General features: G+C 22.6%; 58 protein-coding genes, 9 tRNA genes, 1 other RNA gene and 1 pseudogene (2 of these 69 cut by a window edge). 39 read left to right on the top strand and 30 right to left on the bottom strand.

Annotation, left to right across the window (positions count from 1 at the left end):
• From rpsO to CA211_RS00925, 5 genes and pseudogenes are all read left to right on the top strand, one after another.
• Positions 1-157: the 3' portion of a 30S ribosomal protein S15 gene (rpsO, locus tag CA211_RS00945; RefSeq protein WP_094248599.1), read on the top strand. It extends 80 nt beyond the left edge of the window; the window shows 157 of its 237 coding nt (coding positions 81-237); its start codon lies beyond the left edge, outside the window; the stop codon is at positions 155-157.
• Positions 158-192: 35 nt separating this feature from the next.
• A complete protein-coding gene (locus CA211_RS00940; protein WP_094248598.1) occupies positions 193-2,364 on the top strand; it encodes a polyribonucleotide nucleotidyltransferase in 2,172 nt (723 codons plus the stop codon).
• Between the two features lie 27 nt (positions 2,365-2,391).
• Positions 2,392-3,363: a sigma-70 family RNA polymerase sigma factor gene (locus CA211_RS00935; protein ID WP_094248597.1), complete on the top strand. Its 972-nt coding sequence runs from the start codon at positions 2,392-2,394 to the stop codon at positions 3,361-3,363.
• A 3-nt stretch (positions 3,364-3,366) separates the two neighbouring features.
• Positions 3,367-3,636 (top strand): hypothetical protein, encoded by a 270-nt coding sequence (locus tag CA211_RS00930; protein ID WP_192940292.1) that lies wholly within the window; start codon positions 3,367-3,369, stop codon positions 3,634-3,636.
• Between the two features lie 46 nt (positions 3,637-3,682).
• Positions 3,683-4,663: pseudogene (locus CA211_RS00925) on the top strand (pyruvate dehydrogenase complex E1 component subunit beta); the annotation flags it as partial.
• On the opposite strand, the gene rpmF reads toward CA211_RS00925, so the two are convergent.
• The gene (gene rpmF / locus CA211_RS01265) at positions 4,660-4,935 is read right to left on the bottom strand and encodes a 50S ribosomal protein L32 (protein ID WP_094248595.1); all 276 of its coding nucleotides are present in this window, start codon (positions 4,933-4,935) and stop codon (positions 4,660-4,662) included. The pseudogene CA211_RS00925 and the gene rpmF overlap by 4 nt on opposite strands.
• 44 nt (positions 4,936-4,979) lie before the next feature.
• A complete protein-coding gene (locus CA211_RS00915) occupies positions 4,980-6,161 on the bottom strand; it encodes a pyridoxal phosphate-dependent aminotransferase (protein WP_094248594.1) in 1,182 nt (393 codons plus the stop codon).
• A 44-nt stretch (positions 6,162-6,205) separates the two neighbouring features.
• Here CA211_RS00915 and rsmG point away from each other — a divergent pair, with 44 nt between their 5' ends.
• The 10 genes from rsmG to CA211_RS00865 all read left to right on the top strand — a co-directional run bounded on the left by rsmG (position 6,206) and on the right by CA211_RS00865 (position 13,847).
• Positions 6,206-6,826 (top strand): 16S rRNA (guanine(527)-N(7))-methyltransferase RsmG, encoded by a 621-nt coding sequence (gene rsmG, locus CA211_RS00910; RefSeq protein ID WP_094248593.1) that lies wholly within the window; start codon positions 6,206-6,208, stop codon positions 6,824-6,826.
• Between the two features lie 14 nt (positions 6,827-6,840).
• Positions 6,841-8,814 carry a DNA gyrase subunit B gene (locus CA211_RS00905; protein WP_094248592.1) on the top strand — a complete coding sequence of 658 codons (1,974 nt, stop codon included), beginning with the start codon at positions 6,841-6,843 and terminating at the stop codon, positions 8,812-8,814.
• Positions 8,815-8,826: 12 nt separating this feature from the next.
• A tRNA-Gln gene (locus CA211_RS00900) sits at positions 8,827-8,897 on the top strand.
• A 24-nt stretch (positions 8,898-8,921) separates the two neighbouring features.
• Positions 8,922-9,272 carry a 30S ribosomal protein S16 gene (gene rpsP / locus CA211_RS00895; protein ID WP_094248591.1) on the top strand — a complete coding sequence of 117 codons (351 nt, stop codon included), beginning with the start codon at positions 8,922-8,924 and terminating at the stop codon, positions 9,270-9,272.
• 11 nt (positions 9,273-9,283) lie between these two features.
• Positions 9,284-10,525: a 3-phosphoshikimate 1-carboxyvinyltransferase gene (locus CA211_RS00890; protein ID WP_094248590.1), complete on the top strand. Its 1,242-nt coding sequence runs from the start codon at positions 9,284-9,286 to the stop codon at positions 10,523-10,525.
• Between the two features lie 12 nt (positions 10,526-10,537).
• Positions 10,538-10,609, top strand: a tRNA-Glu gene (locus CA211_RS00885).
• Positions 10,610-10,626: 17 nt separating this feature from the next.
• Complete coding sequence (gene rpsT, locus CA211_RS00880; RefSeq protein WP_094248589.1) at positions 10,627-10,872, top strand: 30S ribosomal protein S20; 246 nt, start codon at positions 10,627-10,629, stop codon at positions 10,870-10,872.
• Positions 10,873-10,932: 60 nt separating this feature from the next.
• The gene (locus CA211_RS00875) at positions 10,933-11,922 is read left to right on the top strand and encodes an aspartate-semialdehyde dehydrogenase (RefSeq protein WP_094248588.1); all 990 of its coding nucleotides are present in this window, start codon (positions 10,933-10,935) and stop codon (positions 11,920-11,922) included.
• 16 nt (positions 11,923-11,938) lie between these two features.
• Positions 11,939-12,760 carry a prephenate dehydratase gene (locus CA211_RS00870; RefSeq protein WP_094248587.1) on the top strand — a complete coding sequence of 274 codons (822 nt, stop codon included), beginning with the start codon at positions 11,939-11,941 and terminating at the stop codon, positions 12,758-12,760.
• Between the two features lie 25 nt (positions 12,761-12,785).
• Entirely contained in the window at positions 12,786-13,847 is a 1,062-nt protein-coding gene (locus CA211_RS00865) for a bifunctional 3-deoxy-7-phosphoheptulonate synthase/chorismate mutase type II (protein ID WP_094248586.1), read from the top strand.
• Here CA211_RS00865 and infB read toward each other — a convergent pair.
• The 5 genes from infB to sufB form a co-directional block, all read right to left on the bottom strand.
• Positions 13,844-15,517 carry a translation initiation factor IF-2 gene (infB, locus tag CA211_RS00860; RefSeq protein WP_237985481.1) on the bottom strand — a complete coding sequence of 558 codons (1,674 nt, stop codon included), beginning with the start codon at positions 15,515-15,517 and terminating at the stop codon, positions 13,844-13,846. The two genes, CA211_RS00865 and infB, sit on opposite strands and share 4 nt — an antisense overlap.
• A 175-nt stretch (positions 15,518-15,692) precedes the next feature.
• The gene (locus CA211_RS00855; protein ID WP_094248584.1) at positions 15,693-16,919 is read right to left on the bottom strand and encodes a SufS family cysteine desulfurase; all 1,227 of its coding nucleotides are present in this window, start codon (positions 16,917-16,919) and stop codon (positions 15,693-15,695) included.
• A gap of 11 nt (positions 16,920-16,930) precedes the next feature.
• The gene (locus tag CA211_RS00850; protein WP_094248583.1) at positions 16,931-18,226 is read right to left on the bottom strand and encodes a SufB/SufD family protein; all 1,296 of its coding nucleotides are present in this window, start codon (positions 18,224-18,226) and stop codon (positions 16,931-16,933) included.
• Positions 18,216-18,974 carry a Fe-S cluster assembly ATPase SufC gene (gene sufC / locus CA211_RS00845; RefSeq protein WP_094248582.1) on the bottom strand — a complete coding sequence of 253 codons (759 nt, stop codon included), beginning with the start codon at positions 18,972-18,974 and terminating at the stop codon, positions 18,216-18,218. Before sufC ends, CA211_RS00850 begins: the two co-directional genes overlap by 11 nt.
• Before the next feature lie 19 nt (positions 18,975-18,993).
• Positions 18,994-20,418: a Fe-S cluster assembly protein SufB gene (sufB, locus tag CA211_RS00840; protein WP_094248581.1), complete on the bottom strand. Its 1,425-nt coding sequence runs from the start codon at positions 20,416-20,418 to the stop codon at positions 18,994-18,996.
• Positions 20,419-20,476: 58 nt separating this feature from the next.
• Here sufB and miaB point away from each other — a divergent pair, with 58 nt between their 5' ends.
• The 3 genes from miaB (at position 20,477) to groL (ending at position 23,995) form a co-directional block, all read left to right on the top strand.
• Positions 20,477-21,829 (top strand): tRNA (N6-isopentenyl adenosine(37)-C2)-methylthiotransferase MiaB, encoded by a 1,353-nt coding sequence (gene miaB, locus CA211_RS00835; protein WP_094248580.1) that lies wholly within the window; start codon positions 20,477-20,479, stop codon positions 21,827-21,829.
• Positions 21,830-22,075: 246 nt separating this feature from the next.
• Complete coding sequence (locus CA211_RS00830; protein ID WP_038471588.1) at positions 22,076-22,354, top strand: co-chaperone GroES; 279 nt, start codon at positions 22,076-22,078, stop codon at positions 22,352-22,354.
• Positions 22,355-22,366: 12 nt separating this feature from the next.
• Complete coding sequence (gene groL, locus CA211_RS00825) at positions 22,367-23,995, top strand: chaperonin GroEL (protein ID WP_094248579.1); 1,629 nt, start codon at positions 22,367-22,369, stop codon at positions 23,993-23,995.
• A 224-nt stretch (positions 23,996-24,219) separates the two neighbouring features.
• Here the strand turns inward: groL and CA211_RS00820 are convergent, their stop codons facing one another.
• Entirely contained in the window at positions 24,220-24,657 is a 438-nt protein-coding gene (locus CA211_RS00820) for a DUF3127 domain-containing protein (protein WP_237985480.1), read from the bottom strand.
• A gap of 57 nt (positions 24,658-24,714) precedes the next feature.
• Positions 24,715-25,020 carry a metal-sulfur cluster assembly factor gene (locus tag CA211_RS00815; protein WP_094248577.1) on the bottom strand — a complete coding sequence of 102 codons (306 nt, stop codon included), beginning with the start codon at positions 25,018-25,020 and terminating at the stop codon, positions 24,715-24,717.
• Between the two features lie 43 nt (positions 25,021-25,063).
• Here CA211_RS00815 and smpB point away from each other — a divergent pair, with 43 nt between their 5' ends.
• A complete protein-coding gene (gene smpB / locus CA211_RS00810; RefSeq protein ID WP_094248576.1) occupies positions 25,064-25,513 on the top strand; it encodes an SsrA-binding protein in 450 nt (149 codons plus the stop codon).
• Positions 25,514-25,647: 134 nt separating this feature from the next.
• Here smpB and CA211_RS00805 read toward each other — a convergent pair whose 3' ends face one another.
• The 3 genes from CA211_RS00805 to CA211_RS00795 form a co-directional block, all read right to left on the bottom strand.
• Positions 25,648-26,751 carry a 2-oxo acid dehydrogenase subunit E2 gene (locus tag CA211_RS00805; protein WP_094248575.1) on the bottom strand — a complete coding sequence of 368 codons (1,104 nt, stop codon included), beginning with the start codon at positions 26,749-26,751 and terminating at the stop codon, positions 25,648-25,650.
• A 4-nt stretch (positions 26,752-26,755) separates the two neighbouring features.
• Positions 26,756-29,464, bottom strand: coding sequence for a 2-oxoglutarate dehydrogenase E1 component (locus CA211_RS00800; RefSeq protein WP_094248574.1), 2,709 nt, complete (start codon positions 29,462-29,464; stop codon positions 26,756-26,758).
• Between the two features lie 26 nt (positions 29,465-29,490).
• A tRNA-Met gene (locus CA211_RS00795) sits at positions 29,491-29,567 on the bottom strand.
• 38 nt (positions 29,568-29,605) lie between these two features.
• On the opposite strand from CA211_RS00795, the gene CA211_RS00790 reads away from it, so the two are divergent.
• The 3 genes from CA211_RS00790 (at position 29,606) to obgE (ending at position 32,477) form a co-directional block, all read left to right on the top strand.
• Positions 29,606-29,983 carry an START-like domain-containing protein gene (locus CA211_RS00790; RefSeq protein WP_094248573.1) on the top strand — a complete coding sequence of 126 codons (378 nt, stop codon included), beginning with the start codon at positions 29,606-29,608 and terminating at the stop codon, positions 29,981-29,983.
• A 117-nt stretch (positions 29,984-30,100) separates the two neighbouring features.
• Positions 30,101-31,504 (top strand): dihydrolipoyl dehydrogenase, encoded by a 1,404-nt coding sequence (gene lpdA / locus CA211_RS00785; protein ID WP_094248572.1) that lies wholly within the window; start codon positions 30,101-30,103, stop codon positions 31,502-31,504.
• A gap of 1 nt (position 31,505) precedes the next feature.
• The gene (gene obgE, locus CA211_RS00780; protein WP_094248650.1) at positions 31,506-32,477 is read left to right on the top strand and encodes a GTPase ObgE; all 972 of its coding nucleotides are present in this window, start codon (positions 31,506-31,508) and stop codon (positions 32,475-32,477) included.
• On the opposite strand, the gene CA211_RS00775 is transcribed toward obgE, so the two are convergent.
• From CA211_RS00775 to prfB, 5 genes are all read right to left on the bottom strand, one after another.
• A complete protein-coding gene (locus tag CA211_RS00775; protein ID WP_094248571.1) occupies positions 32,453-33,229 on the bottom strand; it encodes a shikimate dehydrogenase family protein in 777 nt (258 codons plus the stop codon). The genes obgE and CA211_RS00775 overlap by 25 nt on opposite strands.
• Before the next feature lie 10 nt (positions 33,230-33,239).
• A complete protein-coding gene (rpsU, locus tag CA211_RS00770; protein ID WP_094248570.1) occupies positions 33,240-33,434 on the bottom strand; it encodes a 30S ribosomal protein S21 in 195 nt (64 codons plus the stop codon).
• Complete coding sequence (locus CA211_RS01235; RefSeq protein ID WP_237985479.1) at positions 33,391-33,549, bottom strand: S26 family signal peptidase; 159 nt, start codon at positions 33,547-33,549, stop codon at positions 33,391-33,393. Before CA211_RS01235 ends, rpsU begins: the two co-directional genes overlap by 44 nt.
• A 379-nt stretch (positions 33,550-33,928) precedes the next feature.
• A complete protein-coding gene (gene dapB, locus CA211_RS00765) occupies positions 33,929-34,636 on the bottom strand; it encodes a 4-hydroxy-tetrahydrodipicolinate reductase (RefSeq protein WP_094248569.1) in 708 nt (235 codons plus the stop codon).
• Positions 34,633-35,685 (bottom strand): peptide chain release factor 2, encoded by a 1,053-nt coding sequence (gene prfB / locus CA211_RS00760; protein ID WP_094248568.1) that lies wholly within the window; start codon positions 35,683-35,685, stop codon positions 34,633-34,635. Before prfB ends, dapB begins: the two co-directional genes overlap by 4 nt.
• A 109-nt stretch (positions 35,686-35,794) precedes the next feature.
• Here prfB and dapA point away from each other — a divergent pair, with 109 nt between their 5' ends.
• The 3 genes from dapA to CA211_RS00745 all read left to right on the top strand — a co-directional run bounded on the left by dapA (position 35,795) and on the right by CA211_RS00745 (position 37,875).
• On the top strand, positions 35,795-36,769 hold the full coding sequence (dapA, locus tag CA211_RS00755) for a 4-hydroxy-tetrahydrodipicolinate synthase (protein ID WP_237985478.1): 975 nt from the start codon (positions 35,795-35,797) through the stop codon (positions 36,767-36,769).
• Complete coding sequence (locus CA211_RS00750; protein WP_094248567.1) at positions 36,750-37,151, top strand: hypothetical protein; 402 nt, start codon at positions 36,750-36,752, stop codon at positions 37,149-37,151. Before dapA ends, CA211_RS00750 begins: the two co-directional genes overlap by 20 nt.
• A 157-nt stretch (positions 37,152-37,308) precedes the next feature.
• On the top strand, positions 37,309-37,875 hold the full coding sequence (locus tag CA211_RS00745) for a hypothetical protein (RefSeq protein ID WP_094248566.1): 567 nt from the start codon (positions 37,309-37,311) through the stop codon (positions 37,873-37,875).
• A 5-nt stretch (positions 37,876-37,880) separates the two neighbouring features.
• Here the strand turns inward: CA211_RS00745 and rplI are convergent, their stop codons facing one another.
• The 9 genes from rplI to asnS form a co-directional block, all read right to left on the bottom strand.
• Complete coding sequence (gene rplI, locus CA211_RS00740) at positions 37,881-38,300, bottom strand: 50S ribosomal protein L9 (RefSeq protein ID WP_094248565.1); 420 nt, start codon at positions 38,298-38,300, stop codon at positions 37,881-37,883.
• Between the two features lies 1 nt (position 38,301).
• Positions 38,302-38,760: a 30S ribosomal protein S18 gene (gene rpsR, locus CA211_RS00735; protein ID WP_094248564.1), complete on the bottom strand. Its 459-nt coding sequence runs from the start codon at positions 38,758-38,760 to the stop codon at positions 38,302-38,304.
• 10 nt (positions 38,761-38,770) lie between these two features.
• Positions 38,771-39,097, bottom strand: a complete 327-nt coding sequence (rpsF, locus tag CA211_RS00730) for a 30S ribosomal protein S6 (protein ID WP_094248649.1) — start codon at positions 39,095-39,097, stop codon at positions 38,771-38,773.
• A gap of 20 nt (positions 39,098-39,117) precedes the next feature.
• Positions 39,118-39,460: a transfer-messenger RNA gene (ssrA, locus tag CA211_RS00725) on the bottom strand.
• A gap of 67 nt (positions 39,461-39,527) precedes the next feature.
• Positions 39,528-39,782 (bottom strand): 50S ribosomal protein L27, encoded by a 255-nt coding sequence (gene rpmA / locus CA211_RS00720; protein WP_094248563.1) that lies wholly within the window; start codon positions 39,780-39,782, stop codon positions 39,528-39,530.
• A gap of 8 nt (positions 39,783-39,790) precedes the next feature.
• Positions 39,791-40,105: a 50S ribosomal protein L21 gene (rplU, locus tag CA211_RS00715; RefSeq protein ID WP_094248562.1), complete on the bottom strand. Its 315-nt coding sequence runs from the start codon at positions 40,103-40,105 to the stop codon at positions 39,791-39,793.
• A 26-nt stretch (positions 40,106-40,131) separates the two neighbouring features.
• A tRNA-Ile gene (locus tag CA211_RS00710) sits at positions 40,132-40,205 on the bottom strand.
• A 30-nt stretch (positions 40,206-40,235) separates the two neighbouring features.
• Positions 40,236-40,321 (bottom strand) — tRNA-Ser (locus CA211_RS00705).
• A 15-nt stretch (positions 40,322-40,336) separates the two neighbouring features.
• Complete coding sequence (gene asnS, locus CA211_RS00700; RefSeq protein ID WP_094248561.1) at positions 40,337-41,731, bottom strand: asparagine--tRNA ligase; 1,395 nt, start codon at positions 41,729-41,731, stop codon at positions 40,337-40,339.
• 961 nt (positions 41,732-42,692) lie between these two features.
• Between asnS and trpS the strand changes: the two genes are divergently transcribed.
• From trpS to CA211_RS00675, 3 genes are all read left to right on the top strand, one after another.
• Complete coding sequence (trpS, locus tag CA211_RS00685; protein ID WP_094248559.1) at positions 42,693-43,643, top strand: tryptophan--tRNA ligase; 951 nt, start codon at positions 42,693-42,695, stop codon at positions 43,641-43,643.
• A gap of 301 nt (positions 43,644-43,944) precedes the next feature.
• Complete coding sequence (locus CA211_RS00680) at positions 43,945-45,696, top strand: 2-oxoacid:acceptor oxidoreductase subunit alpha (protein WP_094248558.1); 1,752 nt, start codon at positions 43,945-43,947, stop codon at positions 45,694-45,696.
• A 112-nt stretch (positions 45,697-45,808) separates the two neighbouring features.
• A tRNA-Leu gene (locus CA211_RS00675) sits at positions 45,809-45,892 on the top strand.
• Between the two features lie 240 nt (positions 45,893-46,132).
• Here CA211_RS00675 and sucD read toward each other — a convergent pair.
• The gene (gene sucD / locus CA211_RS00670) at positions 46,133-47,008 is read right to left on the bottom strand and encodes a succinate--CoA ligase subunit alpha (RefSeq protein ID WP_094248557.1); all 876 of its coding nucleotides are present in this window, start codon (positions 47,006-47,008) and stop codon (positions 46,133-46,135) included.
• Positions 47,009-47,099: 91 nt separating this feature from the next.
• Here sucD and rpmH point away from each other — a divergent pair, with 91 nt between their 5' ends.
• The 10 genes from rpmH to thrC all read left to right on the top strand — a co-directional run bounded on the left by rpmH (position 47,100) and on the right by thrC (position 56,116).
• Positions 47,100-47,264, top strand: coding sequence for a 50S ribosomal protein L34 (gene rpmH / locus CA211_RS00665; protein ID WP_012220950.1), 165 nt, complete (start codon positions 47,100-47,102; stop codon positions 47,262-47,264).
• Positions 47,236-48,102, top strand: a complete 867-nt coding sequence (gene lipA, locus CA211_RS00660) for a lipoyl synthase (RefSeq protein ID WP_094248556.1) — start codon at positions 47,236-47,238, stop codon at positions 48,100-48,102. The genes rpmH and lipA overlap by 29 nt, the downstream gene beginning before the upstream one ends.
• The gene (gene der / locus CA211_RS00655; protein ID WP_094248555.1) at positions 48,099-49,406 is read left to right on the top strand and encodes a ribosome biogenesis GTPase Der; all 1,308 of its coding nucleotides are present in this window, start codon (positions 48,099-48,101) and stop codon (positions 49,404-49,406) included. Before lipA ends, der begins: the two co-directional genes overlap by 4 nt.
• A 414-nt stretch (positions 49,407-49,820) precedes the next feature.
• Complete coding sequence (locus CA211_RS00650) at positions 49,821-51,104, top strand: malic enzyme-like NAD(P)-binding protein (protein WP_094248554.1); 1,284 nt, start codon at positions 49,821-49,823, stop codon at positions 51,102-51,104.
• Positions 51,104-51,186, top strand: a tRNA-Ser gene (locus CA211_RS00645). The genes CA211_RS00650 and CA211_RS00645 overlap by 1 nt, the downstream gene beginning before the upstream one ends.
• 3 nt (positions 51,187-51,189) lie before the next feature.
• Positions 51,190-51,264: transfer RNA gene (locus CA211_RS00640), tRNA-Pro, on the top strand.
• Between the two features lie 27 nt (positions 51,265-51,291).
• A tRNA-Arg gene (locus tag CA211_RS00635) sits at positions 51,292-51,365 on the top strand.
• A 31-nt stretch (positions 51,366-51,396) separates the two neighbouring features.
• Entirely contained in the window at positions 51,397-53,853 is a 2,457-nt protein-coding gene (gene thrA / locus CA211_RS00630) for a bifunctional aspartate kinase/homoserine dehydrogenase I (RefSeq protein ID WP_192940291.1), read from the top strand.
• 11 nt (positions 53,854-53,864) lie between these two features.
• Entirely contained in the window at positions 53,865-54,797 is a 933-nt protein-coding gene (locus CA211_RS00625; protein WP_094248553.1) for a homoserine kinase, read from the top strand.
• 8 nt (positions 54,798-54,805) lie between these two features.
• Positions 54,806-56,116: a threonine synthase gene (gene thrC / locus CA211_RS00620; RefSeq protein WP_094248552.1), complete on the top strand. Its 1,311-nt coding sequence runs from the start codon at positions 54,806-54,808 to the stop codon at positions 56,114-56,116.
• A gap of 42 nt (positions 56,117-56,158) precedes the next feature.
• On the opposite strand, the gene CA211_RS00615 is transcribed toward thrC, so the two are convergent.
• From CA211_RS00615 to rplS, 3 genes are read right to left on the bottom strand one after another with little or no spacing between them, the layout of a single operon-like run.
• A complete protein-coding gene (locus tag CA211_RS00615; RefSeq protein ID WP_237985477.1) occupies positions 56,159-56,299 on the bottom strand; it encodes a hypothetical protein in 141 nt (46 codons plus the stop codon).
• A gap of 14 nt (positions 56,300-56,313) precedes the next feature.
• Positions 56,314-56,610 carry a YfhL family 4Fe-4S dicluster ferredoxin gene (locus CA211_RS00610; protein WP_094248551.1) on the bottom strand — a complete coding sequence of 99 codons (297 nt, stop codon included), beginning with the start codon at positions 56,608-56,610 and terminating at the stop codon, positions 56,314-56,316.
• Positions 56,611-56,613: 3 nt separating this feature from the next.
• Positions 56,614-56,913: a 50S ribosomal protein L19 gene (gene rplS / locus CA211_RS00605; protein ID WP_094248550.1), complete on the bottom strand. Its 300-nt coding sequence runs from the start codon at positions 56,911-56,913 to the stop codon at positions 56,614-56,616.
• Between the two features lie 97 nt (positions 56,914-57,010).
• On the opposite strand from rplS, the gene CA211_RS00600 reads away from it, so the two are divergent.
• Positions 57,011-57,671 carry the 5' portion of a preprotein translocase subunit SecA gene (locus tag CA211_RS00600; RefSeq protein WP_094248549.1) on the top strand. The gene runs 2,390 nt beyond the window's last position, so the window shows 661 of its 3,051 coding nt (coding positions 1-661); its start codon is at positions 57,011-57,013; its stop codon lies off the right edge, out of view.

Genomic DNA, 57,671 nt, shown 5'->3' with positions numbered 1-57,671 from the left:
ACAAATAGCTTTATTAACATTTAAAATAAAAAATATAACAAATCATCTTAAATCTAATAAGAAGGATTTTAATACAGAAAGATCTCTACAAATTTTAGTTTCTAAAAGAAAAAAGTTACTTAAATATATAGAAAAAAAAAATAAGACTCAATTATGAAATTGATTGAAAATTATTCCAATAATTAATATTTAATGATCCCAGAATTAATAAAAGAAAATCTTTTTTTAGAAGATGGACGTGCTTTAAGCATAGAAACTGGAGAATTAGCTTGTCAAGCTAATGGATCAGCTGTTGTTCGTATGGGAAATACTAGCTTATTAGCCACTGTAGTAATTTCAAAAGAATCCAAAGAGGATTTTAAATTTATACCTCTTACTATCGATTATAGAGAAAAATATTCAGCTGGAGGAAAAATTCCGGGTGGATATATAAAACGTGAAGGGAGGCCTTCTAATGAAGAAATATTAACTATGAGATTAGTAGATCGTTTATTACGTCCACTTTTTAAAGACAATTATTATAAGGAAATACAAATAATGATATCTTTGTTATCATATGATATAAATGTATTGCCTGATGGATTAGCTGGATTAGTGGCTTCTACTGCGGTTTCTCTATCAGAAATTTATTTTCAGGGGCCTGTATCAACAGTTCGTATAATACGAATTAATGATGCATTTATTATTAATCCTGGTATTGAAGAAATTAAAAAATCAGATTTAGATTTAATAGTAGGAGGTACTAATAATTATATTATTCTTGTAGAAGGAGAAATGAGAGAGATCTCTGAAATAGAGATGATGGAAGCAATAGTTAAAGCACATAAGTATATTCAATTACAAATTGAAGCTCAAATTAGTTTAATTACTAAAAATAAAAAATTATACAATTCAAGATTGTCTAATCTGTATAATTATTATTATAAATATATTAATTTTAATTTAAACGTTTTTTATATAAAAGAAAAAATCAAATTTTTATATTATGAAGATATTTATTATATCTATAAAAGTTGTTTATTTAAACAAAAACGTTCAAAACAAATTGATAATATTTTTAAAAAAATCAAATTTCATTTTTATAATGAAAGCATTGTAATTAATAATATTGAAATAGATATTATCTTTGATGAAATCAAAAAAGAAATAATAAAAAATCTTCTTTTTAAAGAAAATCTTCGTATAGATGGTAGATCATTAGATGATATTAGAAATATTTGGAGTAAAGTAGATTGTTTGCCTGGTGTACATGGATCTGCAATTTTTACAAGAGGAGAAACACAAGCATTATCTACAGTTACTTTAGGTTCATCATTAGATGTTAATAAAATTGATAATGCTATTTTGCGAGCTAAACAAAGATTTTACTTACATTATAATTTCCCTCCTTTTTCAACTGGAGAAATTAAATTAATAAAAGGAGTATCCAGACGGGAAATTGGACATGGAAATTTAGCTCAACGTGCTTTAAAAAATATAATACCTTTTGTAACTCCTTATACTATAAGAGTAGTATCAGATGTATTAGAATCAAATGGATCTTCTTCTATGGCTACTGTATGTGCTAGTACATTAGCATTAATGGATGCAGGGATTACTGTGAAAAGACCTGTTTCAGGAATCTCTATGGGGTTAATTATGAATTATTTAACAGGTGAAGCCATAATTCTTTCAGATATATTAGGAGATGAAGACTATATAGGGGATATGGATTTTAAAATGACAGGTACTGAATATGGTATTACAGCATGTCAAATGGATATTAAAATATCTGGAATTACTTATGATGTATTATCAAATACAATTTTTAAAGCCAAAAAAGGGTTATTATTTATAATAAAAAAGATGCTTACAACTTTAAGTTGTCCTAGAAAATCACTGAAGATTACAGCTCCTAAAATTTATACTTTTTATATACAAAAAAAATTGATAGGAGCTGTAATTGGTTCTGGAGGAAAAATAATACAAGAAATACAATTTTCTACAGAAACTAATATTAAAATAAAAGAAAAAAGTGGTTTAGGTGTAATTGAAATTTTAGGAAAAAATGAAACAAAACTAAAAATAGCAATTTTAAAAATAAAAAACATTACTTTTGTTCCTAAAGTCGGAAAAATTTATAAAGCTAAAGTTAAAAATAGAAAAAAATTTGGTGTTTTTGTTGAAATATCTAAATCTGTAGAAGGGTTATTACATATATCTGAAATTTCTTGGAAAAGATTAACTAAAGTAGAAAGTTTTATAAGAATAGGAGATATAATCTCTGTAAAATATTTGGGAAAAAATAAGAAATTTGTAAAAATTAAATTATCTCATAAAATGATTTTTTCTCGTAATTATAATTTTATTTTTAAATATATTTAAAATGAAAACTTCAAACCCTTTTTTAATATGAAAAAACAAAACCTTATAACTATTCCTAATGGTGAATCTGAGTATTTAGATAAATTTTTACTTGAAATAAGTAATATACCATTATTAAGTCAAGAAGAAGAATTTTTTTGGGCTAAATTAGCTCGATTAGGATCTATTTATAATTCTGAAATAGAATCAATATTCAAAAAAAAAAGTATAGTTATAGTAAAAATAAAAAAATTAACCGCAGTATTAATCAAAAAATTTTCTAAAAAGGGAATAAAAAAATACGCAATTGATAATTTAGTTAAAGCTAATTTAAGATTTGTAATTTCTGTAGCAAAACAATATCAAAATCAAGGATTAAGTTTCTCTGATTTAATTAATGAAGGAAATTTTGGTCTCATAAAAGGTATAAATCGTTTTGATGAAAGAAAAGGATTTAAATGTATTTCTTATTGTGTCTGGTGGATAAGACAATCTATATTACAAGCTATATCGGATAAAGCTCGTTGTGTACGTTATCCTACAAACAAACTAGCTTTTTATAATAAAGTTAATAAAACATATTCTAAATTAGAACAAAAACTTAAAATGCCTCCATCAATAAAATATATTAGTGACTATTTAAATGTAAGTGAAAAAGATGTTGAGGAAGCTCTGATAAATTCAATTAAACATACATCTTTAGATGCCCCTATTGGTGATGGAGATAATTCTAATTTATATGATGTGATAAAAATTTATGAATCACCTAAAACTGATCACTCTTTAGAAAAAGAATCTCTTCAACAAGATATAAAAATGTTATTAGAAACTCTTTCAGAAAGAGAATCTCAAATCATTACATTACATTATGGATTAGGATGTTTTTCTATGAATTTAGAAAAAATAGCATATCTATTAAGATTAACTAGAGAACGTTGCAGACAAATAGAAATGCATGCAATTAAAAGATTAAAAAAATCTTCTCGTAAAGAAATATTACTATCATACTTACATACATAATATATGATTGTATTACTTCTTGGTTATTTTAAAAATAATTTATATAAAATATATTTCGTTAATTTAAATATAAATCTAAATATAAATCTAAATATAAATCTAAATAGAAATCTAAATAGAAATCTAAATAATCTAAATAATAATTTAAATATAAATAATATAAATAATAATTTAAATCTAAATAATAAAAATAATAATCTAAATATAAATCTTATTTCAAATCTCTTAACAATCAATATTTTAAAGATTAATTATACTATAAATAAAATATAGTTTTTTTTTTAAATAGTTTTTTTTTTAAAAAAAACCAAATTTTTCTTTTATGAAAGAAATGACTTTTAGAGAAGTTATAGCTGCTGCTATGAGTGAAGAAATGAGAATAGATGAAACCATATATCTAATGGGAGAAGAAGTAGCAGAATATAATGGAGCATATAAAGCCTCTAAAGGAATGCTAAAAGAATTTGGTTCCAAAAGAATCATTGATACTCCAATATCTGAATTAGGATTTTCTGGTATAGGGATTGGATCAGCTCTGAATGGGTGTCGTCCTATTATTGAATTTATGACTTTTAATTTTTCATTAGTAGCTATGGATCAAATAATTAATAATGCTGCTAAAATAAGGCAAATGAGTGGAGGACAATGGAATCTTCCGATAGTTTTTAGAGGACCAACAGGTTTTGCCGGACAATTAGGTTCTACACATTCTCAATCTTTTGAAAGTTGGTATGCTAATTGTCCAGGTTTAAAAGTAGTTATTCCTTCTAATCCTTATGATGCCAAAGGTCTTTTAAAATCATCAATACGTGATAATGATGTAGTCATTTTTATGGAATCTGAACAAATGTATGGAGATAAAATGATTATTCCAATTGAAGAATATACTATACCATTAGGGGTAGCTAATGTAACAAAAAAAGGCAATGATGTAACAATCGTTACTTTTGGTAAAATAATAAAAATAGCTTTAGAGGTTGCTTTAGAACTTGAAAAAACAAATATAAGTGTAGAAATTCTAGATTTACGGACTATACGTCCGTTAGATTATAATACTATTATTAATTCTATAAAAAAAACCAATAGATTACTTTTATTAGAAGAATCTTGGCCATTTGCTGCTATTTCTTCTGAAATAGCTTATGTTATTCAACAAGAAGCTTTTGATTATTTAGATGCTCCAATTAAAAGAATAACAGTACAAGATACCCCTGCACCTTATGCTAATAATTTAATAAAAAATTGGTATCCTAATAAAAATGATATTATTTTATATATAAAAAAAATGTTATATATTTAAAAAAAATCATATTTATTTATTAATAAATATTTAAATAAATTAAAATATTTATAATTTATAATTAATGATTTACTTAAAAAAAAAATGTATTTATTTTTATTAAATAATAATTTGCCTTTATAAAATAAATTTTTTTCATACCAATGTGCTCTATGATAGAGATGGAACTGTTTAGTTTTTATATCTATTCCTAATTTTGGACTATAAATAGTGTAATAAGTTCTTCTTTTCTTCTTTCTAGATTTAGATTGTTTCCTTTTAGGGTGTGCCATTTTAATAGAATTAAAAAATTATTCTTACTTACTTAATATATATATTATTTTAATAATTTTTTAATTCTATTAAAAGCTTCAATAAGATTCTCTTTAGAATTAGCATATGATATCCTAAGGCCATTTTTATACCCAAAAGACTCTCCTGAAACTGTAGCTATATGACATTTATTAAGTAAATACATTGCAAAATCATTTGATGATTTAATATATGAATTATATTTTTTATCTTCTAATAAAGGAGAAATATCTAGAAAGATATAAAAAGCTCCTTCTGGAATTTTAAATTTAAATTGAGGAATATTATTTATAATATTGATTACTAAATCTCTTCGAAATTTAAATTCAGATATAAGATTACTTAATAATAATTTAGGATTATATGTTAATGCTATAATAGAAGCACGTTGTGCTATAGTATTTACACATGATGTGGTTTGACCTTGTATTTTATCACAAGCTTTAGCTATCCACTCTGGAGCTCCCATATATCCGACTCTCCAGCCGGTCATAGCGAATGATTTAGAAAGACCATTTAATGTAACTGTTTGATTATAAATTTCAGGAAAAGAAGCAATACTTATATGTTTTTTATCATAAATGATATACTCATATATTTCATCAGAAATAATAATAATCTTAGAATATTTAGATAATATATTTACTATATTTTTTAATTCTTTTTTAGAGTAAACACTTCCTGTAGGATTACATGGAGAATTAAATATAAATATTTTAGTTTTAGAACTAATTACAGTTTCTAATTGTTTAGAAGTAATTTTAAAATCATATTCTATTGTAGTTGGTATAATAATAGGTTTAGCTTGACAAAATTTTACCATTTCATAATAACTTACCCAATAAGGAGAAGGTATTATAACTTCATCATTTTTATTTAATAATGATAAAAATAAATTTATAATTGATTGTTTCACTCCATTACTTATGACTATTTGTGAGATATTATAATTAAGATTATTATCACGTTTAAATTTATTACATATTTTTTTTTTAAGATCTAAAATTCCTGATATAGGAGTATAATAATGATATCCTTCATCTATAGCTTTTTTAGCTGCATCTAAAATAAAAGATGGAGGATAAAAATTAGGTTCCCCTACACTTAAATTTATTACATTATATCCTAATTCTTTTAATTTTCTTGCTTTAGAAGTCATTTCTAATGTTTTAGAATATCCCATATTAAGAATCCTATCTGATAACATAATTTTATTTATTTAATATATATTGCAATATAATTTAATTTTCTTTGAAAGAAAGAATATTTAATAAATATTTTCCTGAATTAGATAAATCTATAATAAAAAAATTTATTAAATTATATAAAATTCATAAATTTTTTAATAAAAAAATAAATATTATTTCTAATAATAGTTTAAATTTTTTTTATGAAAGACATATTTTACATTCTTTATGTGTTTATAAAATTTGTTATTTTTTAAATAAATCAATTATTATTGATGTTGGTACTGGAGGTGGATTTCCTGGAATTCCTTTAGCTTTATTGTTTAATAAAACAAAATTTATATTAATTGATTCAATAGAGAAAAAAATTAAAATAATTAATTTAATAATTAAAGAATTACATTTAAAAAATGTGTCTGTAAAATGTACACGAATAGAAAATTTCCATAAGAAATGTAATTTTATTATAGGAAGAGCAGTTACAAAATTGCCAAATTTTATTAGATTAGTTAAAAAAAATTTTTTATTTAAAAATCAAATTAATAATGGTATTTTATATCTAAAAGGGGGGGAGTTTGAAAATGAAAAGAATAATCAGTATCTATATATAGATTATAATCTATATAATATTTTTAAAGAAAAATTTTTTTTTAAAAAAAAAATTATTTATATTCCTATTATTTAATAGAAAAAAATTATATGAAAAAACATAATTCTATTAAAAAAAGTAATGAGAATTATACTTCTAAAAATATAAAATTTTTAGATGGAATTGAGCATGTAAGATTAAGACCATCAATGTATATTGGAGATATTGGAATTAAAGGATTACATCATATGGTTTATGAGGTAATAAATAATTCAATAGATGAATCCTTATCTGGTTTTTGTGATAAAATCTATGTAACAATACATAAAGATAACTCAATTACTGTTTTAGATAATGGAAGAGGAATTCCAGTAGAATTACATGAAAAAGAAGGAATATCAGCTCTTGAATTAGTAATGACTAAAATAGGAGCAGGAGGAAAATTTGATAATAATTCTTATAAATTTTCTGGAGGTCTACATGGTGTAGGAATTTCTTGCGTAAATGCATTATCAAGTAAACTTATTGCTAAGATTTTTCGTAATGGAAAAATATATGTACAAAAATATTCGAGAGGAATACCAATTTCTAAACTAGAAATTATTGGTGATAGTAAAAATCAAAGAGGTACTCAAATAACTTTTAAAGCAGATAAATTGATATTTAAAAACATTTCATATAATTATTCTATTTTAAAAAATAAATTAAGAGAATTATCATTTCTTAATAAAGGATTATCAATTTCTTTATTAGATGAAAGAAAAATTTATAAAACTGGATTTTTTAAAAAAAATCATTTTTTTTCAAAAAAAGGTATAAAAGAATTTCTAATGTTTATAGAAAAAAATAAAGAATCTATAATAGAAAATTATAAATCTAAAAAATCTAGAATAAAAGATTTTTTTTATCTAAAAAAAAAGAAAAAAAAACTAAATTTAGAATTAGTAATGAGATATAATTCTTCTTATAAAGAAAAAATTTTTTCTTACGTTAATAATATTAAGACTTCTGAAGGAGGAACTCATATATCTGGATTTAAAAAAGCATTAACAAAAACTTTTAAAAAATATTTTTCTAAAAATAGAAGGTTTAAAAAATTAAAAATTTCGGGGGGATATTTTATAGAAGGTCTTACAGCAATATTAACAATAAAAATTATTAATCCTAAATTTGAGGGACAAACTAAGAACAAACTTGTAAATTATGAAATAATTGGTTTAGTTGAAAAGATTGTAAAAACAAAATTTAATTCTTTTCTTGAAAAAAATCCTTTATATCTAAAAAAGATTTTAAATAAAGTATTTTTATCTGCAAAAGCATGTCAAGCTTATAAGAGGGTTCGTGAATTAATTAAAACTTCAAAAAAAAAGAATTTACCTATCAAATTAGCAGATTGTTCTTCTAAAAACCCTAATTTATGTGAATTATATTTAGTAGAAGGTGATTCTGCAGGTGGAACAGCTAAACAGGGAAGAGAACGAAAATTTCAAGCTGTATTGCCATTAAGGGGTAAAATTTTAAATGTTGAAAAATCAATTAAAAATAAAATTTTTGAAAATGAGGAAATAAAAAATATTTTTTTAGCTTTAGGTGTGTTTTTTTTTAAAAAAAAAAATATAATAAAATTGAATATTAATAAAATACGTTATAAAAAAATAATAATTATGACAGATGCTGATATAGATGGAAGCCATATATCTACATTAGTATTAACTTTTTTCTTTAGATATATGAGAATTTTAATCGAAAAAGGATATATATATATAGCAACACCTCCTTTATTTTTAATAAAAAATTATAAAAAAAAAATTTATGCCTGGACTTCTAAAGAGAGAGAAAAAATTTTAAAATTAAATTCTTTCCTAAAAGGAATAAGTATTCAACGTTATAAAGGGTTAGGAGAAATGAATGCTGAACAATTATGGGAAACAACTATGAATCCTATAAGGAGAACTTTACGTAAAGTAACTATTCATAATATAAATATTGCCAATAAAATATTTTCTATGCTTATGGGAGAAAATGTTTTACCTAGAAAACAATTTATAGAAACAAATGCTCTTTTTGCTAAGATAGATAATTAATTATTCAAAGTAAGACTCGTTGTGTAATGGTAGCACAGCAGATTTTGGTTCTGTTAGTTGGGGTTCAAATCCCTACGGGTCTGCAAAATCAATTTTTTTTTAAAAATATGTCAATAAAAATTCGGCTACAAAGAAAAGGTAGAAAAAAAAAAGCTTTTTATACTATTGTAGTTTCTAACTCTTGTTCTCCTAGAAATGGAAAATTTCTAGAAAAAATTGGTTTTTATAATCCTAACACTAATCCATATACTATATCAATTAATGTTGATAAAGCAGTTAATTGGTTAATTAAAGGAGCACAACCTACATGTACTGTAAAATCTTTTTTTTTAAAAGAGGGAATTTATTATAAAAAATATCTTTTATCTGGAGTAAAAAAAGTAAATATTTCTAAATCAGAGATAGAGCAAAAATTAAAAGCTTGGAAAGAAAAAAAAATTATATTACATAATATTTAATTCAATTATATATGTATTATATTAAAATATATAAAAATAATTTTGATATAAATGGTAATGTTAATATTACTGGATCTAAAAGTGAATCAAATAGATTTTTGATATTAAAAGCATTATATCCTGATATAATTGAGTTAGAAAATATTTCAAATTCTGACGATACTTTTATCTTAAAAAAAGCTTTATTTTCTAAAAAAAAGTTAATTAACATAAAACATTCTGGAACTGCTATGCGATTTTTAACAGCATTTTTTTCTATAAAAGAAAATAGAGAAGTTATATTAACTGGATCATATAGAATGCAAGAAAGACCTATTTCTATTTTAGTAGAAACTATAAAAAAATTAGGAGGAAATATTTTTTATGAAAAAAAAAATGGATATCCTCCATTGAGAATAATAGGTAAAAAATTATTAGGGGGGGAAATTAATATAGATGCAAATATAAGTAGTCAATATATAAGTGCTCTTATGTTAATAGCATCAAAATTTGAAAATGGATTAAAAATATATTTATCAAATAAAATTACTTCTATCTCTTATATTAAGATGACATTGAAAGTTTTAAAAAAACTAGGAATAAATGTATTGTGGAATAAAAATATGATTTATATTAAAAACATAAAATTTAAAAAAAAAATTAAAATAATAATAGAATCTGATTGGAGTTCAGCTTCATATTATTATTCTTTAGTAGCTCTTTCTAAAACAGCTGATTTAAATTTAAAATTTTTTAATAAAAAAAATATTCAAGGTGATAGTATCATATCAAATATATATAAACATTTTTTTAATGTAAAAACTTTATTTAAGAATAATGAAATTCATTTAAAAAAATTAATAGATATTGATTTGAATTCAATAGATATTGATTTGAATTCAACTCCAGATATAGCACAAACTATAGTAGTAACTTGTACTGGATTAAAAATTAAATGTGTTTTAAGAGGATTAGAAACTCTAAAAATTAAAGAAACCGATAGATTAAATGCATTAAAAAATGAATTATCTAAATTAGGGGTAAAAAGTATTATAACTAATTCTAGTATAGAATTACTTCATTTTAATGAAATGAAAAAAAAAGAAATTTATATTTCTACTTATGATGATCATAGGATGGCAATGTCATTTTCTACATTAGGGATTATATATCCTATCTCAATATTAAATTATAATGTAGTATCTAAATCTTATCCTAATTTTTGGGTTGATTTAAAATCTCTAGGTTTTTTTTTTAAAAAAAACAAAATATAATAATTATGGCTTGGCCTTTTCGTCTATTGGTAAGGACATCAGATTTTCATTCTGAAAAGAGGGGTTCGATTCCCCTATGGGCTACTTAATGATAAATTAATATGGCAAATACTAAATCCGCCTTAAAACAAATACGTAAAAACAATTTAAAAAGATTACAAAATAAATTGTTTTTAAAATCTACTAAAACAGCAATAAAGAAATTAAAATTAGAATATAAAAAAAAAAAAGTTTTAAATGCTTTTCCTAAGATATTATCTATGATAGATAAATTAGCAAAAAAAAAAATTATTCATAAAAAGAAATCTAATAGAATTAAAAGTAAATTAGTAAAATTAATTAACTAGTTAAATTTTAAGTTATACTTTTTCAATTTCAAAGTTATTATCTCTATAATTAGAAAAAATATGAATTTAGCTATAGTAGGAGTAACAGGAATGGTAGGACGTGTTATTTTAAATATTTTAGAAGAAAGAAATATTTATATAAATAAATTATACCCTGTAGCTTCTAATAAATCAATTGGAAAAAATATTTTTTTTAGAAAAAAAAAATATAAAATTCTAAGTATAGAAGAAGTAATTTCTTTAAAACCTGATATAGCTATTTTTTCTGCTGGTGCAGAAATTTCAAAAAAATGGGCTATAAAATTTACAAATAGAGGAACTATATTAATAGATAATTCCTATGCCTGGCGTATGGATAAATATAAAAAACTTATAGTACCTGAAATAAATGGAAATATTATTAAAAAAAAAGATAAGATAATTGCAAATCCTAATTGTTCTACAATACAATTAGTTATGGTTTTACACCCATTACATAAAAAATATAAAATAAAACGTATAGTAATATCTACTTATCAATCGGTTACAGGATCAGGAAAAAAAGGATTAGATCAACTAATAAATGAGGAAAATTTTTTAAATTTTAAAAAAAATTATAATTTTCAAATAAATCAAAATGCTATTCCTCATTGTGATATCTTTGATTTTTCTGGTTATTCTAAAGAAGAATTAAAATTAATAAATGAAACAAAAAAAATTTTTAATGATAAAAATCTAAGAATTACCGCTACGACTGTACGTATTCCTGTAGTAGGTGGTCATTCTGAAAGTGTTAATTTAACATTCAAAAATGATTTTGAGATAAATGATTTACGTAAGATTTTATCAAATACAAATGGATTAATATTAATGGATAATATTAAAAATAATATATATCCTATGCCTATTCTTTGTGAAGGAAACGATAATGTATTTGTTGGAAGGATTAGAAGAGATATGTCTAAAACAAAATCTATAAACATGTGGATAGTTTCTGATAATTTACGTAAAGGATCTGCAACAAATGCAGTTCAAATATTAGAATATTTAATTCATAATAATTTTGTTTAAAATGTAAAACATTTTTATGAAAAAAAAAATTGCTATTCAAGGTAGAAAAGGTTGTTTTCATGAAATTGCTACTAAAAAACTTTTCTCTAAAATCGATTATGATATTATCGAATGTAAAACATTTAATGAATTAACACATTTTGTATCAAAATTTACAGCAGATCTAGGAGTTCTAGCAATAGAAAATTCTATTGCAGGTGTGTTAATATATAATTTTTTTTTAATAAAATTATATAATCTTAAAATAAGTAGAGAAATATATTTACCTATTAATCATAATTTATTAATACTAAAAAATAGTAATATTAAAAATATAAAAAAAATTATATCTCATCCTATGGCTATATTACAATGTAAAAATTATCTATCTAAATATAGAAATATAAAAATATCTGAATCTGTAGATACAGCAGAAGCAGCTTCTTTTATATTTAAAAATAAAAATTATTATATAGGAGCTATAGCTTCTTCAGAGGCTGCTACTGCGTATAATTTAAAAATTGTAGATAAAAATATACAAACTGTTAATAAAAATTTTACAAGGTTTCTTATTATCAAGAATAATCATAAATATAAAAAAATTTCTCTTTTTGAGAAAGCTTCTTTCTATTTTAGATTAAAAAATCTAATAGGAGAATTATCTAAATTATTAAATATAATATCATATTATGATATAAATATTACAAGTATTCAAACTTTTCCAATTAAAAAAAAACCATGGGAATATCTATTTTTTATAGATATAAAATTTTTTAATATTAATAATTATTTTTTTATGAAAAAAGAAATAAATAAAATCAATAATTATTTTTACGTAATAGGAGAATATAAAAATTAAATTTATTTGTATAAAATATAAAAAAATGAAAAATATAGAACAAAATTGGATAAATAGCTTTAAAAAGCCTCTGATTATATCAGGTCCATGTAGTGCAGAAACTGAAAATCAAGTACTAGAAACAGCTAAAAAATTAGATAAAAATTATATACAAGTTTTTAGAGCAGGAATATGGAAACCAAGAACTAGACCAAATTTTTTTGAAGGTATAGGCCAGATTGGTTTAAAATGGCTAAATAAAGTAAAAAAAGAAACAGGTCTTTTAACAGCAACAGAAGTTGCTAATTCCACTCATGTAGAACTAGCATTAAAATATAATATAGATATAATCTGGATTGGAGCTAGAAGTACAGTTAATCCATTTACTGTACAAGAAATATCAGAAGCATTAAAAAATACAAATAAAATTATATTAGTTAAAAATCCTATAAATCCTGATATTGATTTATGGATTGGAGCTTTAGAAAGATTAATTAATCAAGGAATTAAAAAGATAGGAGTTATCCATCGTGGTTTTTACACTTATAAAAGTATAAAATATCGTAATATACCTAATTGGGGATTAGCATTAAAATTTAAAAAATTATATCCAAATATACCTATGTTATGTGATCCATCACATATTTGTGGAAATAGAGAATGTTTATTTGAAGTAATTAAACAAGCAATGAGTTTTAAATATGAAGGATTCATAGTAGAAACACATTGTAATCCTGATAAAGCATTAAGTGATTCTCAACAACAAATAATACCGGAACAATTTTTAGAATTTTTAAAAAACGATTTGTTTAAAAAAAACAATTATAAAAATGAAATTGAATTAGAACATATAAGAGTTCTTATATCTGAATTAGATCAAAATTTGATATATTTATTATCTGAGAGAATGGAATCATCTGAAAAAGTAGCAATAATAAAAAAAATAAACAATTTATTAGTTTTTCAACCTAAAAGATGGAAATCTTTAATAGAAGAGTATAAAATATTAGGACATAAATTATGTTTATCAGAAAAATTTATAGAAAATATATTTAAAGAAATTCATAAAGAATCAATAAATATACAAAATAAAATTATTAATAATTAAATATAACATTCAATTATATCTCCAATTTTAAAATCATTATAATCTTTAATAATTATTCCACATTCATATCCTTTATTTACTTCTTTTACATCATCTTGAAATCTTTTTAAAGAATTTAATTCGCCAGTATAAATAACTACTCCGTCTCTAATTAAACGTATCTTAGAATTACGTATTATTTTTCCATTTATAATTAAACATCCTGCAATAGTTCCTATTTGCTTTCTTTTAAAGAAATTTATGATTTCAGCATTTCCTATTACAGTCACTTTTTTTACCTTTATATTCATTCCATATAATGCTTTTTTAAAGTCATTTATTATATCATATATTATATTGTATAATCTTATTTCTAAGTTATTTTTATTGGCAATAATTTTAGCCTTTAATGTGCATTTAACATTAAAACCAACAATAATTGCATTAGACGCTTTTGCTAATAAAACATCTGATTCTGTTATCAAACCAATGTTTTTATATATAATATTAATTATTCTAGTATCTGTAGATAATTTTTCTAATGAATCTGTTATAGCTTCTACTGATCCATACATATCTCCTTTAATTATTAATTTTAATTCTTTAAAATCTCCTATTGCTATACGTCTTCCTATTTCCTCTAATGTAATAGTTTTTTTAGAACGTATATTCTGTTCTTTTTTTAATTTACTCATTCTTGAGGCTAATTGTTTAGCTTCTTTTTCATTTTTAAAAACTTTAAATCTTTCACCAGAATTAGGAGCTCCATTTAATACTAAAATTTTGACAGGTTTTGAAGGTAATACTTTTTTAAGATTATTTCCTATTTCATCTAAAATAACTTTTACTTTTCCATGAAAAGTACCCGCTACTACATAATCTCCTAACTTTAAAGTTCCTCCTTGGATAAGTATTGTCCAACAATACCCTCGCCCTTTATCTAAAAAAGCTTCTATTACTGTTCCCACAGCAGGTTTATTAGGATTCGCTTTTAAATTTAAAATTTCTGCTTCTAAGAAAATTTTTTCTAATAATTTATCTATTCCTTTACCAAGTTTAGCAGATATCTCTTGAGATTGATATTTTCCACCCCATTCTTCTAATAAAAAATTCATATCAGATAATTGTCTTCGTATTTTATCAGGGTTTGAATTAATTTTATCAATTTTATTTAATGCAAATATTATAGGTACACCAGCTAATTGTGCATGGCTAATAGCTTCTTTAGTTTGAGGCATTACATCATCATCTGTAGCTATTACTATAACTACTATATCTGTTATTTTAGTTCCTCTAGCTCTCATAGAAGTAAATGCTTCATGACCTGGCGTATCTAAAAAAGTAATACTATTACCTTTTTTAAATTTAACATTATATGCTCCAACATGTTGTGTAATACCTCCACATTCTCCAGCTATAATATTAGTTTTTCTTATATAATCTAATAAAGAGGTTTTTCCATGATCTACGTGCCCCATGATAGTAACAACAGGAGATCTTGGTTTAAGATCTTTTTCAAAATCTTTTTCTCCTTGTATTGCTTTTTCTAAATCTGTACCAACAAATTCTACAGAATAACCAAATTCATCTGCCACTAAAGTTAAAGTTTCTGCATCTAATCGTTGATTACGAGTTACCATTATTCCTAATGAAATACAACTTTTTATAATTTTTATTGAACTAATATTCATCATTGATGCTAATTCATTAACAGTAGTAAATTCTAAAACTTTAATTATTTTTTTGTTTTCTGTTGATAGATCTGTTTTTCTAGATATAAATCTTTTTTTTTTTTTTTATTCATAATGTTTAAATTTACATATTTATATATGTATATATAATATTTTTTGTTTAAAATTAAACGTATTACCTATCAATTAAATTGATAATTTTTATTATTATTTTATATAAATAATCTATTTCCTCAAATGTATTATATATAGCAAAACTTATTCTTATAGTTCCAGGAATAGAAAAAAAATCCATTATAGGTTGTGCACAATGATTTCCAGTTCTTACTGCTACACCAAAATTATCTAATATTTTACCTACATCAAATGGATGTATTTTTTTTATATTAAATGATATAATACTAGAACGGTTTTTCTCTTCTCCATAGATCTTAATTCCTTCTATAGAAGTAAATAATTTTATTGCATAATTAATAATTTTATCTTCATAATTTTTAATATTTTTAATATTATATTTTTCTATAAATGCTATTGCATCTATTGTAGATATAATTCCTCCTATATTTGGAGTTCCGGCTTCAAATTTAAATGGTAAATTTGAATATGTTGTTTCTTCAAATGAAACTTTATCTATCATTTCACCACCATATTTATATGGTGGTATTAGATTTAAAATCTCCTCTTTTCCATAAAGAACTCCTATTCCAGTAGAGCCATACATTTTATGTATTGAAAATACATAAAAATCAGGATTAATATTTTGTATATTTATCGGAATATGAGATATAGCTTGTGAACCATCTATTAATACTAACGTATTATATTTTTTAGCTTCATAAATAATATCATTAATTGGGTTAATAACTCCTAATGCATTAGATACATGACTTAAAGATATTAATTTAGTTTTATTTGAAATAATAGATTTAAAATAATCTAATTTTAGATTTCCATCATAATCGATGGGGATTATTTTTAATAATGCTTTTTTTTTATTACAAAGAATTTGCCATGGTATTATATTAGAATGATGTTCAGAATATGGAATTATAATTTCATCTTTTTCTTTTATTAAAGAAGAAATACTATTAGCTATTAAATTAATACTTTCTGTTGCCCCACTTGTAAAAAGAATTTCATGTGAATATTTAGCATTTATAAAATTTTTTATTTTTATCCTACTATATTCCAATTTTTCAGTAGCTTTATTACTTAAATAATAAGCTCCTCTATGGACATTAGAATTTAGATTTGAATAATATTCTTTTATTGAGTTTATTACTTTATTAGGTTTTTGAGTAGTGGCTGCATTATCTAAATAAATTAATTTTTTCTTATTAAGAATAGAATTAAAAATAGCAAATTCCTTTCTTATATTTTTTATATCTATTTTAGATAACATCATAACATTTTTTACATTAAATTAATATAATTATTATCCAAATTATTAATAATAATTTTTTTTATTAAATATTTAATATTTTGTATATTTATTTTTTTTAGTATTTCTTTAGAAAAAAGAAATATAAGTATTGATTTTGCTACAGTTTTTATAACTCCTCTAGAACATAGATAAAAAATCTTATTTTTATCTATTTTACCTATAGTACATCCATGTGAACATTTAACATTATCTGTATAAATTTCTAATTCAGGTTTTGTATAAACAAATGCATTTTTATTAATTAAAATATTATTAGCTTTTTGTAAAGCATTTATATTATTTGCTTTTTTATGAATTTTAATTTTACCCCAAAAAAATACTTTTGATCTTCCGTATAAAATAGATTTATAAGTTTGATAACTTTCACAATTAGGATATAAATGATCTATTAATGTTTTATTATAAATTAATTTATTTAATGATTTTTTTCTTATGATTGTAAGTCCATTTAAATTAAATTTTGAATAATTTCCTAAATTAATTAATTTAAGATTATTAATTAATAATCTTCCTTCAAATGAAAAAGTACTTATACTACAAGTACTATTTTTTTTTTGTGTCAAAAAAGTTTTATCTCTTAAATAGAAAAAAGATAAATTATTATGAATTTTAATATAATCTATACTACTATTTTTTCTAGTATAAATTTCAGTAACTGAATTACTAAAACAAATTTTATTTGTTAATGATTCATGTATTTCTACAATTTTAGCTTTAGAATTATTTCCTATAATTATTAAATTTCTAGGATTTATGATTGAATAATCATAATTAATATTATATATATATATAATATATATATTTGGTTTAAAACAAATATTATCTGGTATAAAGATGTATGCGCCATCTTTTGAAAAGAAAAAATTAAATAAATTTAAAGTATCATTATTGGATATGGATTTACCATAATATTTTTCAATATTTGAATTACAATAATTTTTATTATTGATTATAATATCATTTATTGATAATAAATATTTTTTATTTTTTTTAAAAAAATTAAAAACATAAAAACCATTTATAAAAAATAAATACATTCCATTTTTATCTAAAATAAATTGATTGATTATATCATAATCTTCTGCTTCTTTAACAGGAAATAAATATTCATAATCAATTATTGATGATTTAATATTTGAATATTTTAATTCAAAATTTTTATTAAAAAGTTTTATTGATTTATTACGAATAATATTTATATAATAATTAATATTATTATTAATTTCTATTCTAGAATTAGAAGAAATTTTTTTTTTAAAATTCATTTAATTTTTCATTTTTGATCCAATCATAACCTTCTGATTCAATTTTTATTGCTAATTCTTTATTTCCAGATTTAACTAATTTACCTTTATATAAAATATGTACATAATCAGGAATTATATAATTTAACAATCTTTGATAATGAGTAATAATTAATATAGAATTATTCTTTTTTTTAAATTTATTAATTCCTCTAGCTATAGTACGAATAGCATCTATATCCAAGCCAGAATCCATTTCATCTAATATAGATAATTTGGGATTAATCATACACATTTGAAATATTTCATTACGTTTTTTTTCCCCCCCTGAAAATCCTTCATTTAAATATCTTGAAAGAAAAGTTCTATTGATTTTCAATAAATCAGATACCATTTTTACTTTTTGAAAAAATTCATTATAAGATATTTCTTTTTTTCCATTCGCTTTCCTTATAGAATTTATAGAAATTCTTATAAAATTCAGAATGGATATACCAGGTATTTCTATTGGATCTTGAAAAGAGAGAAAAATCCCTAAATGTGCTCTTTCTTCTGGAGGAAAAAAAATTAAATTTATATTTTCAAATATAATATTACCTTTATTTATTTTATAATCCTTTTTACCAGCTATTATAGAAGCTAATGTACTTTTACCAGATCCATTAGGTCCCATTATTACATGAATCTCTCCTTTATTAATTGTTAGATTAACACCTTTTAAGATTTGTTTTTTTTTTACTGAAACATATAAATTATTAATTTTTAACATTAAATTTAAATTTTTATTATTATCCTACTGAACCTTCTAATTTTATTTCTAATAATTTTCTTGCTTCTATTGCAAATTCCATAGGTAATCTATCTAAAATTTCTTTACTAAATCCAGTTACTATAAGTGAAATAGCTTTTTCTAAATTAATTCCACGTTGATTACAATAAAATATTTGATCTTCTCCTATTTTAGAGGTTGTTGCTTCATGTTCAACTTTAGATGAATTATTTTTTACTTTTAAGAAAGGAAAAGTATGTGCACTACATGTATTACCTATTAATAAAGAATCACACTGTGAAAAATTACGCGAATTAGTAGCTTTATAAGAAAGATTTACTAATCCTCTATAACTATTTTTAGAATATCCAGCTGATATACCTTTTGAAATAATAGTACTTTTAGTATTTTTTCCTAAATGAATCATTTTTGTACCAGTATCTGATTGTTGAAAATTTTTTGTAAAAGCTACTGAATAAAATTCTCCTATTGAATCATTACCTTTTAAAATACAAGATGGATATTTCCAAGTTATAGCTGATCCAGTTTCTATTTGAGTCCATGATATTTTAGATTTATTTTCACATAATCCTCTTTTAGTTACAAAATTTAAAACTCCTCCTATTCCATTTTTATCTCCAGGATACCAATTTTGTACAGTAGAATATTTAATTTCTGCACCTTCTAAAGCTATTAATTCAACAACAGCAGCATGTAATTGATTTTCTTTACGTTGAGGCGCAGTGCATCCTTCTAGATAACTAACATATGAATTTTTATCAGCAATTAAAAGTGTTCTTTCAAATTGACCTATTCCTGATTCATTTATACGAAAATATGTAGATAATTCTACAGGACAACGTACATTTTTGGGTATATAACAAAAAGATCCATCAGAAAAAACAGCTGAATTTAATGCTGAATAAAAATTATCTTTTATTGGAACTATTTTACCTATATATTTCTTTATAAGATCAGGATATTTCTTTATTGCCTTACTAATAGTACAAAATATTATTCCTTTTTCTGATAAAATTTTTTTAAAAGTTGTAGTAACAGAAACCGAATCCATAATTATGTCTAATGCAATCTTTGATTTTTTTAATTTTAAATTTAATTTCTTAAAAGTATCTAATAATTTATTATCGATTTCTTTTTTTAGAAATTTATTTTTTTTTATAGCAGAATAATAACTTATGTTATTAAAATAAGGAATTTTATATGATATATTACCCCATTTAGGATGAATCATGTTTTTCCATATTTTATATGATTTTAATCTTATTTTTAACATCCAATAAGGTTCATTTTTTTTTTTAGATATTTTAGTTATAATATCTTCATTAATTCCTTTTGGAATTTTTTCTGATTCTATCTTAGTATAAAATCCATATTTATAATCATAATTATTAAAATTATATATTATATTTTTTTTTTTACTCATTTTTAATAAATTTATTACAATAACATGTGCATATATATAATATGTAAATCATTTTTTTATGATCAATAAAAAATTTTATATAGAAAATTATGGTTGTCAAATGAATATCTCTGATAGTGAAATTGTATCTTCTATTTTAAATAATAAAGGATTCATTAAAACTGAAAATTTAAAAGAAGCTAATATAATATTAATTAATACATGTTCTATTCGAGATAAATCTGAGAATAAAATTCTTTTACGAATAAATCAAATAAAATTTTTTATAAAAAAAAATAATGAGATTTTAATTGGTCTATTAGGGTGTATGGCTTACAAATTTAAAAATATAAAAGAAAAAAAACTAATTAATTTAGTTGTAGGGCCTGACTCTTATAGAGAAATTCCAAATTTAATAAATAATTTTTTTAAAAAAAAAGGGGAATATATAAGTACTTCATTTTCTAAAACTGAAACTTATGCAGATATTTTTCCTAAAAGGGAAGAAAAAAAAATAACTGCATTTGTTACTATAATGCGGGGATGTGACAATATGTGTACTTTTTGTGTAGTTCCTTTTACAAGAGGTCGTGAAAAAAGTCGTGATCCATATAGTATTATAAAAGAATGTAAATTTTTATTTAAAAAAGGATATAAAGAAATAATACTTTTAGGTCAAAATGTAGATTCATATTTATGGTATGGAGGAGGATTAAAAAAAAATTTTAAAAGAAAAGAAATAAAAAATGAAGAAATAATAAATTTTTCTAAATTATTAGAATTAGTTGCTATTTCCGTACCTCTTATGAGAATACGTTTTTGTACTTCTAATCCTAATGACATGTCATTTAATGTTTTAAATGTAATTAAAAAATATATAAATATATGTAAACATATTCATTTACCAGTTCAATCAGGAAGTAATAGAATATTATCATTAATGAATAGAAAACATTCATGTGAAGATTACATTTTACTTATAAATAAAATTAAAAATATTATACCTAATTGTTCTCTATCTTGTGATATAATCACTGGATTTTGTAATGAAAATGAAAATGATCATAATGAAACACTTAATTTAATGAATTATGTAAAATATAACTTTTCATATATGTTTATCTATTCACATAGAATAGGTACTTATGCTTATAAAAAATTAATTGACAATGTCTCATTATCCACAAAAAAACGGCGACTAACAGAAATTATAAATTTACAAAAAACACATTCCTATTATAGGAATAGAAAATCGATTGGTAGTATTCAAGATATTTTAATCGAGGGAATTTCAACAAAAAATATTAATTTTTTTTATGGAAGAAATTATGTAAATGATATAGTAATTTTTACTAAAAATAATTATAAAATAGGAGATTTTATAAAAGTAAAAATTAATAATTTGACATCGGCTACTTTAGTAGGAGATTAGTTTAGTAGGAGAGGCTACTTTAGTAGGAGAGGCTACTTTAGTAGGAGAGGCTACTTTAGATATATCTATTTTATTATTAATATTTTTATACAAACGTCTAATTCTAGAATTTAGTTTTTAGTTGGTAATGGTAAATAATAAAATACAATTTTTTTTAGAAAAACTTACATTTATATTATCATTAATATTGATAATATTAATTATTATATCAAATATTATAATTAATTATAAATAAAATATATTAATATGGCAAATTTAAAAATTAAACCTTTATCAGATCGTGTAGTAATAGAACCCTCTCCAGCAGAAACTAAAACTTCTTCAGGTATAATTATACCTGATACAGCAAAAGAAAAACCTCAAGAGGGAATAGTAGTAGCAGTAGGATTAGGAAAAAAAAATGAACCTTTAACTGTAAAAACAGGTAATAAAGTATTATATGGTAAATATTCTGGAACAGAACTTAGATTAAATGGAAAAGATTATTTGATAATGCGTGAATCTGATATTCTTGCAATAATATAAGAATTTAATTGTATGGCAAAAAATATTCAATTTGATATTGAAGCTAGAGATAAATTAAAAAAAGGAGTAGATGCATTAGCTAATGCTGTTAAAGTAACTTTAGGACCAAAAGGAAGAAATGTCGTTTTACAAAAATCTTTTGGAGGCCCACAAGTTACTAAAGATGGTGTTTCAGTAGCTAAAGAAATAGAATTAGAAGATCCTATAGAAAATCTTGGAGCTCAAATGGTAAAAGAAGTAGCTTCTAAAACTAATGATATAGCAGGAGATGGAACTACTACTGCTACAGTACTTGCACAAGCTATAGTTCGTGAAGGATTAAAAAATGTAGCTGCTGGAGCTAATCCTATGGATTTAAAAAGAGGAATAGATAAAGCAGTAGAAGCTGTTGTAAATGATTTAAAAAAACAATCTAGAGAAGTAGGAGGAAGTAATGAAAAAATTAAGCAAGTAGCTTCAATATCTGCTAATAATGATGAAGCAATAGGGGAATTAATATCAGTTGCATTTGAAAAAGTAGGAAAAGAAGGGGTAATTACTGTTGAAGAAGCTAAAGGAATAGAAACTACTGTAGATGTTGTTGAAGGAATGCAATTTGATCGTGGATATCAATCTCCATATTTTGTAACTAATTCTGATAAAATGATTACAGAATTTGATAATCCATATATTTTACTTTCCGATAAAAAAATTTCTTCTATGAAAGATCTACTTCCTATTCTTGAACCCGTTGCTCAATCTGGAAAACCTTTATTAATTATATCTGAAGAAGTTGAAGGAGAAGCATTAGCAACTCTTGTTGTAAATAAAATTAGAGGTGCATTAAAAGTAGCAGCAGTAAAAGCTCCAGGTTTTGGAGATAGAAGAAAAGCTATGCTAGAAGATATAGCTATTCTTACTGGAGGAACTGTTATTTCTGAAGAAACAGGAAGTAAATTAGAAGATACTAAATTAAGCTTTTTAGGAAAAGCAGAAAGAGTAACTATAGATAAAGATAATACTACTATTGTAAATGGAAATGGAAATAAATCAGATATAGAATCACGTGTAAATCAAATAAAAGCTCAAATAGAAAAAACTACATCTGACTATGATAAAGAAAAACTTCAAGAAAGATTAGCTAAATTAGCTGGAGGAGTTGCTGTCCTATATGTAGGTGCAGCATCTGAAGTAGAAATGAAAGAAAAAAAAGATCGTGTAGATGATGCTTTACATGCCACAAGAGCAGCCGTTGAAGAAGGTATAGTTGCTGGAGGAGGAGTAGCCTTAGTTCGTGCAATAAAATCTTTAAATGGTCTTAAAGTAGATAATGTAGATCAAGATACAGGTATAAAAATTGTTAAACGTTCTTTACAAGAACCTTTACGTCAAATAGTTGCTAATGCTGGTGAAGAAGGTTCAGTAATAGTTGCTAAAGTTGCTGAAGGAAAAAATGAATTTGGTTACGATGCTAAATTAGGTGAATATAAAAATATGATTTCTGAAGGAATAATTGATCCAACAAAAGTAACACGTGTTGCATTAGAAAATGCAGCATCAGTTTCTGGAATGTTATTAACTACTGAGTGTGTAATTACAGAAATAAAAAAAGAAGAACCAGCTATGCCACAAATGCCTAATAGTGGTGGAGGAATGATGTAAATTTTTAACATAAAACCTATATGTTTAATTTAGTAGCTTTTATTTGTTTTATTTTACTTTCCTTTGCTTTATTTTGCTTTAGGCACCTGTATTGATTTTAAATGCTTGGCTTGACTTTTACTTACCTTTTATTCTTAAATTTAGATTCTATTTTATTTTAAATTATATTTTAGATTTTAAATCTACTTCAAGTATCTTAATTTTCGATTTTAAATCTACTTTTCTTAAAAAGGAAAATCTTCTAATTCATTATTTAATTCATTTATATTTGAATACTTTACTTTTTTTTTATCTGATTTTTCAAATTCATTTAGACTTGAGGGTTTTTCTTCAAATTCATATTCACTTATATTTGAAGATTTAAGTTTTCTTTTTTTTTCTATTTTCCAGCCTTGAGTAGAATTAAAATATTTTTCTGTTCCATTAGAGGAAATCCATTTTCTACCTTTTAAATTTAGAAAAACTTTTATTCTATCTCCTATTCCTATAGGATCTAATAATTTAACTTTTTCTTGAATAAATTCAATTATTAATTTTTGTGGATATTGCTCTTCTGTTAATAGAAGTATTTCTCTTTTTTTAAATCCATTTTTTAAATATTGAACATCAAATATTTTTTTAACTAATCCCTTTACCTTTATTTCCTTAGACTTAGATATCATAGTGTTTAAATTAAACATTATATTATAATATAATATAATTATTTATAAAAACAAAATTTATTCTAAACGAGCTACTTCACTTATCATATCATACGTCCAATTAGGATAAAATGTAAGTATTATTTCTACATTTTTAACATTTTTAATATTAAAAATTTTATTTTTTACTTTTAAAGGTAAAATTTCAGCTACAGGACAATTAGGGGTAGTAAGAGTCATTATTATTTTTATAAAAAAATTATTTGATATTCTTATATCATATATAAAACCTAATTCATAGATATTTACTGATATTTCTGGATCATGTATATCTTTTAATACAGATATTATTTCATAAATATATTTTTTTTTAAAAAAAGTCATATCAATTGATTATAAAAACATCATTGTAACTAAAAACAAAATTTTGGTAAAGAAATTAAATCTTAATAATAGAAGAGCATATTTTGACTATGAATTAATAAATAAATATAAATTTATAGCTGGTATAGAATTATTAGGAAGTGAGGTAAAATCAATAAAAAATAATAACGTTTCTTTAAACAATAGTTATTGTAAACTAATAAAAAATAATATTTATGTTTTTGATATGTATATATCAAATGATTTACTTGGAATAAATCCTAAAAGGGTTAAAAAACTTCTTCTTAAAAGAAAAGAAATTAATTTTATTTATAATAAAATAAATGAATTAAAATTAAATATAATTCCTACTAATATTTTTCTAAATGAGAGAGGATATATAAAATTAATTTTTTTTTTAGCTAAAAGTAAAAAAAATTATGATAAACGTCAATCAATAAAAAATAAAGACTCTGAAAGAGAAAAAAAAGATTTTTTAATTAAAAAGTATTGAAGTTAATATACTTATTTCATACAATGAGGTAGTTATAATATGCAGAATTATAAATAAAAATGCAACTATATTTAAATATAATGAATTGATTATATTTAATTTTTTAAGAATATAAAACTATTTAATTTGTAATTCTATAATTCAAAATAATTATTTAATTCGTTTTCTGAACCTATTAAAGTAGTTATAGGATTTTCTATTGATTTCTTTATTGAAAATAAAAAACCCACTGCTTCTTTACCATCTATGATTCTATGATCATAAGATAATGCTAAATACATAATTGGTCTAATTTCGATTTTTCCTAAAATGACTACCGGTCTTTCTACTATATTATGCATACCTAATATAGCACTTTGGGGCGGATTTATTATAGGAGTAGATAACATAGAACCAAAAATTCCCCCATTTGTTATTGTAAAAGTACCTCCAGTCATATCATCTATAGATATGGTTGAATTTTTTATACGATTAGATAAATCTTTTATAGTTTTTTCTATACCTCTAAAAGAAAGAGTATCTGCATTTCTAATAACTGGCACCATTAATCCTTTAGGTCCAGAAACTGCAATACTTACATCATAATAATTAAAATGAATTTGATTTTCCCTATCTATCATAGAATTAAGATTAGGATATTCTTTTAACGCCTTGATACAAGATTTTACAAAAAAAGGCATAAACCCTAAATTAACTCCATGTTTTTCTTTAAAAACATCTTTATATTTTTTTTTTAAAAACAAAATATTACTCATATCTACTTCATTAAAAGTAGTCAGCATAGCTGTTTCATTTTTTACTGAAACAAGTCTTTCTGATAATTTACGTCTAAGTTTAGATAATATTTTTACGTTAAAAGATCTATTAATTAAACTTTTAGTTCCCATAGGAGGAATTGCTTTAATAGCATCATGTTTTTTTTGGGGTATTTTATTATCTATTTTATATTGACTTAATATTTTTTTTGCTGATGGAGAAATCTTCTGTTTTGGTTCTTTCTTAAAAGAAGTATCTATTAAACAGAAGATTTCTCCTACTTTTAAAATGTCTCCTTTTTTAGCTTTTATAATTAAAATTCCACTTTCTTCTGCACGTATTTCTAAAGTTGCCTTATCTGAATCTATTTCTGCAATTACTTGATTTTTTTTTACAAAATCACCATCTTTAACTAACCAAGATGAGATTTCAACTTCTGTTATTGATTCTCCTGGAGAAGGAATTGTTATTTCTAATAACATTAATTTATGTATTAAAAACTTTATTTATTAATTTTAAATAGTTTTTTAAAAAAAAATTATTTCTTCCAATAGAAGGTGCTGAATTGTCAGGGGGGGATATCAGGATCCATGGAATTTTACTATATTTTCTAAACAAATAAGGCCATACTCCCATATTTTCTGGTTCTTCTTGTACCCAAATAATTTTTCTTTTGTTTGTATACTGTATAAGTATTTTTTCAAATAAATTATTTATTATTGGATATAATTGTTCAATTCTTATAATTGCAAGATTTTTTTTATTAAGAATTTTTCTTTTTTTAAAAATATCATAATAAATTTTTCCAGAGCAAAATACTAATGTATCTACATAATTTTTAATTACATATTTATCATCTATAAATTCTTCAAATTTTCCATTATAAAGTTCACTTAATAATGAAATACATTGAATGTTTCTCAATAAACTTTTTGGTGTAAATATTATTAATGGTTTTATAAAATAAAATTTTATTTGTCTTCTTAAAAGATGATAAAAATTTGATGGAGTACTACAATTACATATAAACATGTTATAGTTTGCACATAATTGTAAATATCTTTCAATTCTTGAAGAAGAATGTTCTGATCCTTGACCTTCATCACCATGAGGTAAAAGTAGAACTATCCCATTTTTTATTTTCCATTTAGTTTCTGCAGAAGATAAATATTGATCTATTATAATTTGAGCATTATTACTAAAATCACCAAATTGAGCTTCCCATAATGTTAAAGTATTTGTATTAAACATTGAATATCCATATTCAAAACCTAAAACTCCATATTCTGATAATAAAGAATTATAAACATATAATTGACCTTGTCCATTACGGATATTATTTAATAAATATATCTTTTCTTCAAATTCTGAAATAATGACAATATGTCTATGAGCAAAAGTTCCTCTTTCTACATCTTCTCCAGATAATCTAATATTATAACCTTCATATAATAAAGACCCATATGCAAGTAATTCAGCTATACCCCAATCTACAGTTTCTTTTTTTAAAAGTTTTTTTTTTTTTATTTTTAAAAATTTGACAGTTTTATTATAAATTTTTTTATTCTTAGGAACATTATAAATTTTATTACCTATTTTTAATAATATATTTTTCTTAAAAGTAGTTTTCACTTCATTAATTAATACTTTATAATTAGCAGAATTTAATTCTTCTTTAGAAATGAGAAAATTATCTAACTTAGTTTTTATTTCAAATTTAGATTTAATCAATCCATTATTGAGATAATTTTTATATTTTTTTTCATAAAATTTAATTTTATTTTTATAAATTAATTTATTTTTTTTAAGTTTGTTTTTATATATAAAATATATATTTTTATTATTATCAATAATTTTATAAAAATTTGATTGAGTAAAACGGGGGTCATCTCCTTCATTATGTCCATATTTTCTATAACCTAATAAATCTACAAATACATCTTGATTATATGACATACGAAAATCTATAGCAAAACGAATAGAATAAATAACTGATTCTACATCATCTGAATTAACATGTATAACTGGAGAAAGAATAACTTTAGCTAAATCTGTACAATAAATACTTGAACGAGAATCTGAGCAATTTGTAGTAAATCCAATTTGATTATTTACTATAATATGTATAGTTCCACCAGTCTTATACCCTTCAAGTAATGACATTTGTATAACTTCATATACTATTCCTTGAGCAGAAAAAGCTGCATCTCCATGTATAAGTATGGGAATAACTTTATTCAAGTTACAATTATAATCATTATCAATTTTAGCACGAACAATTCCTTCTACAATAGGATATACAGATTCTAAATGAGATGAATTAGGAACATTCATAATATGAATTTCTCTTCCTATTTTATTTTTTATATAAATGTTATCTCCTAAATGATATTTAACATCTCCTAAAAATTTTTTTTCAATATATTCTTTTCCAAAAAATTCACTAAAAATTTTTTTACAATTTTTTTTTAGTATATTACATAATATATTTAAACGTCCTCTATGTGACATACCTATAACAAAATCTTTGATAGAATAATTAATCGAAGAATATTCTATTATATAATTTATCGCTGGTAAAATAGATTCATTACCTTCTATTGAAAATCTTTTTTGTCCAACAAATTTAGTATGAATAAATTTTTCAAACTTTGTTGCTTGATTTATATTTATTAATATTTTAAATTTCTCATTATTATATAATATATTATTATTATTAATCCAGTTATTAATCCAATTTATTTGTTCTGGGTTATATAAATACATATATTCTAATCCAATTGATTCACAATATTTTTTTTTTAAAAAAAAAATTATCTCTCTAAGAGTAGATGGAGGCAATCCTATTTCTTTTGAAGAAACAAAAATCTGATCAAGATCCTCTTTCTCAAGAAAAAAATTGTTTATATTTAATGTCGGATAATATCTTTTTTCAGATATAGGATTTATTTTAGCAAATAAATGACCTTCTTTTTTATAAAAATTAATTAATTTTAAAACATTAATTTCTTTAAAAGTATCTATTGATTTTTTTATAAACTTACAAAAGTAATTATATTTTTCTTTATAGAAATCAAATCCTTGAAAAAAAGCACGCCAACTATGTTCTATTGAATCTGGATCTTCTAAGTATTTTTTATATAAAATTTCTATTTGTTGGTGATTGATTGTGTTTAGGAAAGAATATCTATCCATAGATCATATATTTTAATCCACTACTATGGTAGTGTGAAGAGGGATTGAACCTCAATTCTTCGGGTTATGAATCCGACGCTCTAACCAAATAAGCTATCACACCAACGTATATATATTATAAATAAATTAATAAAATTTAACATGCGAAACAAAAAAAAAAATTCATTTTTAATGAATTCTTCAACAGAATTATTATATAATTATATAACTGCACCTGTAAAATTGTCTGAATGGTTTGCTGACAATGTTATTTCTATTGGAAATAGATATATTTTTACTTGGTATAATTATGATGAAACATGTTTTTTAATAAAAAAAAAACCATATCAATATGTAAGATACAAATGGGAACAAGATGTTGATAACAAATATTATTTTGAATTTTTTATTAAAAAAAATAATCTAACAAAAAATGTTTATCTTAAAATAACAGATTTTGCTATCAAATCTGAAATAAAAAAATCTAAAATGTGGTGGAAAAATAGAATAAAAAAATTAAAAAATATAACAAAAGTTTAGATTTTTAAATACTCACGTGGTGAAATTGGTATACACGCTATCTTGAGGTGGTAGTATCTTTTATTAAGATTTGCTGGTTCAAATCCAGTCGTGAGTACTAATAACTAATAATTCTTTATGTATTTTGACTTAATTATAATTGGAAGTGGTCCTGGAGGTTATGTAGCTGCAATACGTGCAGCACAATTAGGATTAAAAATTGCTATTGTAGAAAAAGAAAATCTTGGAGGTGTATGTCTTAATTGGGGGTGTATACCTACAAAATCATTATTAAAAAGTGCAACTATTTTTAATAGTTTTAAAAAAGCTTCAAAATATGGAATGATTACTAATAATCTAAAATTAGATTTTAAAAAAATCATTTTACGTAGTCGTTATCTATCAGATAGTATGAATAAAGGAGTTTTATTTTTAATGAAAAAAAATAAGATAAAAATCTTATATGGTGAAGCTAAAATTTGTAAAAACAAAATAGTTTATGTTATAGATAAATATGGGAATAAAAAAAAATATAATGCTTTAAATATAATTATTGCCACAGGAGCTAAATATCAAATTTTGAATACAGTAAAAAAAAATAAATTATCAACCATCATTGGTTATCGTGAAGCAATGTTATTAAAATATATACCTAAAAATATATTAATTATAGGATCTGGAGCTATTGGTTTAGAATTTGCTTATTTTTATAATAGTATAGGATCTAAAATATTTATAATAGAAAAAAGGCCTTATGTTTTACCATTTTCAGATATAGATATTTCTATACAATTGGAAAATTCGTTTAAAAAATATGGAATAATAATATTAAAATCTTCAATAATTAAAAGTATTGAATATTTAGATTATATTAAATGCACAAAAGTTATTATAAAAACTAACAAAAATATTAATAAAATACTATATGTAGATATTATTATTTCTGCTATTGGTATTTGTCCAAATACTGAAAATTTAGGGTTAGAAGAAATAGGAATTACTTTAAATAGTACTAAACATATTTGTGTAGATAAATATTATTCAACAAATGTAAAAGGATATTATGCTATAGGAGATGTAATCCCTAGTATATCTTTAGCTCATGTTGCTTCTTATGAAGGAATAATTTGTGTAGAAAAAATTACTGGATTAACCCCCCCCCCATTAGATTATAATAATGTTCCTATGTGTATTTATTCTAATCCTGAAATTTCATATTTAGGTTTTTCTGAAAAAGAAGCTATCAATAAAGGATATAAATTAAAAATAGGTAAATTTCCATTTACTGCTTTAGGTAAAGCAAAACTAAATGATAGTACAGATGGATTTATTAAAGTTATTATTGATGATAATTCTGGAGAATTGTTAGGATGTCATATGATAGGTTCTGGAGTGACAGAACTAATTTCTGAAATTGGAGTAGCTCGTCAATTAGAAACAACGTCATTTGAATTTTTTAAATGTATTCATCCACATCCTACAATTAGTGAATCTATTGTTGAAGCAATAACTAATGCTTATAATAAATGTATTCATATTTAACATGTTAAATAAATTTACAGATTTTATAAAACTTTATTGTAAAAGTGGTGATGGTGGGGCTGGAATAATACATTTTAGAAAAGAAAAATTTGGTCCGGATGGAGGAGATGGAGGAAAAGGAGGAAATCTTCTAATTAGAGGAAATAATAAATTATTTACAATTTCTCATTTAAAATATAAAAAACATATTATAGCTGAAAATGGTAAAAATGGTGGTAGAAATAGAATAACTGGTTCTAATGGAAAAGATTCTATAATAGAAGTACCAATAGGTAGTATTGTTAAAGATATATATAATAATATAATTATTGAAATACTAAATAATAATGAAGAAAAAATATTATTGTTTGGAGGAAAAGGAGGAAAGGGAAATTGTCATTTTAAAAATTCTTTATGTAAAACTCCTTTTTTTTCTGAAAAAGGTGAATCTGGAAAAGAATTGATTTTTGTTTTAGAATTAAAACTTTTAGCTGATGTCGGGTTAATTGGATTACCAAATTCCGGAAAATCCACTTTAATATCTATGATTACATCATCTAAACCAAAAATCGATAATTATCCATTTACTACATTAAATCCTAATATTGGAGTTCTTAATTATAAAAATTTTAAAAAAATTGTAATAGCAGATATTCCTGGAATAATAAAAGGTGCTTCAAAAGGTAAAGGGTTAGGATTTGAATTTCTTAAACATATTCAACGTAATAAAATAATTTTTTTAATTATTTCTGCAGAAGTTATTTATTATAAAAAAAATTATAATATAATTATAAATGAATTAAATTTTTTTGATAAAAAAATTTTAAAAAAAAAACGTTTGTTAGTAATTTCTAAATCTGATCTTTTAGATCAAGAATTAAAATATGAAATAATAAAAGAATTACCAAAATTTGAAAAATATATATTCATATCTTCTTTTTCTAAAGAAGGGTTATATGAATTAATATATTATATATGTAATATTCTTTCATAAATTGATGAATAAAATATTTTATACCATATTTTACAAGAAATATTTGCTTGTAAATAAAGCATATTAATTCCATTATTAATAATGGATCCTTTTTTTTTTCCTATTTTCAGAAATAAAGTTTCTTTAGGATTATAAACTAAATCATATAGATAATATTGATTTGAAATCTTCATATAAGGTATATTAGGACAAATATTAAGATTTGGATATGTTCCTAATGGCGTACAATTAATAATTGTGTTATAATTATTAATTATATTAATAGAAATATCTGAATAAAATATACAATATTTTGTATATTGGTTTCTTGAAGCCACTATATATTTAATTCCTAGTTTGTTTAAAACAAAAATAATAGATTGTGATACTCCTCCATTACCTAATAATAAAGCATTATTAATATATGATTTACGTTTAAATTTAAATGAATTCTCAAATCCATATATATCTGTATTATAACCTATAGTAATTTTACTTAAAATTTTAACAGTATTAATGGATTCTAATTTAATTAAATTAATATTGATTAAATCAATATAATTAATTATTTTTTTTTTATATGGTATAGTAATATTTAATCCTTTAATTTTTTTTTTTATATCTATAAATAGATTTATTAATCTAATTAATTTAATATCAAAAATTGTATAAAAAGTATTTTTAATATTTTTTATATTAAATTTTTTTAAAAAAAAAAATTGAGAAAAAGAATAACTAATATTTTTACCTACTAAACCATAAATTTGAATCATCTGAAAAGCTTTAAGAATTTTTAGAAATTAAAAATTCTCTATACTTAGCTTTTGTTAAAATTTTTCTTTTTCTTTCAGAAGGTTTTATATATTGTTGACGTTCACGTAATTTTCTTATTATACGAGCTTTATCAAATTTTTGTTTACATTTTTTTAATACTCTATCTAGAGATTCTCCTTCTTTTACATAAGTAATTAATTTCATAATTATTTTTTTTAAAAAAAATACTTAACCATATAAATAATGGTTTTACTACTATGTGATCATATGGTATAAGACCCCAATAACGCGAATCTAATGAATTATTATCTCCTAACATAAAATAATAATTTTTAAATATTGTACCTTATTTTTAATGAACTATTTTCAGATTTAGTAATTAAATATTTCTATTTAAATAATAGGACCATAATTATCACGATTCCATCATTTGTTTTCTGGATAAATATTATTTTAAATTTTTTGGTAAAATATATTTTTTTCTTATTCCTATCTTTTTTAAAAAAATAATAATTATAAAAGGTTGTATTATATATATATTTATAATAGAAGTAAAGATAATAGAAGATAATAGAAAAAAATATTATAGGAATAATATAGACCAATATTTTCATTAAAATAATGAGATTATATATCGGAATAACAGCTTCAAAAAGTTTTCTTACAGTTTTTAAATTATAAGTACCTATAATATATAATTAAATTACATCCTTCATAGAAAAGAATCCAAATTTCTTATATAACCATTCAGCTGCTATTACAGAACCTAACGCAAATCCTGTTCTATTATTAGCAATATGTTTTATTTCGATACTATCAATATCTGATTCATATAATACAGAATGTATTCCTATTATATTTTTTATACGTTTGGAATATATATATATATATCTTTTCTTTTCTTTTAAAGAAACTAACCCCCAATTATCACAATAATTTTCTAAAATTATATCTTTTGCTAAAGCAATAGCAGTTCCACTTGGAGTATCTAATTTCTTTTTATGATGTATTTCTTTTATACTTACTTTGTAATCTAAATTAGATTTATACATTATTTTAGCTATATTTTTATTAATAGAAAATAATATATTTACTCCAATACTAAAATTGGGAGAATAAATAAATGACCCATTATATTTCTTACATGTGTTTTTTATAAAAAAAAAATCACTATCCCAACCAGTAGTTCCACTAACTATAGGTATATTATTTTCAATACAAATAATTAGATTTGAAACAGCAAATTTAGGAGAACTAAATTCTATGATCATTTCTATATTAGAATTTTTTAATTCTTTATAAGAAGGGGTTTTATTTGTAATAAATAATTTTTTATGTCCTCGACATATAGCTTGTCTTTCTATAGATTGTCCCATCTTTCCATATCCTATTAATCCAATATTCATCTATTAAGTAATAAATTTTTTTTTAAAAAAATATCTATTTCTCCATTCAATACTGATTCTATATCTGATGTCTCATATCCAGTTCTTAAATCTTTAACTAATTTATAAGGATGCATAATATAATTTCTTATTTGAGAACTCCATTCTATTTTTAACTTATTACAAGTTGTGTTTTTACTTTTTTTTTCTATGTAAAATAAACGAGATTTAAGTAATTTTAGTGCTTTAATTTTATTATTAAATTGTGATTTTGTTTCAGAATTCTCAATAATTATATTAGTAGGATGATGATGCAATCTAACTCCAGATTCAACTTTATTGACATTTTGCCCTCCAGATCCTCTGGATCTAAAAGTATTCCATGAAATATCTGAAGTATTTATTTTGATGTTGATATCATCATCAATTAATGGATATATATATACAGAAGCAAATGATGTATGTCTTTTTGAATTATCAAATGGAGAGATTCTTACTAATCTATGAACTCCATTTTCTCCTTTTAAGTATCCAAAAGTAGATAATCCTTTTACTATAAAAGTAATAGATCTTAATCCAATTATGTCTCCTTGTAAACTATTTATTTTTTTAATTTTAAAATTATGTTTTTCTGCCCACATAATATACATTCTATATAACATTGATGCCCAATCACAACTTTCTGTTCCTCCAGCTCCTGCTGAAATTTGTAAAACAGCATTTAAATTATCTTCTTTTCCGAAGAAAAATTTTGTAAATTCAATTTTTGAAAAAAATTTTTCTATTTTATTATAAATAAAATCTATTTCTAATTCTGTTACTTCTCCATAAGGAAAAAATTCTAATAAAATTTTTAATTCATTTAATAATACTTTTATAGAATAAAAATAATTTAATATTTGTTTTTTTTTAAAAAAAAACTTCATTAAAGTATTTGATTTTTTTATTTTTTTCCAAAAATTATGTGATTCTTTTTCTAATCTCGATAGAGATTTTTGTTCTATATTTAAATAATAATAGATTTCTTTTAATTTAATTGATATTTTATCTATTTTAGATTTTGTTACCATTTTGTTACCATTTTGTTACGATTACCAAATAAATACAAAATCAAATTTATTTTTTTTTTAAATAAAAATTATTTATATTATAGTATAATAGCCTTTAAACAAGTTTAAAATGAAAAATATTAATCTTTATGGCATTGGTATAGCTTTAGTAACTCCTTTTAATCAAAAAGGAGAAATAGATTTTATTTCTCTTGAAAAGATAGTCTCCTATGTCATAAATGAAGGTGTTCAATATTTAGTATTATTAGGAACTACTGGTGAAACTCCTACATTAAAGTTAAAAGAAAAGATTGATATTATTAATTGTGTTAAAAATATTTCTCAAAATAGGATTCCAATTGTATTGGGAATGGGGAGTAATAATACTGAAGACGTTTTATTAACTTTAAAACTAATTAAATTAGATAATTTTGAGGCTATTTTATCTGTATGTCCTTATTATAATAAACCTTCTCAAGAAGGAATTTATAATCATTTTAAAACTATATCTGAAAATACAGAGATGAAAATTATAATTTACAATGTTCCACATAGAACTGGAACTAATATTAATTTAGATACTATTAATAGATTAATTAATAACAGAGATAATATTATTGGAATAAAAGAAGCTTCAGGTAATATTATCCAATCATATAATTTTATAAAACATAAAATCAAAAAAGATTTTCTAGTTTTTTCTGGAGATGATACAATAGGATTACCTATAGTTCTAGGGGGGGGAGATGGAATAATCTCTGTAATTGGACAAGCTTTTCCAAAAGAATTAGATTTTATCTATAAATTTGCTTCTAAAAAGAAAGTGAATAAAGCATATAAATTATATTATAAAATCTTTAAAATTTTAAATTTAGTTTTTAAAGAAGGGAATCCTTCTGGAATTAAAACTTTATTAAAAATAAAAGGCTTATGTAATAAATATGTTAGGTTACCTTTATTAAAAGGTAGTAAAACTTTAGAAAAAAAATTATATATTGAATATAATAATATGTTAAAATATAATGAAAACAAATTATATAATAATATGTTAAAAACACAATATAACACAATAAAAACACAATATAATGAAAACAAATATAATTAAATATATTATATTAATAATAATTATTAATATAACTGATTTTTTATCAGGTAAATCATATTGTAATTATTATAATAATTATAATAATAAGATTAAAATGTATTCTTTAGATAGGGAAAGAAATCATAAATCTATTATGAATAATTCTCTTATTATAGAGAATAAACCGATGAAAAAACCGATAGTGAAGAAAAAACCTATGAAAAAACCTATTCTGAATAATAATTTTAAGAGAATTGATATAAATCATCATATAAAGAAAAAAGAATATCATCATGTAAATAAAATTAAGATCTCTCTTAAAAAGAGAATATATAATTTTTTTTATAAAAGAAAAAATTATGCGCTAATAAAATGTTTTTTTTTAAAAAAAAACAATTCATAATAATGAATCATACTATGATAAATCTATCAGGATAAATCAGGCTGAGTATCTTTTTAAAAAAAAAGATTATAAAAAAGCTTTAATTAATAATATAAAATCTTTTTTTAAGAAAGAATTATATTATAATTACTTTATTATATAATAATATTTCATAACAATGAATTTAAAAAAATATAAAAAAATACTTTTTTATACTTTTAGTTTGGATTTAAAAAAAATTTCCAATTTCGGAAAAAGTATTTATTCTGTAATAAATATTCTGTCAAAACGTTCAGATCATCTAGATATTTATTTAAAGTTATTATTAAATATGAAATTTAAATTATTCGTTGATGAAAATTCTGATGAAGAAGAAGAGGATAAATTTGAAGAATTTGTTACCAATAAAGGAAAAATTAAACTATCTAAAACATTTGAAAAAATCTCAAAACCTACATCTATTGCTATAATAGAATATTTAAAAAATGAATTATATTTTATATCTTTAAAAAAAATAATATATAAAAATTTTTTTATAAAGGTTTATATAAATAAACTTCTTAAGAAGCTTCTAAAGAAGCTTCTTAAGAAAGAGAAAAAGGAATTTAAAAAAAAAAATAAAAACTTATATAAGAGTAATTCTATTGAATTTAGAAAATTATATAAAAAAAATTATAAAAACAAAAAACTGTTTTTTAAAAAACAACTAATTTTCGATAAAATATATTATAAAAATATAATTTGACATTTTTATTTAGAAGAAATTTTAAAATTCAATACTGATTTTATTCTTTTTTTAAATTTAGAAAAAAAAATAATACATTTAAATATACCTAAATCTTTTATTTTTTTCTTTTTTAGAAAAATAGATTTTTTTTCTAATTCAATAAATTTTGATGATAAAAAATTTGATATATTTTTACTTGTTATTGATCCCAATAATTGACAATTATTTTTTTTAAAAAAAAATTGTTTTTTGATTTTTTTGATTTTATTTATTATTTCTTTTTTTTCATTTTTTAATGAAGTTAATTTTTTTATAACTGAATTATTTGAAAAAATGGCATATCCTTTAGGGAATAGAAAATTTCTAGCATAACCAGGTTTAACATTTACTTGATCATATTTATTCCCTAAATTTAAAATCTTCTTCTTAAGAATTATATTCATATTATCTTAATCCATCTGTTAAATATGGTAATAAACCTATATGTTTACATTTTTTTATTGCTCTTTTTAACTTTTTTTGAAATTTTTTAGAAGTTCCTGTAATTCTTCTAGGAAGAATTTCTCCTCTTTCATTAAGAAATTTCATTAAAAATGATGGGTTTTTAAAATCTATATATTTTATATTATTTTTTTTAAAAAAACAATATTTGTTTTCTGGTTTTGTTTCTATTTCAAGAGGTGTTAAATACCTTATTTCAGGTTCATAAAAATTTTTTACTTTTTTCTCTTTATAAGATTCAATCTTTATTGGAGATGGCATTTCAATATATTGCAACGTACCTATTTTAGGTGTATATATTTTTTTTTTTACTTTAACTTTAGTAGTTCCTACTTTATGTGCTTTAGGTAGTTTACCTTTTATTTTCTCTACTTTAGTGTTTTTTTTAAGTTTATTTTTCATAATTGTTTATTTAAAACACATCTTTTTTAGAAAATTTATAATATGAAAATGCCTCATTTTCTATTTTAACAGTTAAAAACCTAATGATTTTTTCATCACGTTTTAATTTTAAATCTAAATTGTAGATTAATTTAGGATTTGCTGAATAGTAAAATATATTATAACAGCCATATTTTTTTTTTTTTATAGGATATGCTAATTTTTTAAACCCCCAATGTTCTTCAAACATTAAATTTGCTTTATTTATTATTAAATAATTTATGTATTCAAGTGTAGTTAATTTAATTTTTTCTGAAGAAAGAACAGGGGTTATTATTAAAACAGTTTCATATTTCATTTTTTTTAAAATTAAATTTTTTGTGGAGCTGACGGGATTCGAACCCGTGTCCAAACAGGTAATATTATAAGTTTTCTACATATTTATCTTATCAAATTAAAATTAATTCTAAGTTTAGAGATAAGAATCTATTACTTAGAATCTAGTTCTTCTAACTTTCTTAGAAAGATTTAGAACCTCAATCTTTCCTATTTTTCTGTAAGAAAATCAAAAAACTCTTATTTTAAATAGTATCAAGCAGCAAGAGCGTAATTTTTTTTGCCGTTTATATATTTGTAATGAAATTTTAATACGTGATTACATTACATATACACGATATGCTTACTTATATATTAATCATGATGTCAATTCCAATACAGCCCCTAAGGTAACTGGGTTTTGCTTTATTTATTATTAAATAATAAAAGTTTAGAGTGACCCAGCTTTTTAGTTAAATAGGAATTACTGATATAAAAGATTTTTTTTTATTTGTTTTCTTAAACAAAATTTTACCATATATTAAAGAATGTATTGTATGATCTTTTCCCATATAGACATTTGTTTTAGGATGGTGTTTAGTTCCCCGTTGCCTTATAATTATACTTCCAGGTTTAGCTATTTGTCCTCCAAATAATTTTACACCTAAACGTTTACTAAAAGAATCACGTCCATTTCTAGAACTTCCTACACCTTTTTTATGAGCCATATTTTTTTTTAAAATTCAATAGAAATTATTTTTATTTTTGTTAAATATTGTCTATGTCCTTTTTTTAATTTAAAACCTTTTCGTTTTTTTGATTTTAAACAAATTTGTTTTTTATCTCTAATATGTTTTAGAATTTTAGCTTTTATTATCCCCCTCTTTAGATAAGGTAATCCATTAATAATTAATCCATTATTTTTAATAAATAAAATTTTTTTTAGAAAAATATTTTTTCCTTTATTATATCCTTTTAATAAAGGAATATAAATATCCCAATTTAAAGAAGCTTTATATTGATAACCTAACAATTCAAAAATTGCTTCCATTAATTAATAAATTAAATAATTATTTGTGGTCTCAACTGGATTTGAACCAGCGACACCCTGATTATGAGTCAGGTGCTCTAACCAACTGAGCTATGAGACCATTAAATCTAAATATACAATATTTTTTAAGCGGAGAGAAAGGGATTCGAACCCTTGTTATATACAAGATATACATGCTTTCCAAGCATGTGCTTTAAACCTCTCAGCCATCTCTCCTTTTTTTAAAGGAAATCAGAATAATGCATGATTTTGATATCTAGGGAAAGGAATAACATCTTTAATATTAGAAATATTTGTAATAAATTGAATTAATCTTTCAAATCCTAATCCAAATCCACTATGAGGAACAGACCCAAAACGTCTAATATTTAAATACCACCAAAGAGATTTAGTATCTAAATTTGATTCAATCATACGTTTTAATAGAACATTATATCTCTCTTCTCTTTGAGATCCCCCTATTATTTCTCCTATATAAGGAAATATTATATCCATAGCAGCTACAGTTTTATTATCATTATTTAAACGCATATAAAATGGTTTAATTTTTAATGGATAATTAAATATGATTATTGGACGATTATTAAAATAATGTTCAGATAAAAATTTTTCATGTTCAGATTGTAAATCCGCTCCCCAAATAACTGGATAAATAAATTTTACATTTTTACTAAATTTAAGAATTTTAATAGCATTAGTATAACTTATTTTTTCAAAAGGAAAATCCAATATAGAATACAATATTTTAAATATATTTTTTTTTTTTTCTAAAAAATATAAATCTTCATAACAATGTTTTATGACATATTTAATTATAAATTTTAATAATTCTTCTGCTAAATACATAATATTATTTAATTCATAAAAAGACATTTCAGGTTCTATCATCCAAAATTCAGATAAATGCCTGAAAGTATTAGATTTTTCTGCACGAAAAGTAGGCCCAAATGTATAAATTTTTCCTAAACCTGAAGCTGCAGCTTCTCCTTGTAATTGTCCAGATACAGTTAAATATGTAGAAGCCCCAAAAAAATCTAAATTATTATTTATTTTACCAATTTTATTTAATGGAATTTTTTTTAAATTTGTTACTCTAAACATGTCTCCAGCTCCTTCAGTATCATAAGTTGTAATAATAGGAGTATTTATATAATAAAATTTTTTTTTATAAAAAAATTTATGTATTGAAAAAGAAATATTATGACGTATTCTCATAATAGAACTAAATATAGTAGTTCTAAATCTTAGATATGCTTGTTCTCTTAATTTTTTAAAACTATGTTCTTTAGGTTGTAAAATAGTTTTTTGTAAATCTTCAGGATTAAAACTTCCATAAATATTAATTTTATTAGCATAAATTTCTATAATTTGTTTTTTACCTTTACTGAAAACAACAACACCTATTACTTCTAATGAAACTCCAATATTAATTTTTTTTAAAAATGAATAAAAACAATTGTGTTTATCAACATAAATTTGTATATTTTTTATAGTAGATCCATCACTTATAATGAGAAAACAATTAGAACGAAAATACTTGACCCATCCTTTAACGGAAATTTTCTTTGAAAGAAATAATTTATAATTATAAATTATATCTTTAATAGAATTAAAATTTAATTTCATCAATTATATATTATTTATTTATATTATATATATTTTATTTAATTAAATAAAAAAAATGAATAAATTTCTAATTTTTAGATTTAAGAGATTTAAATTTTAGATTTTGCGTATTATTCTTTAATACAAACATATATTGTAAGGAAATTAAATATAATAATATAAAAGAGTTACTAATTTAAAAAATATATGAAAAACCATATCAAGAACCAGATCAAGGAAATAAAACAACAGATTTTAAAAATAGTTTCTAAGAAACAGAGGAAGAAAAAAATGTTAATAAAATTGATAGAGAAAAAGATAATAAAACAGATATTAATAATCTTTATGAAAATAAAATTGGAGAAACATATTTTAATAAAATTGCTGGAGGAAAAGATAAAAAAACATATAATAAAAAAGAAAATAAAACATATAATAAAAAAGAAAATAAAACACCTGAAATAAAAAAAGAAGTAAAAGCAGATAAACCGAAAATAGATTTTAATAAATTCTGAATTAATAAAAAAATGATTTATGAGATTTATGAAAATGATATAGATTTTTATCTCACAAATGGTTTTAAAGATGTATAAATCACTTCATTCTATTTGTAAAAAATCTAGATTAGATCAAGGTAATAATTAATGATGAATATTTAAATAAATTAATTATAGAGGTTTAATTTATGAAAAATTTCTAACAGAATTAAATGATTTGATTTGGGTTTGCTAAATGTTGGCTTTTTTTAAGCTGGAAATATATGGGTTTATTTTTTCTCCCTCACTAAGATTCCATTATATCCAATATATCTTACTCCTACTAAAAAAATAAATATATGTAAAATTAAGATTGGCAATTTTTTAAAATTAAAACCTGTAGAATCTATTTTTTCAATATAAGTAGCTATAGCAAGATAAAATACATATCTTATAATAAGGATTGAAAAAAATCTAGTTTTTATCATATAATTTTATATAAAAAAATGTCTATAATCTTAACAGGAATTCAAAGTACTGGTATTCCACATATAGGAAATGTATTAGGAGTAATGTTTCCAATTATTGAAATAGTGAATAATTCACTAGAAAATGTATTTATTTTAATAGCTGATTTACATTCACTGACCTCACTAAAAAAGAGTTATAATATTAATAATATTAAAGATTATTCATATAAAATAGCATCTGCATGGTTAGCTTGTGGCTTAAAAATATATAAAGCTGTTTTATATAGACAATCTGATATTACTCAAGTAACGGAACTTTTCTGGTATTTAAATTGTTTTTTTTCTTGCCAAAGGCTTAAATTATCTCATTCTTTTAAAGAGAAAAAGAAAATGAATAATACAGGAATGTTTACATATCCGATATTAATGGCAGCAGACATACTTCTTTTTGATTCAAATAAAGTATATGTTGGTAAAGATCAATTACAACATATTGAAATAACAAGAAAAATTGCAAAAAAAATTAATAATCTAATTAAAAAGATATTAATTATACCAGAAGCAAAAATAAAAAAAGATTCAATGTCTATACCAGGTATAGATGGATATAAAATGAGTAAATCTAGAAAAAATACAATTAATATTTTCTATTCTAAAAAAGAAATAAAAAAACAAATAATGAGTATACATACAACTAGTGATTATATATCAAATAATGATGATTTAAACATTATATATATAATATATAAATTATTAGCTAATGAAAATGATTTTTTTTCTTTAAAAAAAACATATAAAAAAGCAAAAATAGAATTATATAAATATATAATAAACCGTTTTTCATATGAGAGAAAAAAATATAAATTTTATATAAAAAATAAAAAAATAATAAAATCGATTTTAGATAAAGGAACTGAAAAAGCTAGTAAAATAGCAAAGATTACAATAAAAAGAGTTAGAAATGCTTTAAAATTTAAAATAATATAAAATGGAAAATAAACCGCAAATTTAGTATTTAAAGTAGGAGTAAAACCTGTTAATGGAATTAAAATATAGGTCAGCTATAGTTTGCAGCGCAATGGCGAGTAAAGCTATAAAACAATTTTAATCTTACCTATAAGACATGAATTAAATATAACAGGTGCTATTTTGTACCCCTCAAATAATATCAGATGTTAGTAGGAATTATATGTCATTCTTTTCTACTAAAAAAGAACCGAATGGCAAAATCTTTAAAGGTTGTATTAAAAAATAATAAAGAGTAGGATAGCTAAAATTATTTATAACTATGACTAGCTTATTAAATAATGTAATCATACTTTTTGCGGGAAATTCTGGGGATGGAATACAATTTCTTGGTAAGAAATTATCAGATACATGTAACTCATCAGGTAATTATATAAGCACTTTATCAGATTTTACTGCTGAAATACGTGCTGGTTTTTCTGGGTTTAAAATACATATTAGCAATAAACAGATTTCTTATACAGGAGAAAAATATGATGTATTAGTAGTAATGAATGCATTTTTATTGAAAAAAAAATTAAATAAATTAAAAGTTGGAGGAATAATTATTGCTGATATTTCTGGGTTTAACAAAAAACAATTAAAATTAGCCGGATATTTAGAAAATCCTTTAAAAAAATATAAAGTCTTTTGTTTAAAGATTTCATCTTATCTTTATAAAATAAATCTAAATATTAATAATAAAAAATGTTTTTTATTTAAGAATATGTTTGTTTTAGGATTTTTCTGTTGGTTATATAATTTTTCAATAAAAAAAAATGTTTTTCTCTCTAAAAAAGAGAATATATTAAAATATAATTTAAAAATATTAAAATTTGGATATTTTTTTGGAAAAAAAAAATGTTTTTATACAGAAAAATTTAGAATTTTTTATTATAAAAAAAAATCGGGTAGATATAGAAATCTAAATGGTAACGAAGGTATTTCATTAGGAATGATTGCAGCTTGTAAAAAAGCTAACATAAATATGTTTTATTCATGGTATCCTATTACTCCAGCTTCAGAAATATTCAATAATATATCTAAATATGGAATAAAAACATTTCAAGCTGAAGATGAAATCTCAGCTATAACCTCAGCAATAGGAGCTTCTTATTCAGGAAATTTAGGGGTTACTGGAACTTCAGGTCCTGGAATGTCACTTAAACAAGAAGGATTAGGTTTATGTTTTATGCTAGAATTACCATTAGTAGTAATAAATGTTCAACGTGCTGGTCCTTCTACAGGATTACCTACTAAAACAGAACAATCAGATTTAATGCAAGCTTTTTATGGAAGACATGGAGAATGTCCTATTCCAATACTTGCTTCTAAATCTCCTTCTAACTGTTTTTATATCTCTTTTATTGCTTGTAAAATTGCTATAGAATATATGACTCCAGTTATAATACTTAGTGATGGATATTTAGCAAATAGCTATGAAACATGTAAATTACCTAAAGGGAAAGATTTAAAGAAAATAAAAGTTAATTATAATTATAAAAATTATAAACTTCCATATGAAAGAAATAAAAACGGAATCAGATTTTGGGTTCCTCCAGGGAATATAGGCTATGAAAATCTCATTGGAGGATTAGAAAAAGAAAATTTAACAGGAAATGTATCTTCAGAAGAAGAAAATCATGAATTTATGGTAAAAAATCGTCAGAAGAAAATAAATAAAATAAAAAAATATTTACCTTTTAAAAAAATAAATATAGGAAAAAAAAAAGGAAAACTTCTGATATTAAGTTGGGGGTCAACTTATGGATGTATAACAGAAGCAGTAAAGAAACTGATTATAAAAGGATATTCTGTATCTAGTCTGCATATAGAATCTATATATCCATTTCCTAATGGGATTAAAGATATAATCTATAATTTTGATAAAATTATGATTCCTGAAATAAATAATGGTCAATTAAGTAATATTATACGTGATAAATTTTTAATTTATCCAATAGCTCTAAATAAAATAAAAGGAATTACTTTTACAGTATCTGATATAATTAATAAAGTATATCAGGTATTATAAAATTATAAAATATATGCCAAACGGAAAAAAAAGAAAAAAAAAAAAAATATCAACACATAAACGTAAAAAAAGAAGTAGAAAAAATAGACATAAAACTAAAAAGTAAATCATTGCGGGTGTGGTGAAATAGGTATACACGCTAGATTTAGGATCTAGTATCTTTACGGATATGGGGGTTCAAATCCCTTTACCCGCACTGCGTGACAACGGATGACTAGCTTATTAGCAGCCTTAGCCTGTATGACGAAAATGGTAGTGAACTCAAAATTCAGTGATTATTATCTTGTAAACCTCTCCATGTACGAAATATAGAAAAAAATAGATAATGCAATTTTATTCATTTTTATTTATTCATATGAATACATTACAATTGATTATAGGGAATCTTATTGGAGTTAGTCTCGTAACTAAATAACATTATTGCAATCTAAAACATTTATTTAAGTATTTGAAATACTTCATCTCCTATTTTAGAAGGAGATTTTATTATCTTTATTCCACATTTTTTAAGCATATTTATTTTATAAATAGCAGTCTCATTTTTTTCGCCTACTATTGCTCCAGCATGTCCCATAGTTCTGCCTTTTGGGGCAGTTTGGCCTGCAATGAAACCTAATACAGGTTTTTTTTTTTTTTGATTTTTAATCCATTTTGCAGCATTTATTTCTAATTTACCCCCTATTTCTCCTATCATAACTATGATGTCAGTTTCAGAATCATTAAAAAACTCTGATATAATAGATTTCATTGAGGTTCCTATAATCGGATCTCCCCCTATTCCAACAGCTGTAGATATTCCATATCCTGATTTTACAACTTGATTAGCTGCTTCGTAGGTAAGAGTACCTGATTTAGAAACAATTCCTACTCTTCCTTTTTTAAAAATAAATCCAGGCATGATTCCTACTTTAGCCTCATTAGGTGTTATTATTCCAGGACAATTTGGTCCTATTAAGATACAATTTTTTTTTTTATTAATAATATTTTTTATTTTTAGCATATCGGAAATAGGAATACCTTCAGTAATACATATTATGATTTTTATACCTGAATATATTGATTCAATAATTGCATCATATGCAAACATAGGTGGAACAAATAATATACTAATATTAGCATTAAGTTTTTTTACAGCTTCTTCTACTGTATTAAATATAGGTTTTCCTAAATGAATTTTACCTCCTTTTCCTGGAGTGACACCTCCCATTATTGGAGTTCCATAAGATATCATTTTATGAGAATGAAATGATCCTTCTTTTCCTGTAAAGCCTTGTACTATAATCTTAGAAAATTTATTAACTAATATACTCATATAAATAATAATTTAATTATATATAAATATATATACATAGAATTTTATTGTATAAACAATACGGTTTAAAGCTTAAAAAAATTTTAATGTAATGAAAAGAACTTATCAACCCTCTAATATTAAAAGACTAAATAATCATGGTTTTAGAAAAAGAATGAGTAGTAAAAATGGACGAAAATTATTAGCAAGAAGAAGAAATAAAAAAAGAAAAAAACTTACTGTAAGTGATGAAAAAAAACAAAAATATAAATTTTAAACCTAAATGGTTACGTGTTAAATTCCCAATAGGGGATAAATATAATAATATATATAAAATCTCAAATTCTAATAATTTAAATACTATTTGTAAAAGTGGTAGTTGTCCTAATATAGCTGAATGTTGGGAACAAGGAGTAGCAACTTTTATGATATTAGGAAATATCTGTACAAGATCATGTAAATTTTGTGGAGTAAAAACAGGAAAACCCAATAAAATTGATTTTTATGAACCAAAACAAATTGCTAATAATATAAAAATTATGAAAATTAAACATGCAGTAATTACATCAGTAGATCGAGATGATTTAAAAGATATGGGAGCAATGATATGGGGAAAAACAATAAAAGCGATAAAAAATATAAACGATAAAATCTCACTAGAAACATTAATTCCTGATTTTAAAGGTAGAAAAGATTTAATAAATATTATTGTAAATGAAAAACCAGAGGTTATATCACATAATATAGAAACTGTACGTAGATTAACTAAAAAAGTACGTACTCAAGCTAAGTATGATCGTAGTATTAATGTATTAAAATATATAAAACTTATAAGTAATATAAGAACAAAAACTGGAATAATGTTAGGATTAGGTGAAACGGAAGAAGAGGTTATACAAACTTTAAAAGATAGTAGAAATGCTAATATTGATATAATTACTATAGGACAATATTTATCTCCTTCTATTAAACATTTTTATGTAAAAAAATTTATCCCACCTTATATATTTAAAAAATATGAAAATATTGCATTAGATATGGGTTTTCGATATGTAGAAAGTGGTCCATTAGTAAGATCATCTTACAATGCATATAAACATATATTTTTAAAATGACTAAAATAGTTTCTATAGTAGGACGTCCTAATGTAGGAAAATCTACACTTTTTAACCATTTTATAGGATATAAAAAATCTATAGTTAATTCTAAAAGTGGAATAACTAGAGATAGAAATTATGGTTTTTGCAATTGGAATGGTATAGAATTTTGTTTAATAGATACAGGAGGGTATACAAATGAATCAAAAAATATTTTTGATAAAAAAATATGTGAACAATTTTTGTTTGCATTAGCAGAATCAGATGTTATACTTTTTTTAGTAGATCCCAGCAATGAGATTTTAGGTATTGATTACGATATATCAAAAATGATACGTAAACTAAAAAAGAGTATTTATTTAGTAATAAATAAAATAGATATATATAAAAATATATATAATACTTACAAATATTGTAAATTTGGTATTACAAAAACATATTGTATATCATCTATTAATGGAACTGGAACCGAGAAATTATTAGATTCAATAGTATCAAATTTTGATAAAAATATAAAAATATATAAAAAAAATATTCCTAGAATAGCTATAGTAGGACGTCCTAATGTAGGAAAATCAACTTTAATAAATACACTACTGAATAAAAATAAAAATATTGTTACAAACATTTCTGGCACAACAAGAGATAGTATAGATGTTTTATATTCAAAATTTGGAATTGAATGTATATTAGTAGATACTGCTGGTATTAGAAAAAAAAAAAAGATAAAAGAAGATATAGAGTTTTATTCTGTAATGAGAGCAATTAAATCTATACAGAATTCAGATGTATCTCTACTAATAATAGATAGTAAATCTGGTTTTGAATCTCAAGATATTAATATATTTAAAATAATTGAGAATAATAATAAAGGTATAGTTTTATTAATAAATAAGTGGGATATATTCAATAATAATGATAATTATTTAATAAATAGTTATGAAAATAAAATAAAAAAAATAATAGCTCCTTTTAAGGATGTTCCTATATTTTTTACTTCATCTTTTACAAAAAAAGATATAATCAAATCTATAAAAACTGCAGTTAAAATTACATTTAATTTAAGATTAAGAATAAAAACAAGTTTACTTAATAAAATTATATTACCTATTTTAAATAAAAATCCTCACCCAACAATAAATGGTAAATTTATTAAAATAAAATATTGTAGTCAAATACCAACATATAATCCTCAATTTATATTTTTTACTAATTATCCAAATCATATAAAAGAATCATATAAAAGATTTATAGAAAATAATATAAGAGAAAAATTTCATTTTACAGGTATTCCTATAAAAATTTTATTTAGACTTAAATAAGATAAAGAATAGTTCGTTCTCTTCTGAAGATTCATATGATTTCTCTTATTTAGATACATAAACTATAAAATAATATCTTCAATTGTTGTATTAGCTACTACTTTTATATATGGTAATGTTATACAGATTTTAGGGAATAAAGGATTTTATATAATCTATACTTTCTAAGATAACAATTTTTTATAAAACAGGTTTGTTCCCAATTGATTCATACTTTAGGTATAATAATAGATGAGTGCTATAGTACATTCCTAAATGGTGGTTTAAATATATTTTTATTCTTTTTTATTTACAAATTTTGCAACTAATATAAAATAGCATATAGAAACCAATTAAAAGAATATGAGAAAAAAAATATAACATTTCTCCTCTTGAATCATCATTATTTACAATTTATTTACAAAACAATTAATTATGAATAAATTAGATAATTTTAAAAAAAAAGCTTTAGACTATCATAGTCAATTTCCTTCTGGAAAAATAAAAATTTCACCGACTAAAGGATATAAAACTAAAGAATATTTATCTTTAGCTTACTCACCTGGAGTAGCAGCACCTTGCAAAGAAATATCACATAATCCCCAAAAAGTCTATAAATATACAAATAAAGGTAATTTAGTAGCTGTAATAACAAACGGAACAGCTGTATTAGGGTTAGGAAATATAGGTGCCCTTGCCTCTAAACCAGTAATGGAAGGTAAGGCTCTTTTATTTAAAATTTTTTCTGGAATTGATGTATTTGATATAGAAATATCTGAAACAGATGTAGAAAAATTTATAAAAATAGTAAAATCTATTGCACCAACTTTTGGGGGAATAAATTTAGAAGATATTAAAGCTCCAGAAGCTTTTGAAATAGAAAATAGATTAAAAAAAGAATTAAATATTCCAATTATGCATGATGATCAACATGGAACTGCTATTATATCAGGTGCAGCATTAATTAATGCTATAGAATTAGTTAATAAAGATATAAAAAAAGTAAAAATGGTAGTTAATGGAGCAGGTTCCGCAGCTATTTCTTGCACAAGAATTTATAAAAAATTAGGAGTAAAACCTGAAAATATTATTATGTGTGATAGAAATGGAGTAATAAATACTTTAAGAAAAGATCTTAATAAAGAAAAATTAGAATTTGCTATTAATACTGAATTAAAAACTTTAGATGAAGTAATTAAAAATGCAGATATATTTATAGGTTTATCTGTTGGAAATCTTTTAACTAAAGAAATGATCATTAGTATGGCAAAAAATCCTATAGTTTTTGCTATGGCAAATCCAGAGCCAGAAATAGATTATAATCTGGCAATAAAAATACGTCCTGATATTATTATCGCTACTGGTAGAAGTGATTATCCAAATCAAGTTAATAATGTTTTAGGATTTCCATATATATTTAGAGGTGCTTTAGATGTAAAGGCAACTATAATTAACGAAGAAATGAAATTAGCAGCTATAAAAGCTATAGCTAATATAGCTAAAAAGCCAGTCCCCAAAAAAATAAAAATGATTTATAATGATAAAAATCTTGTATTTGGGAAAAATTATATTATTCCAAAACCTTTTGATAAAAGATTAATAAAATCTGTAGCTCCAGCTGTTGCAAAAGCAGCTATCAAGTCTGGAGTTTATAAAAAAAAAATAACTAATTGGGAAAATTATAAAAAAGAATTATTATTTAGAATAAAATCTATATAGGAGAGTTGCCGGAGGGGGTTAACGGAACAGTTTGCTAAACTGTCAGCTATATGCTTCGTGAGTTCAAATCTCACACTCTCCGCAACGGGATGTAGCGTAGTACGGTAATCGCACCTGGTTTGGGACCAGGAGGTCGTAGGTTCGAATCCTATCATCCCGACTTTAAATATAATACATACGACTTATGGGTCACGTAGCTCAATTGGATAGAGCAATTGCCTTCTAAGCAGTATGTTGCAGGTTCAAATCCTGTCGTGATCACGAAATAAAGTCTATTAAATATTAAAACCTAATGGCGAATGCTATAAAAGTATTAAAGTTTGGAAGTAGTTCACTAGTTGATAGTGAATCACTAAAAAAAATATGTAATTTTTTAATTAATTATAAAAATAATGTAAAATATGCTATAATTATATCTGCTATATATAATATTACAAATAATTTAATTAAATGTGGGGAATTAGCTTATAAAAGAAATAATGATTACAAAAAAATATTAGAATTAATAGAATATAAACATATAAATATAATACATGAATTGTTTTTAAAACAAAACCAAAGTTGTCTAATTAGTAGATTAAAAATAAATCTAAATATATTAGAAAATTTATGTGATGGAATCTTTCAAGTAGAAGAATTATCAAAAGATTCATTAGATAATATAATTAGTTTTGGAGTGATAAATTCGTCTTATTTAATAGCAGAAAAAATTAAAGAATTTGATTTAAAAGTAAAATGGAAAGATAGTAGAGAATTAATTAGAAAAGATTATGAGTTTGGATGTGCAAATTTTTTTTTAAAAAAAAGTAATTCTAAAATTATTTCTTTTTTTAAAAAAGAAAAATCACAATATATTATATTGCCAGGTTTTATAGCTTTTTCATCAGAAGTAAAAACTACTCCATTAGGAATAGGGGGTTCAGACTATATAGCATGTATTGTTGCTTCTGCTTTAAAAGCAGATTTATTAGAAATATGGACAAATGTAAATGGTATAATGACAGCTGATCCTAAATTAGTATCACAAGCTTATACTATAAAAAATATATCATATGAAGAAGCAATGGAGTTGTCACATTTTTGTGCTAAAATAATATATCCTCCAACTTTACAACCAGTTATAGAACAAAATATACCTATAAAAATTAAAAGTATTTTTGAAGAAAAAAAAACAGGATCTTTTATAAAGAATATAAGTTTTATTAAAAAAAAGACTGTAACTGGAATTTCTGTAATGAAACAAATATCATTAATAACATTAGAAGGTAGTGTAATGGTAGGAATACCTGGTTATTCTAAAAGACTTTTTAAGACTCTTTCAGAGAAACGAATTAATGTAGTATTAATTACCCAAAGTTCATCAGAACATTCTATTGCTGTAGGTATACATGATAATGATGTTTTAAAAGCTAAAATAGTTATTGATAATGAATTTTACAGAGAAATATCTAATAAAAGTATAGAACCCCTTTATCTAGAAAAAGATTTATGTATTATAGCTATTGTAGGAGAAAATATGAAGCATGGGACAAGTGGTAAAATATTTAGTGCTATGGGGAAAAATAGTATTAATATACGAGCTATAGTTCAAGGCTCAACTGAAAAAAATATTTCAGTTGTTATAAAAAAACCAGATTTAAAAAAGGCACTAAATCTTTTACATGAAGAATTTTTTGAAACCCCCAGTAAACAAATAAATTTATTTATAATAGGATTAGGAAAAGTAGGAAGTAATCTTTTAGGTCAAATAAATCAACAAAAAAAATATTTAAATAAAGAATTTAAAATTCAATTAAGAGTAATTGGTTTAGCAAATAGTAAAAAAATGATTTTTAAAAAAAATGGAATAAATATAAATAAATATAAATGTTATTTAAAAAATAGTTCTTATGATATGTATTTAAAAAGATTTATTGAAATAATGTATGAAATGAATCTTAGAAATAGTATATTTGTTGATAATACTGCAGATAGTAATATTGCTATGATATATGAAAATTTTTTAAAGAAAGGAATAGGTGTTATTACATGTAATAAAATAGCATGTTCATCAAATTATTATTATTATAAAAAACTTAAAGAATTATCAATAAATTTTAATTCCCCATTTTTATTTGAAACTAATGTAGGAGCTAGTTTACCTGTTATTAGTACACTTAATGATTTAATAAATAGTGGCGATAAAATATATAAAATTGAGGCTGTACTTTCTGGTAGTTTAAATTTTATTTTTAATAAATTTATTTATAATAAAAACTTTTTTGAAGTTGTAATAGAAGCACAAAAGTTTGGATATACAGAACCAGATCCACGTCTAGATCTTAGTGGAATAGATGTAATGAGAAAAATCTTGATATTAGCTCGTGAATGTGGATCTAATCTAGAATTAGAAAATATATATAAAACAAATTTTTTACCTGAAGAATGTTTAAAATCTACTTCAATAGATAATTTTTATTCTATTTTAGAAAAATATAATAATTATTTTTATGAAATACGTGAAAAAACTGTTAAAACAGGTAAAAAATTACGTTTTATAGCTAAATATGAAAATGGGAATGCATATGTAGGTTTAAAGTCAATAGGAGTTGATCATCCATTTTTTAACCTTGAAGGTAAAGATAATATGGTATTATATAATACACATAGATATAGTGAACAACCTTTAATTATAAAAGGTGCCGGGGCAGGTGCCGAGGTTACTGCATCTGGAGTATTGTCAGATATAATTAAAGCTAGTAAATCTTAAAAGAGATTCAAATGAATATAATAAAAGTAATTGCTCCTGCAACTATAGCAAATATAGTTTGTGGATTTGATGTTCTAGGCTTAGCCGTAAATATACCTAATGATGAAATCATAATAAAAATAACAGATATACCTGGAATAAGAATACAAAAAATTTTTGGAGCTAATTTATCTAAAAATATAAAAAAAAATGTAATTAGTATTGCCTTACAAGCTTTATTAAATAAGATTAAGAAATCAAATATAGGATTTGATATAGAAATTTCTAAAAATATACAACCAGGAAGTGGTATAGGTTCTAGTGCAGCTAGTGCAGCAGGAATTGTAGTAGGAGCTAACTATTTATTAGGAAATACTTTTAAAAAAAAAGATTTAATTAAATTTGCTATGGAAGGTGAAAGATTAGCTGGAGGGGTTCCTCATGCAGATAATGTTGCTCCAGCTATTATTGGAGGAATAACATTAATTAGAAGTTATAAACCCTTAGATATAATTTCTTTACGTTCACCAGATAAGATTTGGGTTAGTATTCTTCATCCAGAAATAGAAATAAAAACATCTGATGCGAGAGAGATATTAAAACATAAAATATTAATTACTGAGGCAATCAAACAATGGGGTAATTTAGGTGCTTTAATAGCAGGATTATATAAAGAAGATTATGATATGATAAGTAGATCATTAGATGATGTAATTATAGAACCTATACGTGCTATATTAATACCAGCTTTTAATGAATTAAAAATTAAATGTAAATCAATAGGTGCTTTAGGGGGAGGAATTTCTGGTTCTGGCCCTTCTGTATTTATGTTAAGTAATGGAAAAAAAAAAGCAGAATTAGTAACTAATGTTATGGAACATATTTATTCTAAATTAGAATTAAATTATAAAATTTATACTTCTTCTATTAATAGAACTGGAATTGTATATTATGAATTAATCTAAATTAGATTATGCTGTATAAAAGTTTAAAAAATTTTAACTATAAAGTTTCTTTTAAGGAAGCTGTTTTAACTGGACAAAGTCCAGAAAAAGGTTTGTATTTTCCTGAAAATTTACCAGTTTTAAACAAAAAAATTATAAAAAATATATCAAATTATGATGAACATAATTTAATGATGGAAGTAATCCAACCTTTCATTGGAAATGAAATTCCACATAAAGAATTATTAAATATAATATCTAATACAGTAAATTTTAAAATAAATCTTAATAATATTTATGATAATATTTACTCATTAGAGTTATTTTTAGGACCTACTATGGCTTTTAAAGATATAGGGGTAAAATTTATGTCAGGATGTATAAAATATTTTTGTAAAGAACTTAGTAAAAACATTATAATACTTACTGCTACTTCTGGTGATACAGGAGCTGCAGTAGCTAATGCTTTCAATAAAATTGATGGTGTAAAAGTAGTTATATTATATCCTTCTTCTAAAATAAGTATTTTACAAGAAAAACAGATTACAACATTAGGAAATAATATTCTAGCTTTAGAAATAAAAGGTAATTTTGATGACTGCCAAATGTTGGTAAAAAAAGCTTTTTCTGACAACCAAATACGTGAAAATTTATTTATAACCTCAGCAAATTCAATAAATATTGCACGTTTACTATCTCAAATATTTTATTATTTTATGTGTTATAAACTTTTACTTCCAATTCATGATAAACTTATTATTTCTATACCTAGTGGTAATTTTGGAAATCTATGTGCAGGGTTAATAGCATTTAAAATGGGTTTACCAGTAAAACAGTTTATTGCAGCTACAAATATAAATGACACAATTCCCAGATTGTTAAGAACAGGGATTTATAATCCATATCCTACACAAGAAACAATTTCTAATGCTATGGATATATCTGATCCAAGTAATTTTAGTCGTATAATGTACATGTTTAAAAATGTAAATAATATAAAAAAACTTGTATCTGCATATTCTTTTTCTGATAAAGAAACATTTGAGATTATAAAATCAATTTGGGAAAATTATAAATATATTATGGATCCACATAGTGCAATTGGATATTTAGGTTTAAAACAATTTATTAAAAATAAAAAAAATAATAAAAAAAATAATCAAAAAAATATTTTTTTATCAACAGCAGATCCAGTGAAATTTTTAGATAAAATTCCTAAGGGAATAGATAAAAAAATTTCTTTAGAAAAGAAAGTAATAAAGCTTCTAAAAAAAGAAAAAAAAAGTATACAATTGAGTAATAAATATGACACTTTTAAAAAGTGGTTATTAAATTTATAAAACCTAGCTATATTGAGCTCATGATATTTATTTTTTAAATGACTAATTGTAGGAATTATTAATAATACTTTTATATGTTATAAATACATATATTATACTTAATAGAAAAGGTACTATCATTAATAATGTATGATATATTTTAGCATTTTTAAGTCCTCTTATAACAGTATATTTTTTTATCATTTTCAATCATCTTATTAGGACTGTTTGCATATATCCAAATTTCTAACGTAATTTATTTTTTTAAAAAGGTCTTCCTCAGATTCATGATTTTCTTCATCTAAGATACAACAATCTACTGGACATACAGAAGCACATTGAGGTTCATCATAAAATCCTAAACATTCTGTACATTTTTCTGGGACTATAAAATAGTAATAATTTTTTTTAGTTCCATCTGTACATTCTTTAGATCCTTCATAAATTGCATTATTAGGACATTCTGGTTCACAAGCACCACAATTAATACATTTTTCTGTTATTTTTAATGACATATATTATTTTTCTTTAATTTTAGCTTTTTTGCCTTTTAATTTTATAAAATAATAAATTTTAGATTTACGTACTTTACCTTTTTTATTTAAAATAACTTTTTTTATTGAAGTTTGATTAATATTAAATATTCTTTCTACACCTATTTCTCCACTAATTTTACGTACAGTAAAAGTTTGTAATTTAATTTTAATTATTACTCCTTTAAAGGATTGTATTCTTTTCTTTTCTCCTTCAATTATTGAATAATAAACTGTTATATTATCTCCAGAATTTAATTTTCTAAAATTAATTTTATTAATCATATTTATTAAATATTATTATATTTAAATATTATTATATTTAAATATATAAGTTATAGTAGTTTTTAATAAAGATGAATATTAAAAACTTTTCAAATAGATGATATATATAAATAATATAATTAATTATTTTTTTAAAAAAAAAAATAAAATAGAAATTAAAGAATTAAAAATTGTTTTAAACAAAATAAATTTTTTTGGGGGTAAGTTAAAATTATATTCAAATGATGAATTAAGAAATAAAACTTTTTATTTTAAAAGAAGAATAAAAAAAAAAACCAAATCTCTTTATGAAAAAAAATTTGGTTTACAAAAAAAACTAATTTATAAAAATTTTATTTCTATTGAGGAAATGCATGAAAATCAATTTCTTCTATCTGAAATAGAAGAAATTCAAAATCAGATTTCTAAAGAAGAAGAAAAAATTTTACTAGAATTACTTCCTGAAGCATTTGCAGTAGTAAAAGAAACAGCAAAAAGGTTTAAAGAAAATCAACAAATAATAGTTACATCTAATGAATTAGATTATAGACTTTCTAAAAGTAGATCTTATTTAGAATTAAGAGGAGGAAAAACTATTTGGAATAATAAATGGAGTTATATGGGTAAAGAGTTGATATGGAATATGATACATTATGATGTACAGTTAATGGGAGGGATTGTATTACATCAAGGAAAAATAGCAGAAATGTATACTGGTGAAGGTAAAACCTTAGTAGCTACTTTACCTATTTATTTAAATGCTCTTACTGGAAAAGGAG

It is taken from the genome of Candidatus Karelsulcia muelleri, from assembly GCF_002243425.1.
GTDB classification, from domain to species: Bacteria; Bacteroidota; Bacteroidia; order Flavobacteriales; family Blattabacteriaceae; genus Karelsulcia; species Karelsulcia muelleri_E.
Note: the sequence above shows the minus strand (reverse complement) of the source record. Positions and strands in the feature narration are given on the sequence as shown.

Coding starts and splice junctions, on each gene's coding strand:
- CA211_RS00940 (WP_094248598.1), top strand. CDS start 193: ATGATCCCAGAATTAATAAAAGAAAATCTTTTTTTAGAAGATGGACGT.
- CA211_RS00935 (WP_094248597.1), top strand. CDS start 2,392: ATGAAAAAACAAAACCTTATAACTATTCCTAATGGTGAATCTGAGTAT.
- CA211_RS00930 (WP_192940292.1), top strand. CDS start 3,367: ATGATTGTATTACTTCTTGGTTATTTTAAAAATAATTTATATAAAATA.
- rpmF (WP_094248595.1), bottom strand. CDS start 4,935: ATGGCACACCCTAAAAGGAAACAATCTAAATCTAGAAAGAAGAAAAGA.
- CA211_RS00915 (WP_094248594.1), bottom strand. CDS start 6,161: ATGTTATCAGATAGGATTCTTAATATGGGATATTCTAAAACATTAGAA.
- CA211_RS00905 (WP_094248592.1), top strand. CDS start 6,841: ATGAAAAAACATAATTCTATTAAAAAAAGTAATGAGAATTATACTTCT.
- rpsP (WP_094248591.1), top strand. CDS start 8,922: ATGTCAATAAAAATTCGGCTACAAAGAAAAGGTAGAAAAAAAAAAGCT.
- CA211_RS00890 (WP_094248590.1), top strand. CDS start 9,284: ATGTATTATATTAAAATATATAAAAATAATTTTGATATAAATGGTAAT.
- rpsT (WP_094248589.1), top strand. CDS start 10,627: ATGGCAAATACTAAATCCGCCTTAAAACAAATACGTAAAAACAATTTA.
- CA211_RS00875 (WP_094248588.1), top strand. CDS start 10,933: ATGAATTTAGCTATAGTAGGAGTAACAGGAATGGTAGGACGTGTTATT.
- CA211_RS00870 (WP_094248587.1), top strand. CDS start 11,939: ATGAAAAAAAAAATTGCTATTCAAGGTAGAAAAGGTTGTTTTCATGAA.
- CA211_RS00865 (WP_094248586.1), top strand. CDS start 12,786: ATGAAAAATATAGAACAAAATTGGATAAATAGCTTTAAAAAGCCTCTG.
- infB (WP_237985481.1), bottom strand. CDS start 15,517: ATGAATATTAGTTCAATAAAAATTATAAAAAGTTGTATTTCATTAGGA.
- CA211_RS00855 (WP_094248584.1), bottom strand. CDS start 16,919: ATGTTATCTAAAATAGATATAAAAAATATAAGAAAGGAATTTGCTATT.
- CA211_RS00850 (WP_094248583.1), bottom strand. CDS start 18,226: ATGAATTTTAAAAAAAAAATTTCTTCTAATTCTAGAATAGAAATTAAT.
- sufC (WP_094248582.1), bottom strand. CDS start 18,974: ATGTTAAAAATTAATAATTTATATGTTTCAGTAAAAAAAAAACAAATC.
- sufB (WP_094248581.1), bottom strand. CDS start 20,418: ATGAGTAAAAAAAAAAATATAATATATAATTTTAATAATTATGATTAT.
- miaB (WP_094248580.1), top strand. CDS start 20,477: ATGATCAATAAAAAATTTTATATAGAAAATTATGGTTGTCAAATGAAT.
- CA211_RS00830 (WP_038471588.1), top strand. CDS start 22,076: ATGGCAAATTTAAAAATTAAACCTTTATCAGATCGTGTAGTAATAGAA.
- groL (WP_094248579.1), top strand. CDS start 22,367: ATGGCAAAAAATATTCAATTTGATATTGAAGCTAGAGATAAATTAAAA.
- CA211_RS00820 (WP_237985480.1), bottom strand. CDS start 24,657: ATGATATCTAAGTCTAAGGAAATAAAGGTAAAGGGATTAGTTAAAAAA.
- CA211_RS00815 (WP_094248577.1), bottom strand. CDS start 25,020: ATGACTTTTTTTAAAAAAAAATATATTTATGAAATAATATCTGTATTA.
- CA211_RS00805 (WP_094248575.1), bottom strand. CDS start 26,751: ATGTTATTAGAAATAACAATTCCTTCTCCAGGAGAATCAATAACAGAA.
- CA211_RS00800 (WP_094248574.1), bottom strand. CDS start 29,464: ATGGATAGATATTCTTTCCTAAACACAATCAATCACCAACAAATAGAA.
- CA211_RS00790 (WP_094248573.1), top strand. CDS start 29,606: ATGCGAAACAAAAAAAAAAATTCATTTTTAATGAATTCTTCAACAGAA.
- lpdA (WP_094248572.1), top strand. CDS start 30,101: ATGTATTTTGACTTAATTATAATTGGAAGTGGTCCTGGAGGTTATGTA.
- obgE (WP_094248650.1), top strand. CDS start 31,506: ATGTTAAATAAATTTACAGATTTTATAAAACTTTATTGTAAAAGTGGT.
- CA211_RS00775 (WP_094248571.1), bottom strand. CDS start 33,229: ATGATTCAAATTTATGGTTTAGTAGGTAAAAATATTAGTTATTCTTTT.
- rpsU (WP_094248570.1), bottom strand. CDS start 33,434: ATGAAATTAATTACTTATGTAAAAGAAGGAGAATCTCTAGATAGAGTA.
- CA211_RS01235 (WP_237985479.1), bottom strand. CDS start 33,549: ATGTTAGGAGATAATAATTCATTAGATTCGCGTTATTGGGGTCTTATA.
- dapB (WP_094248569.1), bottom strand. CDS start 34,636: ATGAATATTGGATTAATAGGATATGGAAAGATGGGACAATCTATAGAA.
- prfB (WP_094248568.1), bottom strand. CDS start 35,685: ATGGTAACAAAATCTAAAATAGATAAAATATCAATTAAATTAAAAGAA.
- dapA (WP_237985478.1), top strand. CDS start 35,795: ATGAAAAATATTAATCTTTATGGCATTGGTATAGCTTTAGTAACTCCT.
- CA211_RS00750 (WP_094248567.1), top strand. CDS start 36,750: ATGAAAACAAATATAATTAAATATATTATATTAATAATAATTATTAAT.
- CA211_RS00745 (WP_094248566.1), top strand. CDS start 37,309: ATGAATTTAAAAAAATATAAAAAAATACTTTTTTATACTTTTAGTTTG.
- rplI (WP_094248565.1), bottom strand. CDS start 38,300: ATGAATATAATTCTTAAGAAGAAGATTTTAAATTTAGGGAATAAATAT.
- rpsR (WP_094248564.1), bottom strand. CDS start 38,760: ATGAAAAATAAACTTAAAAAAAACACTAAAGTAGAGAAAATAAAAGGT.
- rpsF (WP_094248649.1), bottom strand. CDS start 39,097: ATGAAATATGAAACTGTTTTAATAATAACCCCTGTTCTTTCTTCAGAA.
- rpmA (WP_094248563.1), bottom strand. CDS start 39,782: ATGGCTCATAAAAAAGGTGTAGGAAGTTCTAGAAATGGACGTGATTCT.
- rplU (WP_094248562.1), bottom strand. CDS start 40,105: ATGGAAGCAATTTTTGAATTGTTAGGTTATCAATATAAAGCTTCTTTA.
- asnS (WP_094248561.1), bottom strand. CDS start 41,731: ATGAAATTAAATTTTAATTCTATTAAAGATATAATTTATAATTATAAA.
- trpS (WP_094248559.1), top strand. CDS start 42,693: ATGTCTATAATCTTAACAGGAATTCAAAGTACTGGTATTCCACATATA.
- CA211_RS00680 (WP_094248558.1), top strand. CDS start 43,945: ATGACTAGCTTATTAAATAATGTAATCATACTTTTTGCGGGAAATTCT.
- sucD (WP_094248557.1), bottom strand. CDS start 47,008: ATGAGTATATTAGTTAATAAATTTTCTAAGATTATAGTACAAGGCTTT.
- rpmH (WP_012220950.1), top strand. CDS start 47,100: ATGAAAAGAACTTATCAACCCTCTAATATTAAAAGACTAAATAATCAT.
- lipA (WP_094248556.1), top strand. CDS start 47,236: ATGAAAAAAAACAAAAATATAAATTTTAAACCTAAATGGTTACGTGTT.
- der (WP_094248555.1), top strand. CDS start 48,099: ATGACTAAAATAGTTTCTATAGTAGGACGTCCTAATGTAGGAAAATCT.
- CA211_RS00650 (WP_094248554.1), top strand. CDS start 49,821: ATGAATAAATTAGATAATTTTAAAAAAAAAGCTTTAGACTATCATAGT.
- thrA (WP_192940291.1), top strand. CDS start 51,397: ATGGCGAATGCTATAAAAGTATTAAAGTTTGGAAGTAGTTCACTAGTT.
- CA211_RS00625 (WP_094248553.1), top strand. CDS start 53,865: ATGAATATAATAAAAGTAATTGCTCCTGCAACTATAGCAAATATAGTT.
- thrC (WP_094248552.1), top strand. CDS start 54,806: ATGCTGTATAAAAGTTTAAAAAATTTTAACTATAAAGTTTCTTTTAAG.
- CA211_RS00615 (WP_237985477.1), bottom strand. CDS start 56,299: ATGATAAAAAAATATACTGTTATAAGAGGACTTAAAAATGCTAAAATA.
- CA211_RS00610 (WP_094248551.1), bottom strand. CDS start 56,610: ATGTCATTAAAAATAACAGAAAAATGTATTAATTGTGGTGCTTGTGAA.
- rplS (WP_094248550.1), bottom strand. CDS start 56,913: ATGATTAATAAAATTAATTTTAGAAAATTAAATTCTGGAGATAATATA.